Annotated in this window: 65 protein-coding genes and 1 tRNA gene (1 of these 66 cut by a window edge); 32 read left to right on the forward strand and 34 right to left on the reverse strand. The window is 64.5% G+C overall.

The genetic code is table 11. The features are described from left to right. Positions 1–118: 118 nt before the first annotated feature. A complete protein-coding gene (locus tag QA642_RS25810; protein ID WP_283079352.1) occupies positions 119–415 on the reverse strand; it encodes an HU family DNA-binding protein in 297 nt (98 codons plus the stop codon). A gap of 300 nt (positions 416–715) precedes the next feature. Next, positions 716–1,009, reverse strand: a complete 294-nt coding sequence (locus tag QA642_RS25815; RefSeq protein ID WP_283079353.1) for a hypothetical protein — start codon at positions 1,007–1,009, stop codon at positions 716–718. Between the two features lie 190 nt (positions 1,010–1,199). Here QA642_RS25815 and QA642_RS25820 point away from each other — a divergent pair, with 190 nt between their 5' ends. Continuing rightward, on the forward strand, positions 1,200–1,502 hold the full coding sequence (locus tag QA642_RS25820; RefSeq protein WP_283079354.1) for a hypothetical protein: 303 nt from the start codon (positions 1,200–1,202) through the stop codon (positions 1,500–1,502). 68 nt (positions 1,503–1,570) lie between these two features. On the opposite strand, the gene QA642_RS25825 is transcribed toward QA642_RS25820, so the two are convergent. Beyond that, positions 1,571–1,906 carry a GYD domain-containing protein gene (locus QA642_RS25825; protein WP_283079355.1) on the reverse strand — a complete coding sequence of 112 codons (336 nt, stop codon included), beginning with the start codon at positions 1,904–1,906 and terminating at the stop codon, positions 1,571–1,573. Positions 1,907–2,452: 546 nt separating this feature from the next. Next, positions 2,453–2,779, reverse strand: a complete 327-nt coding sequence (locus QA642_RS25830; RefSeq protein WP_283079356.1) for a hypothetical protein — start codon at positions 2,777–2,779, stop codon at positions 2,453–2,455. A gap of 225 nt (positions 2,780–3,004) precedes the next feature. On the opposite strand from QA642_RS25830, the gene QA642_RS25835 reads away from it, so the two are divergent. Then, positions 3,005–3,181 (forward strand): hypothetical protein, encoded by a 177-nt coding sequence (locus QA642_RS25835; protein ID WP_167336509.1) that lies wholly within the window; start codon positions 3,005–3,007, stop codon positions 3,179–3,181. An 87-nt stretch (positions 3,182–3,268) separates the two neighbouring features. Here the strand turns inward: QA642_RS25835 and QA642_RS25840 are convergent, their stop codons facing one another. Genes QA642_RS25840 through QA642_RS25860 form a run of 5 tightly spaced genes read right to left on the reverse strand, consistent with a single transcriptional unit; the run spans position 3,269 to position 4,704 of the window. Then, positions 3,269–3,706 carry a hypothetical protein gene (locus QA642_RS25840; RefSeq protein WP_283079357.1) on the reverse strand — a complete coding sequence of 146 codons (438 nt, stop codon included), beginning with the start codon at positions 3,704–3,706 and terminating at the stop codon, positions 3,269–3,271. Between the two features lie 12 nt (positions 3,707–3,718). Then, complete coding sequence (locus tag QA642_RS25845) at positions 3,719–3,883, reverse strand: hypothetical protein (protein WP_283079358.1); 165 nt, start codon at positions 3,881–3,883, stop codon at positions 3,719–3,721. Between the two features lie 11 nt (positions 3,884–3,894). Further along, positions 3,895–4,158 carry a hypothetical protein gene (locus tag QA642_RS25850; protein WP_027557949.1) on the reverse strand — a complete coding sequence of 88 codons (264 nt, stop codon included), beginning with the start codon at positions 4,156–4,158 and terminating at the stop codon, positions 3,895–3,897. A 28-nt stretch (positions 4,159–4,186) separates the two neighbouring features. Beyond that, positions 4,187–4,456, reverse strand: coding sequence for a hypothetical protein (locus QA642_RS25855; RefSeq protein WP_283079359.1), 270 nt, complete (start codon positions 4,454–4,456; stop codon positions 4,187–4,189). Further along, the gene (locus QA642_RS25860; protein ID WP_283079360.1) at positions 4,456–4,704 is read right to left on the reverse strand and encodes a hypothetical protein; all 249 of its coding nucleotides are present in this window, start codon (positions 4,702–4,704) and stop codon (positions 4,456–4,458) included. The genes QA642_RS25855 and QA642_RS25860 overlap by 1 nt, the downstream gene beginning before the upstream one ends. A 147-nt stretch (positions 4,705–4,851) precedes the next feature. Between QA642_RS25860 and QA642_RS25865 the strand changes: the two genes are divergently transcribed. After that, positions 4,852–5,319, forward strand: coding sequence for a cupin domain-containing protein (locus tag QA642_RS25865; RefSeq protein ID WP_283079361.1), 468 nt, complete (start codon positions 4,852–4,854; stop codon positions 5,317–5,319). Positions 5,320–5,512: 193 nt separating this feature from the next. Here the strand turns inward: QA642_RS25865 and QA642_RS25870 are convergent, their stop codons facing one another. Then, positions 5,513–5,908: a hypothetical protein gene (locus QA642_RS25870; RefSeq protein WP_283079362.1), complete on the reverse strand. Its 396-nt coding sequence runs from the start codon at positions 5,906–5,908 to the stop codon at positions 5,513–5,515. Between the two features lie 612 nt (positions 5,909–6,520). Here QA642_RS25870 and QA642_RS25875 point away from each other — a divergent pair. The 3 genes from QA642_RS25875 (at position 6,521) to QA642_RS25885 (ending at position 8,322) form a co-directional block, all read left to right on the forward strand. After that, entirely contained in the window at positions 6,521–6,739 is a 219-nt protein-coding gene (locus QA642_RS25875) for a hypothetical protein (protein ID WP_283079363.1), read from the forward strand. Between the two features lie 97 nt (positions 6,740–6,836). After that, a complete protein-coding gene (locus tag QA642_RS25880) occupies positions 6,837–7,289 on the forward strand; it encodes a VOC family protein (RefSeq protein WP_027557941.1) in 453 nt (150 codons plus the stop codon). A 394-nt stretch (positions 7,290–7,683) separates the two neighbouring features. After that, positions 7,684–8,322 (forward strand): glutathione S-transferase, encoded by a 639-nt coding sequence (locus QA642_RS25885; RefSeq protein ID WP_283079364.1) that lies wholly within the window; start codon positions 7,684–7,686, stop codon positions 8,320–8,322. 127 nt (positions 8,323–8,449) lie between these two features. Here QA642_RS25885 and QA642_RS25890 read toward each other — a convergent pair whose 3' ends face one another. The 3 genes from QA642_RS25890 to QA642_RS25900 are packed head-to-tail and all read right to left on the reverse strand — an operon-like array spanning position 8,450 to position 9,190. Next, the gene (locus QA642_RS25890) at positions 8,450–8,617 is read right to left on the reverse strand and encodes a hypothetical protein (RefSeq protein WP_283079365.1); all 168 of its coding nucleotides are present in this window, start codon (positions 8,615–8,617) and stop codon (positions 8,450–8,452) included. Positions 8,618–8,622: 5 nt separating this feature from the next. Next, positions 8,623–8,880, reverse strand: coding sequence for a hypothetical protein (locus QA642_RS25895; RefSeq protein ID WP_283079366.1), 258 nt, complete (start codon positions 8,878–8,880; stop codon positions 8,623–8,625). A gap of 55 nt (positions 8,881–8,935) precedes the next feature. After that, the gene (locus QA642_RS25900; RefSeq protein WP_283079367.1) at positions 8,936–9,190 is read right to left on the reverse strand and encodes a PilZ domain-containing protein; all 255 of its coding nucleotides are present in this window, start codon (positions 9,188–9,190) and stop codon (positions 8,936–8,938) included. Between the two features lie 223 nt (positions 9,191–9,413). Here QA642_RS25900 and QA642_RS25905 point away from each other — a divergent pair. The 8 genes from QA642_RS25905 to QA642_RS25940 all read left to right on the forward strand — a co-directional run bounded on the left by QA642_RS25905 (position 9,414) and on the right by QA642_RS25940 (position 14,889). Beyond that, positions 9,414–9,488: transfer RNA gene (locus QA642_RS25905), tRNA-Glu, on the forward strand. A 134-nt stretch (positions 9,489–9,622) separates the two neighbouring features. Continuing rightward, positions 9,623–10,288: a hypothetical protein gene (locus QA642_RS25910; protein WP_283079368.1), complete on the forward strand. Its 666-nt coding sequence runs from the start codon at positions 9,623–9,625 to the stop codon at positions 10,286–10,288. Positions 10,289–10,440: 152 nt separating this feature from the next. Then, a complete protein-coding gene (locus QA642_RS25915; RefSeq protein ID WP_283079369.1) occupies positions 10,441–11,067 on the forward strand; it encodes a PilZ domain-containing protein in 627 nt (208 codons plus the stop codon). Between the two features lie 111 nt (positions 11,068–11,178). Next, complete coding sequence (locus tag QA642_RS25920; protein WP_283079370.1) at positions 11,179–11,418, forward strand: hypothetical protein; 240 nt, start codon at positions 11,179–11,181, stop codon at positions 11,416–11,418. A gap of 86 nt (positions 11,419–11,504) precedes the next feature. Continuing rightward, positions 11,505–11,654 (forward strand): hypothetical protein, encoded by a 150-nt coding sequence (locus QA642_RS25925; protein WP_283079371.1) that lies wholly within the window; start codon positions 11,505–11,507, stop codon positions 11,652–11,654. Positions 11,655–11,879: 225 nt separating this feature from the next. Beyond that, positions 11,880–12,920 carry a PrsW family glutamic-type intramembrane protease gene (locus QA642_RS25930; RefSeq protein WP_283079372.1) on the forward strand — a complete coding sequence of 347 codons (1,041 nt, stop codon included), beginning with the start codon at positions 11,880–11,882 and terminating at the stop codon, positions 12,918–12,920. A 69-nt stretch (positions 12,921–12,989) separates the two neighbouring features. After that, positions 12,990–13,568: an HdeD family acid-resistance protein gene (locus tag QA642_RS25935; protein WP_283079373.1), complete on the forward strand. Its 579-nt coding sequence runs from the start codon at positions 12,990–12,992 to the stop codon at positions 13,566–13,568. Between the two features lie 235 nt (positions 13,569–13,803). After that, positions 13,804–14,889, forward strand: a complete 1,086-nt coding sequence (locus QA642_RS25940) for a 3-deoxy-7-phosphoheptulonate synthase (protein WP_283079374.1) — start codon at positions 13,804–13,806, stop codon at positions 14,887–14,889. Positions 14,890–14,949: 60 nt separating this feature from the next. Here QA642_RS25940 and QA642_RS25945 read toward each other — a convergent pair whose 3' ends face one another. Genes QA642_RS25945 through epmA form a run of 3 tightly spaced genes read right to left on the reverse strand, consistent with a single transcriptional unit; the run spans position 14,950 to position 17,406 of the window. Continuing rightward, the gene (locus QA642_RS25945; RefSeq protein ID WP_283079375.1) at positions 14,950–15,204 is read right to left on the reverse strand and encodes a hypothetical protein; all 255 of its coding nucleotides are present in this window, start codon (positions 15,202–15,204) and stop codon (positions 14,950–14,952) included. Between the two features lie 46 nt (positions 15,205–15,250). Beyond that, positions 15,251–16,345 (reverse strand): lysine-2,3-aminomutase-like protein, encoded by a 1,095-nt coding sequence (locus tag QA642_RS25950; protein ID WP_283079376.1) that lies wholly within the window; start codon positions 16,343–16,345, stop codon positions 15,251–15,253. Continuing rightward, positions 16,342–17,406 carry an EF-P lysine aminoacylase EpmA gene (gene epmA / locus QA642_RS25955; RefSeq protein ID WP_283079377.1) on the reverse strand — a complete coding sequence of 355 codons (1,065 nt, stop codon included), beginning with the start codon at positions 17,404–17,406 and terminating at the stop codon, positions 16,342–16,344. The genes QA642_RS25950 and epmA overlap by 4 nt, the downstream gene beginning before the upstream one ends. Positions 17,407–17,568: 162 nt before the next feature. Between epmA and efp the strand changes: the two genes are divergently transcribed. Continuing rightward, on the forward strand, positions 17,569–18,135 hold the full coding sequence (gene efp, locus QA642_RS25960; RefSeq protein ID WP_027557928.1) for an elongation factor P: 567 nt from the start codon (positions 17,569–17,571) through the stop codon (positions 18,133–18,135). A 24-nt stretch (positions 18,136–18,159) separates the two neighbouring features. Further along, on the forward strand, positions 18,160–19,782 hold the full coding sequence (locus QA642_RS25965; protein ID WP_283086978.1) for a M23 family peptidase: 1,623 nt from the start codon (positions 18,160–18,162) through the stop codon (positions 19,780–19,782). A 19-nt stretch (positions 19,783–19,801) separates the two neighbouring features. On the opposite strand, the gene QA642_RS25970 is transcribed toward QA642_RS25965, so the two are convergent. Next, positions 19,802–20,305, reverse strand: coding sequence for a cupin domain-containing protein (locus QA642_RS25970; RefSeq protein ID WP_283079378.1), 504 nt, complete (start codon positions 20,303–20,305; stop codon positions 19,802–19,804). Between the two features lie 21 nt (positions 20,306–20,326). Beyond that, the gene (locus tag QA642_RS25975; RefSeq protein WP_283079379.1) at positions 20,327–20,806 is read right to left on the reverse strand and encodes a carboxymuconolactone decarboxylase family protein; all 480 of its coding nucleotides are present in this window, start codon (positions 20,804–20,806) and stop codon (positions 20,327–20,329) included. A 54-nt stretch (positions 20,807–20,860) separates the two neighbouring features. On the opposite strand from QA642_RS25975, the gene QA642_RS25980 reads away from it, so the two are divergent. Then, entirely contained in the window at positions 20,861–21,391 is a 531-nt protein-coding gene (locus tag QA642_RS25980) for a MarR family transcriptional regulator (RefSeq protein ID WP_283079380.1), read from the forward strand. On the opposite strand, the gene QA642_RS25985 is transcribed toward QA642_RS25980, so the two are convergent. The 3 genes from QA642_RS25985 to QA642_RS25995 form a co-directional block, all read right to left on the reverse strand. After that, positions 21,388–21,579 (reverse strand): hypothetical protein, encoded by a 192-nt coding sequence (locus tag QA642_RS25985; protein ID WP_283079381.1) that lies wholly within the window; start codon positions 21,577–21,579, stop codon positions 21,388–21,390. The genes QA642_RS25980 and QA642_RS25985 overlap by 4 nt on opposite strands. An 85-nt stretch (positions 21,580–21,664) precedes the next feature. After that, a complete protein-coding gene (locus QA642_RS25990; protein WP_283079382.1) occupies positions 21,665–21,916 on the reverse strand; it encodes a hypothetical protein in 252 nt (83 codons plus the stop codon). A 61-nt stretch (positions 21,917–21,977) separates the two neighbouring features. Then, a complete protein-coding gene (locus QA642_RS25995) occupies positions 21,978–22,232 on the reverse strand; it encodes a hypothetical protein (RefSeq protein ID WP_027557921.1) in 255 nt (84 codons plus the stop codon). 122 nt (positions 22,233–22,354) lie between these two features. Here QA642_RS25995 and QA642_RS26000 point away from each other — a divergent pair, with 122 nt between their 5' ends. Continuing rightward, positions 22,355–23,584, forward strand: coding sequence for a lytic murein transglycosylase (locus tag QA642_RS26000; protein WP_283079383.1), 1,230 nt, complete (start codon positions 22,355–22,357; stop codon positions 23,582–23,584). A 118-nt stretch (positions 23,585–23,702) separates the two neighbouring features. Here QA642_RS26000 and QA642_RS26005 read toward each other — a convergent pair whose 3' ends face one another. The 3 genes from QA642_RS26005 to recJ all read right to left on the reverse strand — a co-directional run bounded on the left by QA642_RS26005 (position 23,703) and on the right by recJ (position 27,318). Further along, a complete protein-coding gene (locus QA642_RS26005) occupies positions 23,703–24,500 on the reverse strand; it encodes an aldolase (RefSeq protein ID WP_283079384.1) in 798 nt (265 codons plus the stop codon). 97 nt (positions 24,501–24,597) lie between these two features. Beyond that, the gene (locus tag QA642_RS26010; protein WP_283079385.1) at positions 24,598–25,407 is read right to left on the reverse strand and encodes a glucose 1-dehydrogenase; all 810 of its coding nucleotides are present in this window, start codon (positions 25,405–25,407) and stop codon (positions 24,598–24,600) included. Positions 25,408–25,476: 69 nt separating this feature from the next. Next, complete coding sequence (gene recJ / locus QA642_RS26015) at positions 25,477–27,318, reverse strand: single-stranded-DNA-specific exonuclease RecJ (protein WP_283079386.1); 1,842 nt, start codon at positions 27,316–27,318, stop codon at positions 25,477–25,479. Between the two features lie 283 nt (positions 27,319–27,601). Here recJ and QA642_RS26020 point away from each other — a divergent pair, with 283 nt between their 5' ends. Next, a complete protein-coding gene (locus tag QA642_RS26020; protein WP_283079387.1) occupies positions 27,602–28,678 on the forward strand; it encodes a methyl-accepting chemotaxis protein in 1,077 nt (358 codons plus the stop codon). Positions 28,679–28,791: 113 nt separating this feature from the next. On the opposite strand, the gene QA642_RS26025 is transcribed toward QA642_RS26020, so the two are convergent. After that, positions 28,792–29,778, reverse strand: coding sequence for a helix-turn-helix domain-containing protein (locus QA642_RS26025; RefSeq protein ID WP_283079388.1), 987 nt, complete (start codon positions 29,776–29,778; stop codon positions 28,792–28,794). A 476-nt stretch (positions 29,779–30,254) separates the two neighbouring features. Here QA642_RS26025 and QA642_RS26030 point away from each other — a divergent pair, with 476 nt between their 5' ends. Genes QA642_RS26030 through QA642_RS26065 form a run of 8 tightly spaced genes read left to right on the forward strand, consistent with a single transcriptional unit; the run spans position 30,255 to position 39,914 of the window. Next, the gene (locus tag QA642_RS26030; RefSeq protein ID WP_283079389.1) at positions 30,255–31,268 is read left to right on the forward strand and encodes a formylglycine-generating enzyme family protein; all 1,014 of its coding nucleotides are present in this window, start codon (positions 30,255–30,257) and stop codon (positions 31,266–31,268) included. A 10-nt stretch (positions 31,269–31,278) separates the two neighbouring features. Further along, positions 31,279–32,991 (forward strand): arylsulfatase, encoded by a 1,713-nt coding sequence (locus QA642_RS26035; RefSeq protein WP_283079390.1) that lies wholly within the window; start codon positions 31,279–31,281, stop codon positions 32,989–32,991. Between the two features lie 2 nt (positions 32,992–32,993). After that, positions 32,994–33,224, forward strand: a complete 231-nt coding sequence (locus QA642_RS26040) for a hypothetical protein (protein WP_283079391.1) — start codon at positions 32,994–32,996, stop codon at positions 33,222–33,224. 12 nt (positions 33,225–33,236) lie between these two features. Then, a complete protein-coding gene (locus QA642_RS26045) occupies positions 33,237–34,256 on the forward strand; it encodes a DUF1214 domain-containing protein (RefSeq protein WP_283079392.1) in 1,020 nt (339 codons plus the stop codon). A gap of 22 nt (positions 34,257–34,278) precedes the next feature. Next, positions 34,279–35,712 carry a DUF1254 domain-containing protein gene (locus QA642_RS26050; protein WP_283079393.1) on the forward strand — a complete coding sequence of 478 codons (1,434 nt, stop codon included), beginning with the start codon at positions 34,279–34,281 and terminating at the stop codon, positions 35,710–35,712. A gap of 60 nt (positions 35,713–35,772) precedes the next feature. Next, a complete protein-coding gene (locus tag QA642_RS26055; RefSeq protein ID WP_283079394.1) occupies positions 35,773–36,789 on the forward strand; it encodes a transporter in 1,017 nt (338 codons plus the stop codon). 21 nt (positions 36,790–36,810) lie between these two features. Further along, a complete protein-coding gene (locus QA642_RS26060; RefSeq protein WP_283079395.1) occupies positions 36,811–38,910 on the forward strand; it encodes an adenylate/guanylate cyclase domain-containing protein in 2,100 nt (699 codons plus the stop codon). Further along, positions 38,907–39,914, forward strand: coding sequence for an ABC transporter substrate-binding protein (locus QA642_RS26065; protein ID WP_283079396.1), 1,008 nt, complete (start codon positions 38,907–38,909; stop codon positions 39,912–39,914). The genes QA642_RS26060 and QA642_RS26065 overlap by 4 nt, the downstream gene beginning before the upstream one ends. On the opposite strand, the gene QA642_RS26070 is transcribed toward QA642_RS26065, so the two are convergent. The 7 genes from QA642_RS26070 to QA642_RS26100 form a co-directional block, all read right to left on the reverse strand. Further along, positions 39,893–40,948 (reverse strand): L,D-transpeptidase family protein, encoded by a 1,056-nt coding sequence (locus QA642_RS26070; protein ID WP_283079397.1) that lies wholly within the window; start codon positions 40,946–40,948, stop codon positions 39,893–39,895. The genes QA642_RS26065 and QA642_RS26070 overlap by 22 nt on opposite strands. Before the next feature lie 110 nt (positions 40,949–41,058). Then, positions 41,059–42,057: a 4-hydroxythreonine-4-phosphate dehydrogenase PdxA gene (locus QA642_RS26075; RefSeq protein WP_283079398.1), complete on the reverse strand. Its 999-nt coding sequence runs from the start codon at positions 42,055–42,057 to the stop codon at positions 41,059–41,061. Beyond that, on the reverse strand, positions 42,054–43,589 hold the full coding sequence (locus QA642_RS26080) for a tripartite tricarboxylate transporter permease (protein WP_283079399.1): 1,536 nt from the start codon (positions 43,587–43,589) through the stop codon (positions 42,054–42,056). The genes QA642_RS26075 and QA642_RS26080 overlap by 4 nt, the downstream gene beginning before the upstream one ends. An 11-nt stretch (positions 43,590–43,600) precedes the next feature. Beyond that, positions 43,601–44,083, reverse strand: a complete 483-nt coding sequence (locus tag QA642_RS26085) for a tripartite tricarboxylate transporter TctB family protein (protein ID WP_283079400.1) — start codon at positions 44,081–44,083, stop codon at positions 43,601–43,603. Positions 44,084–44,100: 17 nt separating this feature from the next. After that, entirely contained in the window at positions 44,101–45,093 is a 993-nt protein-coding gene (locus QA642_RS26090; RefSeq protein WP_283079401.1) for a tripartite tricarboxylate transporter substrate-binding protein, read from the reverse strand. A 51-nt stretch (positions 45,094–45,144) separates the two neighbouring features. Beyond that, positions 45,145–46,398, reverse strand: coding sequence for a CoA transferase (locus QA642_RS26095; protein WP_283079402.1), 1,254 nt, complete (start codon positions 46,396–46,398; stop codon positions 45,145–45,147). Positions 46,399–46,406: 8 nt separating this feature from the next. Then, positions 46,407–47,201 (reverse strand): enoyl-CoA hydratase/isomerase family protein, encoded by a 795-nt coding sequence (locus QA642_RS26100; protein WP_283079403.1) that lies wholly within the window; start codon positions 47,199–47,201, stop codon positions 46,407–46,409. A 118-nt stretch (positions 47,202–47,319) separates the two neighbouring features. Between QA642_RS26100 and QA642_RS26105 the strand changes: the two genes are divergently transcribed. After that, positions 47,320–47,985, forward strand: a complete 666-nt coding sequence (locus tag QA642_RS26105; protein WP_283079404.1) for a GntR family transcriptional regulator — start codon at positions 47,320–47,322, stop codon at positions 47,983–47,985. Positions 47,986–47,997: 12 nt separating this feature from the next. Here the strand turns inward: QA642_RS26105 and QA642_RS26110 are convergent, their stop codons facing one another. Beyond that, a complete protein-coding gene (locus tag QA642_RS26110) occupies positions 47,998–48,756 on the reverse strand; it encodes a sulfite exporter TauE/SafE family protein (protein ID WP_283079405.1) in 759 nt (252 codons plus the stop codon). Positions 48,757–49,402: 646 nt separating this feature from the next. On the opposite strand from QA642_RS26110, the gene QA642_RS26115 reads away from it, so the two are divergent. From QA642_RS26115 to QA642_RS26125, 3 genes are all read left to right on the forward strand, one after another. Further along, on the forward strand, positions 49,403–50,146 hold the full coding sequence (locus QA642_RS26115; RefSeq protein WP_283079406.1) for an SDR family oxidoreductase: 744 nt from the start codon (positions 49,403–49,405) through the stop codon (positions 50,144–50,146). A gap of 46 nt (positions 50,147–50,192) precedes the next feature. Further along, the gene (locus QA642_RS26120; RefSeq protein ID WP_283079407.1) at positions 50,193–50,609 is read left to right on the forward strand and encodes a cupin domain-containing protein; all 417 of its coding nucleotides are present in this window, start codon (positions 50,193–50,195) and stop codon (positions 50,607–50,609) included. A 166-nt stretch (positions 50,610–50,775) separates the two neighbouring features. After that, complete coding sequence (locus QA642_RS26125) at positions 50,776–51,462, forward strand: alpha/beta hydrolase (protein WP_283079408.1); 687 nt, start codon at positions 50,776–50,778, stop codon at positions 51,460–51,462. Between the two features lie 129 nt (positions 51,463–51,591). On the opposite strand, the gene QA642_RS26130 is transcribed toward QA642_RS26125, so the two are convergent. Then, positions 51,592–52,518, reverse strand: a complete 927-nt coding sequence (locus QA642_RS26130; protein WP_283079409.1) for a LysR family transcriptional regulator — start codon at positions 52,516–52,518, stop codon at positions 51,592–51,594. 88 nt (positions 52,519–52,606) lie between these two features. On the opposite strand from QA642_RS26130, the gene QA642_RS26135 reads away from it, so the two are divergent. After that, positions 52,607–53,323 carry the 5' portion of an ABC transporter substrate-binding protein gene (locus QA642_RS26135; protein WP_283079410.1) on the forward strand. Its footprint extends 159 nt past the window's final position, so only the first 717 of its 876 coding nucleotides appear in the window; it begins with the start codon at positions 52,607–52,609; the stop codon falls past the right edge of the window.

The raw sequence follows: 53,323 nt of genomic DNA on the forward strand, positions 1-53,323 counted from the left end.
CACTTCGCTCGAAAACGCTCTATGGCATGATCCGGAACCGGAGGGCCGCGTCAGCGCAAAGTGCGCAGCGGCTTTCCGAAAAGATCATGCTCAAACAAGAATCCAAGGGATGGCCGGATCAGACCGCGTCCTTGGCGACCTTGAGCGGCGAGGCCTTCACCGACTTGCTGGCCGGCTTGGCGGCAAACTGCATCGGCTCCTTGGTGAAGGGATTGACGCCCATCCGCGCTTCGGTGGCGGGCTTGTTCACGACCGACATCTTCACGAAGCCGGGAATGACGAACTCGCCGGACTCGTTGAGCTCCTTGTAGCCGACCGTCGCCATGTACTCGATCACCGACTTCACGTCGTTCTTCGAGATCTGCGTGCCTTCCGCAATTGCATCGATCAATTGGGTCTTGGTCATCTTCGCCATATTTGAATTCCTTCTGTGCGCGCGAGCAAACCCTGCTCAAGGACGCGGTCGAACCCGCGGGTCGCGCGCTTCTGATTCATGCCGGTGGTCATGAAGTGACGCGGCTTAGACCGCATCGGGGCCCAAAACGCAAGCCGGGGCTCTCCGGGATGAGGCCTCGCTTTGCGGCAAAATCTGGGCCGTCGGAGCCCGTCGAATGCGGGTGCACATCAAATGCGCGCGTCGAGTCGATAAATGCGGCGCGTCGAGTCGATCCCGCCGCCGGGCCGCATCTTGCGATGGGCGAGCTGTCAGACCCGACTACTCTCGTTCATCGTAGCGGTCGCAGCGTGCATCGCCCCGCTTGACGTCGCTCGCGAGCTCGTCGAGCGGCGGGGTGCATCGAAGCAGCGAATATTTGTCGTTATAGGGCGCGGGCTGACGCCGACACACACTCGCGCCGATCGGGACCTGGATGGCCTGGGTCCCGACGGTGTAGAAGCAATTGTCCGATTTCGGATCAGGCTTTTTCTCATCAGGCGCTTTCGCAGCGTCCTGCGCCAACGCCGGCGTCAGACCGAGCGCCAGGAACGCAATCACGACAGCTTTTCGCACGGCCGCTCTCCGCTATTTGCCAGTTGAAAGGATATCCCAAGTTCGATGGGCGAGATATTCAATTCGCACGCCGTCCCCGCGAGGGCTCACCTCATCGTGAAACCTGTGACTCGAATAAAATTGTTCAGACTTCAGTAACCTAACGGCTCCAAGCTCCGCGTCAGTATCGTTGCGTTGGAGTACCCCCAAAGTGCTGGATTTTCACGAGCTGCGTGAACTCGCGGCTGACGTTCGTATTTTCGTCGACGTCGCCGAAGACAAGGCCGAAGCCCTCAGAGCCGTCATCGCCGCCTATGACGTGGTGCTGGCGATTTTCCCCACCCGGGAGGGCATGGGCCTGCACGTCATCAAGGGCAAGGAGATCCTCGACAGGATCGCAACATCGCGGACGAGCGCGATGTACAGCCACACCGCCATCGCGGTCCCCGACCTCGAGCATGCCGAAGTGCTCAAGCACCTGACGGCTCCGGACGAGCAGCGGATTGCGGCCTAACTTTCGCAAAGCCGCCGCTCGAGGTGACGAGCGGCGGCCTCGCATTTGTTCGCGGTAAGCTCGAAAGATCAGCCGCCCGGCGGCTTGTAGGACGAGCGCAGCTTGGCCGCGTTCTGCCGCACCTGCTTGATCTCGTCCTGGGTGAACAGCCGCATCAGCTTCACGTTCTGCAACGTGCCCGCCGTGACGGTCAGGCCGGAGATGGCCGGTGCCGCAGTCGGATCAGGCACGTCGAAAATCACGAGAACGCCGGGTCCGTCGGCGGCGACGCTGTACATCGAGACCAGCTTGCCGCCGGCCGCCTCGATCAGCTTGGCTGCCGCCTCCTGACGATTGGTCGTCGGGTTTTCAAGAATGGCATTGAGAGCGCGTTGCGTGTATTGCCCCGTAAGACAGAAATGCATGGCTGTCGTCCTTCTGAAATCATGAAAACGCGCATCGTGACGAGCTAGATCGTCACGACGGTGGGGTCTGAAAATGATGGAGTTATTGCCCGCCGTGGGCACAAACGCCGCCAGGTACTGACGCGGTTTCGGCACACCGCGTTGGCGGCTCGCTTGCACGCTACATCAGCGGGCGGGCGTGTAAAAGACGGTTTCGCTCGTCGGCCGGTTGCAACGCGGCACCATCGCACCTTCGCAAGTCGCCTCCGACATTCACGCAGGGCAATCGCATATGGCTTGCACGATGCGGCGGCATCGGCACTGGGCTCCCTCTCCCGCTTGCGGGAGAGGGTTGGGGAGAGGGTGTCTCCGCAACGGGATAATCCCCAAGAGGAAAGAGCCCTCACCCGCCGCGCTCGGGACGATGCTTCGCATCGCCCGGGGCGCGTCGGCCTCTCCCGCAAGCGGGAGAGGCGGAGCAAGCCCGCAGACAATCCTCGTGAAATCCATATGCGATCGCCCTACCCATTCACGGGGCTTCGGTGCGATGTCCGGAAGAGATGCGCGCTAGGATCGTGCGCTGGCTGCCGGAATTGCACCTGCAAGCCCGAGCTGCAAGGCCCCGACGACACTCACGTCACGCATCAAGAGGCCCGCGCCGCTCGCAAGCACGTAGCCGGACAGAGCCGTCAGAAGCACGCGGGACAAATGACTCTTCCGCCTGAGCAGCCAGTCCACGAGAGCTGTCGCTAGCGCCGGCGTGATGCCGACCAGATATCCTCTCAAGATCATGCCGGGCAACATGCCGGCAACCAGCGTGTCGTCGTCGAATGCGTCCAGGAGCAGCATCGCGATCGACGGGAACATCAAGACGAAAACAAGAAGCCGCCGCATGGAAGCTCGTGGGACTTTCTGAAGATGCGCTTTGGTCGACTCGCATTCGATGCCGGTTCATGTTGGGCGATGTCGGCCACGTTGAGGGACGGCGTCGATGGTGTGCACTGTCACGGTAGTTCCGTCACGACTTCGGTTCCTCGCAAGCGCATCGCTGCAATGATCTGTTCGCGGGAACAGTCCGTGTTCGCGCGAATTGACTCCCCATAAGATGAGGAGATCGCGATGAGCGTTGAAGGTAAAGCGAAGGAAGCGGCCGGTTACGTCAAGGAAGAGCTGCACGAGCACGGCAAGTCCCCCGAGAGCCAGAAGAAGGCGCAGGAGGGGCGTGACCTCAGAAATGAAGGCCGCGTCGAGGACGGAAAGCCGCCGAAGACGACGAAGCCCGGCACCGGTCACTAAAGCATGATCCGGAAAAGTGCGAAGCGGTTTTCCGGAAAGATCATGCGTAAACAACAACCCAAAGCGCGATGACGCTTCATCCAAATCTCATCGCGCTTTAGACTGTTTTTCGAAGGCCGCTCCCGCAATGTCGGGGGCGGCCTTTTCCTTGTCAAACCTTCCCGTCGCTCGCAGCGGGATCCATGATCCCAGCACGACAAGGATCGCAGTGGCTGCGACCAGGACATACTTCACCGGATGCTCCGACGAGTCGAGCGAGCCTTCGATCGGAAGGTAGGGAAGCATCATGTCGATGGCGAACGAGATGAAGATCAGCGCAGCCAGGCCGCCGATGACCGAGGCGATGACGCCGGCGATCCAGTTCACCACACCGCGCGGGCCCGACCTCGCCTCGTGGGCCGCCACGGCCCACGCGATTAGGACCAGGATCGCCATGACGGTCGTCACGCCGCCGACGCCGGACGCCGGCCCGAAGCGCTCCTCCAGCAGCATGGCCGCAATCGCGTATAGGATGATCGACGTCACGGCGCTCCCTCCTCAGTGACCCAGCAAACAGGCGGTGAAGCCGATCGCGATGAAGCCGAGGCAGATGATGACGGTTGCGATTTCGACGGCGTTTTCCAGACCGAAGAATTTAATGACGGCGCTCGCTGCGGCAGACAGGAGCATTTCCAGAATCGCGCTGATCAGGCTTTGAATCATTCCGAGCGCCGCTACATCCCACCGCGCCTGTCGCTGGTCGCCAAGTGGCATCCGAGCGCCACCAGGGCCAGCATGAAGTTCGAGCCGAGCAGGATTTGGAGCGCCAGGTCTGTCCCCGCGCTCACATACCGGACCGAGTGCCGGTGCGCGTAACGTTCGGGATGGGCGGCATCGGGCTGCTGAGGAGAGCTCGCCAAAAGCACGAGCCACGCGACGGTCCCGCAAATCCCCGCGACCGTCGCAATCCTGCCGAGCCTTTCAAGCCAGCGCTTCATGCCGCCCTCGTCATGGCCTGGATCTCCGCTACGCCTTTGCCGGGATCAGCAGCTTGAGAACACTCAGAACGGCGAAAGCACCGAGACCATAGCAGAGCGCATTCACGAGCCAGGAAATGGCGATGCCTGCGGCGGCGGAGCCTCCGACCGCTCCCCAGAACAAATAGGCCGCGGAGACGCCCGGCCACTCCAGCGATAGAAACGCGTAGTCGGTGGACTGTTCGAGAGCAAGGAGCGTCGCCGAGATCAGCGCCCCGACGGCCAATGCGATGATGAGATTCGTCTTCGCCGAGGGCATCACAATCCCAATAGCCCCGTGACAACAGGAATGAGGAAATAAGCGGCGATCCCGAGAAGTATTCCCACGACGAAGCGTGCCGTGCGGCCCTGAATCTTCGTCTCGAGCCAGGCACCAACAGCCAGTACGGCCTGCCTCAGCCAGTCACCAATGAGGCTTCTGGCGAGATCAAACAGGAGTTCTGCAACGAGCGCGGCCCATGGCGTTTGGTCGCCACCACCTCCGGCGGGGTTCAACCGGCCGGCCATCGCCGGCGAGACATCAGCAAGACCTCTGGAAGCGGTTGCAGACGGTCACGCATGCGCGCTGTGCGCTTGCCTTCACGGCCGGACGGGCTAGCATCCCCTGCAACCACAAGGCGTCAACCCAACCGGCGCCGATCAAGGGGGGTCCCCATGACGACACGCTGCGCCTTGCGCCTTCTGCTGCTGCCGCTCGCCCTCGCCGGCACCCTGAGCATCTGCTCCGCCGCCGAACTCAACCCCGCCGCCGTCACCTATAAACTGCCGGACAAGATCCCCTGGGGCCCGGTCGACGCGCGCGGCGCGCAAACGGCGGTGGTGGTCGGCGATCCCAGCAAGGCGGGCTTCTACATGGTCTACAACAAGTGGACCAAGGGCAATCACTTCAGCCGCCCGCACTTCCACCCCAACGACCGCTACATCGTGGTGCTGCAAGGCACCTGGTGGGTCGGCTCAGGTCCGAAATTCGACCCCGACCACGGCACCGTACCGATGCCGCCGGGCAGCTTCGTCACCCACACCGGCAAGCAGGTGCACTGGGACGGCGCCAAGGACGAGGACGCCGTGCTGCTGATCATGGGCGAAGGCCCGGCGACGGCTACGGCGGCGGAGGAGAAGTAGAGGAAGAGCTGTTGATTTTGTGGCGGCAATTACCGTGGCTCACTTCAGGATGCAGTCCAGCACTGTCACGGTAATTCGAGTGACTTGTCAGCGTAATTCGCTACGGCAATTGAATTGGCAATTCATCTCGGCTGCGTGCATCGCCGTCTTGGTCCGAACTACGTCATTACGACACCTCAGTCCGTAATGCGCCTCAAAGACCGTGGAAGCGAACGATTACAGCGATCAGCACAACGACCAACACGGCAGCAGACAGTGCGGCACAATAAAGATAAACCCGGGTCAGAGCTCGTGTGGTCTCGTCTATGTCTGGTTTTCCGTCAAAACGAGCGGCTCGCGCGTGCTCGAACTGAAAGACCCGTGCAACATAAGCGATCACGGCCAGAAGAAAGCCGATGGCAAAACAGTCAATGAAAAAGCCAATGCCCTTCAGCTGCAATGGGGGCGTCATGTCTTTCAAGGTCGAGAGACACGCGGCCAGTCCGGCGCCATGTGCCGCGAAGAGATAGGCAACTATCTGCCTATGGCGCTCTATCGACTCCAGCCTGTCTGCGATCAGAATGTTTTCCGGGGCCTTCGACTGTTCCATGCCTCACTCCTCCGAGGAGCATCTCCCGCCATTTTACCACCATAAATAGAACCAAGCTACTTTTGATGTCAGGCACCAAGCCTTCGCTTCGACGTGCTCTGATCACTCGCCGAACCAGGAATTACGGTGACAGTGCAGAATTACGGTGACAGTGCACGAAACTCATCGAGAGTCGTCGCCATTTGGGCTTCGCGGAAAGCGCCAATTGAGTGCACCCGCGATCGCAAACTGAAGAAGTCTCCCTATCGACCACCAGCTCGGGAACACCCGCGCCCGTGCCCCGTTTCCCCTAATCGGAAAGGCACTCCCATGTTTCGATCACTCCTCGCGATCTTTCTCCTCCTGTGCGCAACGTCTGCCTTCGCCCAGACGCAGCAGCAACGACGCCCCCGCCCTGCGAACGGCGCGTACTGCTGCGCCGTGGCGACGCAGCCCAGCAACAATCCGTTCAGCAATCCGATCGGGCAAGGCGTGCCGCCGGCCGCCTCGGCTCAACCCTATTGGAACGGACAGCCGCAGCGACGGCGCTAGCCTTTCCACGAGCCGCGCCAAACTAAATCGGACAGCGTGGGGCTGAACGTGTTAACGGCAGGGATGAAGATATCCCTCACGATGCTACTCATCGTCTGGTCGGCGGCCGTCACGGCGCAGACCCCCGCTTCTCAAGCCCCGCAAAGCGATTTGTCCGTTCGCGACCAGATCAAGGCCGCGCGCGCAAAGGACAAGGCCGACGAGGAAGCCGATCAGACCAAGCGCGCCTGGGACCGCAACGGCGACGGGCGGCGGCCGTGGGAGACGTCGGTAGCGCCCGAGCGGAAGCCGAAGCCCTGAGAGCGGCCCCCTGCCCTTTGTCGCATTTTGCTGCTAATTGATGCTCCCGCCGGTCCGGCCCAAAGCAAAACCCAGCGAATGCCAGGGAGCAACAACCATGCGATACCTCCACACCATGCTGCGCGTGCGCAATCTCGATGTCGCGCTGAAATTCTACCAGGATGCGCTGGGGCTGAAGGAGGTGCGGCGGATCGAGAACGACAAGGGGCGCTTCACGCTGGTGTTCCTGTGCTCGGCGGACGATCTCGACGCGCTGAACAACCAGCCCAAGACGCGCGGCGCGCCGCTGGTCGAGCTCACCTACAATTGGGACGAGGAGACATACGGCGAGGATCGCTTCTTCGGCCATCTCGCCTATGAGGTCGACGACATCTACGCGACCTGCGAGAAGCTGCAAAAGGCCGGCGTCACCATCAACCGTCCGCCGCGCGACGGCAACATGGCCTTCGTCCGCTCGCCGGACCTGCACTCGATCGAGCTGTTGCAGAAGGGCGAGCCGAAGCCGCCGCAGGAACCCTGGGCCTCGATGCCCAACACCGGCCATTGGTAAGGCACCTCGCTTAGGAACAAGCCCTCCCATCCGGGATTGTCCCTCCGACAAAGCAATCGGAGGAGAACGCGATGGGACGAGGAATCCTGCTGTGGCTGCTGGGCGTGCCGATCCCGGTGATCATTCTGTTGTGGCTGTTCTTCGGTCACTAAAGCGCGATGAGATCAGATAAGATCGTCATCGCGCTTTAGCTTGTTGGTTGAGCGTGATCTTTTCGGAAAACCGCTGCGCACTTTTCCGGATCATGCTTTAAAGCGCGATGAGATATTACCAACGAAAGCTCCGCCCATGGCGGAGCTTTTTGCATGAGGGGCGCGCCGCAATCGCCATCCTCCGCCATCCGGAATTCCGCTATCACCCGCACCAAATCGACCACGCCGCGGGAGGAAACTTGATGCCGGACCAACAGCTGACGATCTGGGGCCGTGCCAATTCGGTCAACGTGCAGAAGGTGCTGTGGGGCCTCGCCGAGCTCGGCCTGCCCTTCGAGCGCATCGACGCCGGCATGGCGTTCGGCAAGACCCGCGAGGCGGACTATCTCGCGATGAATCCCAATGCGCGGATCCCGACGCTGGTCGAAGGCGATTTCGTGCTGTGGGAGTCCAATTCGATCCTGCGCTATCTCTGCCTCGCGCATGGGCGCGGCACGCCTCTCTATCCCGAGGCGCCGAAGAGCCGCGCCAGCGTCGACCGCTGGCTCGACTGGACGCTGTCGACCGTGCAGCCGGTCGACCGCCCGGTGTTCTGGGGCATTGTGCGCACCCCGCCCGCCGAGCGCGACATGATCCAGGTGCAGCGGGATGCCGATGCCGCCGCCGAGGTCTGGGTCATCGCCGACCGCCACCTCGCCACGCGCCGCTTCGTGGAGGGCGACCAGTTCACGATCGCCGACATCGCGATCGGCTGCTATGCGCGGCGCTGGCTCGGCGTCGAGGGCATCACCCGACCGGCCCAGCCGCACCTGACGCGCTGGCTCGCCGAGCTCGGCAAGCGCAGCGGATTTGCACAATTCGTCGCACCGCCGATGTCGTGAGCCGGCGGCGCGGCTCAAAGCCTGCTGGGGCCGCGCTGAATCCGCATTCCCGCGCACGCGGAACGGCGTCGCGCCGAGGCTTGACGGCTACTGTGCATGGGGTTGTTTTCGTAGTTTTGTTTGGCGTCTAGCGCCAGCCGCGCTCGACCAGCACCACGCAGATGATCAGCGCCAACGTCACCACTGCTATGGCAAGCTTCGCCGGCCAGCTGACGCCGCGGCCGACCCACCACAAGAGCGCGCAATACATCACGAACGGGAAGATGATTTCGGGCCGCAGCAGATCCGGCACCATGCCGCTTACCGCCGGACCGTGGTCTCGACGCTGATCGCGCCGCCGATCTTCACGCAGGTCCCGGTCGCCTCGACCATATGGAAGCCGCGGCCATAGGAGGCGCATGAGCCCGCCTTCGCGGTCCCGCTGGTGCCCTTCAGAGGCAAGGTCTTGCCGGCCTGCGGCGGCTCGGCGGGCGGCAGGCGCAAGCCCTCCGCCGCGGCTGCGGACGAGACCAGAAATGAGATCACGAACGAGATCAGGACGAGGAGCGGCGTGCGCATGGCCAAGTTCTAGCCCGGACCGGCGCGGCGCGCCATCCACGTGCGCCTTGCGGGGTCAGAGGAACCTGACGCCGGCCGACTTGCCCCGCTGCCAGACCACCTGGCAGCTCCGCCCGGTGCGCGCATCGCGTGCGAACGCCATCCGGATCACGCCCGGCAGCTGGCTTGCATCGTCGTCCAGCGTGATCTTCGCGCCGGACTCCGAGATGTCCTGGACCAGGCAGTGCCGCGCGGCGAATCCGCCGTCGAGCGTGATCCAAGCGTGCTGCGACAGCAGCTTGCGGGCGGCGCGCTTCTTCGGCTGAGGCATCGGCTTTAAGATCTCCCATTCCAGCGCTATCTCAGGGAACCCTAAGAAACCGTTGAAATCGGCCCCGAATGATCCCGGGGCAGCACTATCCACCGCCCCCGCCGTCCCATTCCCGAACGGCTTGCCCGGAGGCGCAAAGGCCACTATACGTTCGCCCGCTGCACGCCGCCGGGCCTGACTCGGGCGGCCAGCGGCCGTGCCGCGAAAAGCGGCGGGGCACTTTGCTCCCTTCGTCTATCGGTTAGGACGCCACCCTTTCACGGTGGAGAGAGCGGTTCGATTCCGCTAGGGAGCGCCACCGGGCCACGCCCGGGACATCCGATCGCTGCCGTGCATTTCCTGGTCTGGTGCCTGTGTTACCGCTGGTGCACGGCATGAACCTGCCCGCTGGTCACGAGCGACCAATGCTGGAACCGCGAGACGATGCAGGTCATGGAGTCCCCCCAATCCACGCCGGAAGATCAGTCCGGCACCGCCCCGGCAAACCCGGCGCCGCCGCCCTGGATGCACCGCGCGAGGCCATATGCGCCGGAGCGGCGCGCCAGGATGCTGGAGCACATGGCCCGCGTCAGATCGCTTCCGCAGCGCCAGGCCGCCGCTGCGCCGGAGCTGCCCGGCAAGAGCGGTCAGGACCTCCTCCACGATCTCCTCGGCCACATCGTCCTGTCCGGCTTGCTCGCGCTGATCTTCATGTCGCGCGTTCCCCTCTATGTCGGCGCCTTTCTCTTCCTCACCGACGGTGAGCGCATCGAGGGCCTGCTCGCAACGCTCGGCATCCGGCTCGAGCCGAATACAATCGGCCCTGATATCATCAAGGGCTCGGCGTCCTGGTTCGGTTGGTTCGCATTGCTTGCCGTCCTGAAGGGCTCGGCTCCCGCCTGGCTCCTGCCGTGGATGCCCCCATCCGAGTCATGGTCGTTCTTCGCCGGCGTCGCCCTTCTGCTCGCGACGATCGAAGCCAGCGGAGCGCTCGCGATGCGGCGCGCCTCGCAATGGTTCGGATGGGGAAGCCGGCCGGATAGCCTGACCTCCGCGACGATCAAGTTCGTGATCGTCATCGCCGTCCTCGCGCTGCTGGTGCTGCTCGGATCGCTCTGAGCGATGACGCGGTTGTGAATTCACTCACCACCTCGGCGACCCCGTGCGTTTACCGGAAATTTACCCCTGCTCGCGAGTGCCGGTATCATTTGCTTAGAATTTGATGGCTACCGTGAATCTACGGAAGCCCTCCCCAATCACGATCATCGCTCATGTCCGTCGCAGAGTTCCTCAGGCAACGCGCAGTGGAAGTCGCCGTGAGCGGTAGCTACTCGCTGCCGCGCTGGTACGATTGCGAGGGCAAGCTGCGCACCTTCGCCTGCCGCACCAAGCGCGTCTCGCCATTCCGCATGATCGTGGACGTGCCGGTCGTCGGCAAAGTCGGCGAGCGCGTGACCTCCTATTTCCAGGACTTTGGCGAATTCCAATGCACCATCAGCGCGACGCTGAAATCGGGCTTCCTGATGGAGCTCGACATGACGCGGGCGCGGCGCGCCTGGATGTCGGAAAAGCTGACCTGGCTGGAGAAGAAACAGAAGGACGCCAGCATTCAGGAGCTGCGGAATGATGCGCGCTTCGTCCCGCAGGTCTCGCACACCTTTCTGACGCTCGCCGACGGGAGCATCCATCCCTGCTTCATCATCGACGTCTCCACCGCCGGCGTTGCGATCTCCTGCGAGTACGACCCGCCGGTCGGAACCGCGCTGGCGGTCGGCGCCTGCGTCGGGCGCGTGATCCGCAAATTCGGTCACGGCTTTGCGGTCAAGTTCGCTGAGAAGCAGCAGCGGGACGACCTCGTCCGGCTGATCGTGCGTTCGCCCTTGCAGCAATCGGCTTGAGCGCCAGATTACGGCTACGGCTGCCCTAGAGCGGCCCCAATGCCGGCTCAGCTTTTGTCGGTCTGCGCCTTGGGCCGGACGACATTTGCGGACTTGCGATCGGGGGACCGGATGGCAGTCAACAAGATCACCTGGGACAGGGTCGGCCGGGTCACCGAGCCGGGCCGCTACATGTACACCTTCGGCTGGCTCACCATCACCGCCGACGATCTCGAGATCTGGCAGCAATATCCGCAGGCCGCGTTCACGCTGCTCGCGCAACCGTCCGAGCCTGCCGATGCCGTCGGCCACGAATTCCATCTCGGCGCCTTCGACATCGCGCCCGACGCGCCGCCGTTCACCACGCATTGAGTGCGGAGAACGCCTGCTGCGGATTCGCGCGTCCGCAAGCGCATGCGGACCGGAGCGGGAACGCCTGGCATGGGCGTTGCTTTATCATGGTCATGATCCACATCCCCGCCGTCGACCAGGCCTTCCTGTTGCTGCTCATTGTCTCCTGCCTCGGCACGTGCCTCGTACGCGCCTTCTGGGAGCTGGAGCAGGTGCGCGCGCGCCGGATTGCGTCCCCCTCCCGCAAGCGCGACTAGGCCGGCCTGCCGGCCGCCTGTCCTCCGAAGGCGGACAAACCTCTTGCCGTAGATGACGAACAGGCTCTGTCATGCAATTGATTACGCTTGCATTCTAAACCTTCGCCGCGGCACGTATGAACGTAAGCTGCAGCTGTCGTTAAGCGAGGCGACAGCAAGCGCATGACACATGGTCGCATCGGTGGACGTAGCTAAGCGGATCAAGGGAACCTATTTTCGGCGCCGATGTACCTGATTGAAGCGTTACCCACCGTCATCGGAACGGCCGCCATCGCCCCGGCGCTGCTGATGCTATGGCTCGTCATTGCCGCCGAGGAGCGCCCGGGACCGCCGGCTCAGGTCTGGACTGCGTTCCTGCTTGGCGCGGCCAGCATCTCGCTGCTCGGCCTTGCCCGCGCGCCCTTCGCTAAGATGGTCGCTGCCCCCGACAATCCCTGGGCGGCGCTGGCCATGCATTCGGTCTTCGGCGTGGCGCTGCCCGAGGAGGCCGTCAAGGTCATTGCCATCGTGCTGGTGTCCTCGACGAAGCGGCGGACCTTTGCCAATCCGATGGACACGGTGGTCTATGGTGCCGCGGTCGGCCTCGGCTTCGCCGCCTACGAGAACCTCGCCTACCTCGTGCAGCATGCCGAGATGTGGCGCTCGCTCGCCGCCTTGCGCAGCGTGCTGACGGTGCCGTTCCACGGCGCGCTCGGCATCATCGCCGGCGCCTATCTCACCATTGCCCGGGCCGGCACGGCGCTGGGCGCGAACCGCCATCATCGCGACTGGGCCCGCCTCTCCAGCCGCCTCTTGATCTTCGCCGGACCCCTGGCGCTGCATTCGGCCTTCGACTTCCCGCTGCTCACGCTCCAGCGCATGCCCGATCTTGATCCCACCTTGCGGATGTGGCTGGGCGGCGCGAGCCTTTTGATCGGCTTCAGCTCGATCGCCTTTGCCATCCGCCTCGTCCGCCGGGTTGCACGCCATCATGCGCCCCGAACCGACATTGCGCGGGAGCGGCTCAGCCAGTTGCGGCGGATGTGGGCGCTGCTGCTCGCCGGCGGCGGCGTGGGCTTCCTTGGCCTCGCCTTTGTGCTGACCTCGATCCACCACTGGCTGATCAACCCCGAGCGCAATCTGACGCTGGCGCTGATCCCGATCGGCTTCGTCTCGATCCTGCTCGGCCTTGCGCTTCTGGTTGTCACAACGGCGATCTACATTCTCGGCCGCAACCGCATCCGCACCAGTGGCGAGGGCTTTTCGTCAGCGCACGGCGGCGGGTAAGCCGCGGGATGGCAAGCATGGTATGCGCATCCTAAATTGAGCGCACAGCTTTCGATCTGGAGCCTGCCGATGACATCGCCCGAAGACCTTTCCCGGCTGCAATCCGCCATGAGCCGGACGGTAAAGGCCCATTGGAAGGCCTTCCTGTTCGAAGGCATCCTGCTCGCCGTCCTCGGTATCGCCGCGCTGATCGTGCCGCCGCTCGCGAGCCTTGCGATCGCGATTGTCCTCGGCTGGATGTTCCTGGTCAGCGGCATCGGCGGGCTGATCGTGACCTATTGGGCGCGCGCCACGCCGGGCTTCTGGTGGTCGCTGATCTCCGCCGCCCTCGCCTGCCTCGCCGGCATGCTACTGCTGGCCCGCCCGATGCAGGCCGTGCTGACGCTGACCATCGTGCTCGGCGCCTATTTCCTCGCCGAAGGCGTCGCCACCATCATGTACGCGCTGGAGCACCGCCGCGAGCCCGGCGGCCGCTGGTCATGGCTGCTGATCTCCGGCCTCGTCGACATCGCGATCTCGTTCATGGTGATCACGGGACTGCCGAGCTCGGCGGAATGGGCGATCGGCATCCTCGTCGGTATCAATTTGCTGTTCGGCGGCGCCACCCTGATCGGCATGGCGCTGGCGGCGCGCAACAGCAGCACCTGAGGCGCCTCGTCAGGCAGCGCGCCGTTTTGGGGGGTGACAACCCGCCAATGGCGCGCTATATGGCCTGCCATGATCACCGTCGCCACCAGCTATTTTTGGTACTTTAGCTACGACAGCTCGCTGGCGGCAGGAGGATCGCGCTCAATCTGAATATTGAAGCAAACGTCCGAACAAGCCGCCAGACCTGGCGGCTTTTTTATTGGCCGGCAGGTTCTAAAACAGACAGGAGCCCGCCGTGCTGAGCACGACCGACGATCTTCGTATCCGTGAACTGAAAGAGCTGAGCACGCCGGAAGAGGTGATGCGGGAAGTCCCGCGCACGCTCACCGCGACGCGTGTGGTGATGGCGGCGCGCAACGCCATCCATGCCATCCTCACCGGCCAGGACGACCGCCTGCTGGTCGTGGTCGGCCCCTGCTCGGTCCATGATCCCAGGGCCGCGCTCGACTACGCCGAGCGCCTGGCCAAGCTGCGTGAGGACCTTGCCGACCAGCTCGAAATCGTGATGCGGGTCTATTTCGAGAAGCCGCGCACCACCGTCGGCTGGAAGGGCCTGATCAACGATCCCGATCTCGACGGCAGCTTCGACATCAACAAGGGCCTGCGCCTCGCCCGCAACGTGCTGTCGGCCGTCAACAATCTCGGCCTGCCGGCCGGCGCCGAATTCCTCGACATGACGACGCCGCAATACATTGCCGACCTCGTGTCCTGGGCCGCCATCGGCGCGCGCACGACCGAGAGCCAGATCCATCGCGAGCTGGCCTCGGGGCTGTCCTGCCCAGTCGGCTTCAAGAACGGCACCGACGGCAATGTGCGGATCGCGGCGGACGCGGTGAAGTCGGCCTCGCATCCGCATCATTTCATGGCGGTGACGAAGCTCGGCCGCTCGGCGATCGCCTCGACCGCGGGCAACGAGGACTGCCACATCATCCTGCGCGGCGGAGCTAAGCCGAACTATGACGCCGCAAGCGTCGCGGACGCCTGCAACGAGCTGGCGAAGTCAGGTGTCGCGCCGCTGGTGATGGTGGATGCGAGCCACGCCAATTCGAGCAAGAAGCCGGAGAACCAGCCGTTGGTGATGGCCGACATCGTCGGCCAGATTTCCGGCGGCGAAAACCGCATCATGGGCGTGATGATCGAGAGCAATCTCGTCGCCGGCCGCCAGGATGTGGTGCCGGGCAAGCCGCTCACCTACGGCCAGAGCATCACCGATGGCTGCATCGACTGGGCGACCACGGCAACCGTGCTCGAGCAGCTCGCCGACGCCGTCGAGATCCGCCGCAACTCCCAGCGCGCGGGCCTGCACGAACGGACGGCGTAAGAAATCGAGGCTAGGTTGGTTCGCTCCTCACCTCTCCCCGACGGGGAGAGGTGAAAGCAATCAGCAGCCGCGGCAGATGCTCTTGATCTTCTTGTCGAGCGCCGCGTCTTCCTTGTTCACGGGATTGTTCGGATCGCTCAGATTCTTCTCATTCGGAACTTCGCTGGCGCGCGGCTGCCTGTGACCGACCGGCGCAGGCAGTACGCCGGAGCCTGCCGATTGTCCCGACGTCCCGGTACCCTTGCTCCCGGTCTGCGCAAAGCCTGCGCTGCCGAACGCCACCAGGAGCGACATTGCCACGACGATCTTTCTCATTTCCGCCTCCAATCCTAAAGTCCCGCGCGGCTCGCATCTCACCTGCTCAGGTTTCGGGCGGATAGAGATGAACGTCGCCACAATAGTCCACGATACGATAGCGCGTTTCGGCCTCCGCATCACGCGCATCGGGTGCGGTATTTTGTGCCGCCAACACGTAATTCGGTCCGACCGGAGACTTGCCCGCGCCGCCCGGAATATCGATGACATAGTCGGGCTGACACAGTCCCGACACACGTCCGCGCAACTGCCGCATCAAAGCCTGCCCCTCGGCCAGCGTCGTTCGCAAATGCACGGTGCCCGGCGCGAGATCGCCGTGATGCAGGTAGTAAGGCTTGATCCGGCATTCGACAAAAGCTCGCATCAAATCCGACAAGGCGGCCACGTTGTCGTTGACGCCGCGCAAAAGCACGGACTGGCTGACCATGGGAATTCCGGCGTCGACGAGCCGCGCGCAGGCGGCACGGGCTTCTTCCGTGAGCTCGCGCGCATGATTGGCATGGAGCGCAACCCAGGTGGTCGCCCCCGGAACCTTCAGCGCTGCGACCATCTCCTCGCTGATGCGTGCGGGATCGGCCACGGGCACGCGGGTGTGAAGGCGGATGATCTTGACGTGATCGATGGCGGCAAGATCGGCCATGATCTCGCTCATCCGGCGCGGCGACAGCATCAAGGGGTCGCCGCCGGTCAGGATCACTTCCCAGATCTCGCTATGCGAACGGATGTAGTCGATTGCCGCGCGATAGGCGCTGTCCGACAGCGCGTTCTCCTTGCCGGGCCCGACCATCTCGCGGCGGAAGCAGAAGCGGCAATAGACCGCGCAGACATGGACGAGCTTGAACAGCACGCGGTCGGGATAACGATGCACGATGCCCGAGACGGGCGAATGCGGGTGATCGCCGATCGGATCGGCGTTCTCGCCCGGCTGCATCTCGAGCTCTGCGGCCGTCGGAACGAACTGCCTCGCAATGGGATCGTCGGGATCGGCTGGGTCGATCAGCTCGACCAACGCCGGTGTGATCGCGACCGCATAGCGCGCGGCGACGCGCTCGAGCGCGGGCAGCGCGGCTGCGGGCGCAAGGCCCTCGGCCACGAGCTCGGCCGGCTCGCGCAAGGTTCGTGCAAGACTGGTCTTCGTCATCTCTCGTTTAACGCTTCTTCTGCGGGCGGCGTCCACACCACCTGATCAATCCGTGTTGCGCCGCTCGCCAGCATCACCAGCCGGTCGAAGCCGAGCGCGACGCCGCTCGCCTCCGGCATTGCGGCAACCGCTGCCAGAAAATCCTCATCCAGCGGATAGGCCTCGCCGTAGCGGCGCTGCTTCTCCGCCATCGACTCCGTGAAGCGCTTGCGCTGCTCCTCGGCGTCGGTCAGCTCGCCAAAACCGTTGGCGAGCTCGACGCCGCAGGCATAGACCTCGAACCGTTCCGCGACCCGCGGATCTTCCGCTTTCACCCGCGCCAGTGCCGCCTCTGGAGATGGGTATTCGAACAGGATGGTCAAACGGCCCTGCCCAAGATGCGGCTCGACGTGCTCGACCAGGACCTTGCTGAAGATGTCCGACCAGGTGTCGTCCTCGGCGACGCGGACCTTGCCGGCCGCCGCCTGGGCGAGCGCGGCACGGTTACCCCCGGCGCCCGAGATTGTCGACAGCAGGTCGATGCCGGCAAAGCGCTCGAAAGCGGCCGCAACCGTCAGAAGCTCAGGCTCGCCGAAGGGGTCGGCGGTCCTGCCGCGGAACGAGAAGGTCCCGATCCCGGTGGCCTGGGCCGCGCGGGCGATGACGACCACGGTGTCGGCGATGATGGCGTCATAGGGGGCGCCGGCCCGGTACCATTCCAGCATGGTGAATTCGGGCAAATGGAGGTCGCCGCGCTCCCGGTCGCGGAAGACCCGGGCGAGCTCGAAGATTCGGGGCTCCCCGGCCGCCAGGAGCTTCTTGCAGGCAAATTCCGGCGAGGTCCGCAAATATCGGCTGGCCCGGCTGCCGTCAGGGCGCATGATCTCGGTCCGGGGGGCATGCAGATGGGTCTCATTGCCCGGAGAGACCTGGAGGACCGAGGTTTCGACCTCGACGAAGCCCTGCTCGGCGAAAAAGCCCCGTATTGCTCCGGTAATGGCTCCCCGCGCCTGGAGGAACGGCCGCCGGTCGAGGTGCCGCCCGGGCGACCAAAATGGCGAAATCGGCTTGTCCCCAGCCATCAGCTGGCCGCCTTGGCCGTCAGCAAAAGGCTGGCATCGAACGGCAAAATCAGTATGTTGCGGCCCGAAACGGGCGCCGAGGTCCGATTTGAGGCCCCAAGTCCCCCATCGATTTGACCACGTCCTGGCCGATGCCGGGCCAAGCAAGCAGGAAATACAGCTTTGAGAGTCATCGCCAGTTCTATTCGCAAGGGCAACGTGATCGAGCAAGACGGCAAGCTTTATGTCGTCGTGAGCGCCGAGAACATCCATCCCGGCAAGGGCACCCCGGTCAGCCAGATCGAAATGCGCCGAATCTCGGACGGGGTAAAGATCTCCGAACGGTACAAGACCACCGACCAGGTCGAGAAGGCCACCATCGAAGAGCGCAACTACACCTTCCTGTATGAAGATGGCGACGGCTTCCACTTCATGAACCCGGAAACCTACGACCAGGTCCAGGTGTCCAAGGACGTCGTCGGCGATGCCGCCGCGTATCTTCAACCGGACATGACCGTCAAGCTGTCAACCCACGATGTCAACGTGGTCTCGCTCGCGCTGCCGCAGCGCGTGACGCTGGAAGTGGTCGAGACCGAGCCCGTGACCAAGGGCCAGACCGCCTCGTCGTCCTACAAGCCCGCGGTGCTGTCCAACGGCGTGCGCACCACCGTGCCGCCGCACATCTCGGTCGGCACCCGTATCGTGGTGATGACCGAAGACGGCTCCTACTCCGAGCGCGCCAAGGACTAAGCGACGGGCTGGGGATCGGATCGGATACCGCCGGGGGGCGAGGCAGTGGGTAGGAAGAGCTTCCGCTTCGTCTCGCTTCTTCTGGCGCTGCTTTCGCTCCCCATCGCTTCTCCGCTCGCGGCGGACGAATTCCGCAGCCCCTCGCTCACGGCCCTGCGCGTCGACTGGCGCGCAGCGCTCGACCAGCTCCGCACCGAGATCAACAGTCGCCCCCAGATCGCGGGCGACTTCATCTTCGCACCTCGCCGCTCGGTGCCGCGCTACGACCCGCGCACGATGCCGGCGCTGGTGCAGCTCAACGCGGTCTCCTCGCAATTCTTCACTGGCATCGCCCGCAGCTCCGTGCCCGTGCTGTTGCCGTTCGATGCGGCGGCCTACCTCGAGGCCCAGCGCAGCGGGGCGCTCGCGAGCCTGTCGCCGGCGCGCTTCCAGGCCGATTTCAACCCCGTCGATGTGTTCGATGCCGGCCCCGCCGGCTACAGCGCGACGTTCTCGCTCGAGCCCGGCGCCGGCGACGGCATGCCGAGCCGCGTGTTCGCAAGGCCGGTCGAGGTGCAGATCACGGGCTCGGCCCTGATCTACGACATCTCCGATCCCTCGGGCGGCAAGGGCGAGCCGGTCAAGCCGCTCGCAGCAACCTATCCGGACCTGCGCAGGTTCATCCGGGAAGGCTACGTGCGTTACGCCTTCACGCGCTTCGGCGTCGCCTATGTGGTGTCGATCCAGTGCCTGGACAGCGTCGCCAAGCCGCGGCGGCTGGCCTGCAAGGAAGCCTATCCGGTCGCCGAGCGTTTCCTGAAGGCACTGCGGATCGCCGGCGGCCAGCGCCTGCGGCCGCTGATGGACATGGCCTCCGGCATCATCGATCGTCCCGTGGAGCGTTCGGCGGACTTCAGCTATCGGCCAAGCGGCGACATCATCCCGAACACAGGCTATCGCAACAGGGGTGGCCATCCCGACGTGATGGCCTATGCGCAGATCCGGTTTCCGCTGGAGAAGGCGCCCGCCATCGTGCGCTCGCAATCCTACGCCAAGCGCGACAGGAACGAAGGTGCGACGGCCTATCCCTGGCGCGACAATTTCTGCGAGTCCCGCAGTTTCGAGGTCTGGCAATGCGCCGGCGGTTACGGCCATCAAGGCGAGGACATCCGCGCGGCGGACTGCCCGTCGCCCGGCGAAGGTCGCGCGCCCTGCGATCCCAAGCAGCGCGGCGTCGTCGCGGTACGCGACGCCATCGTGATCCGCGGCGCCAAGGATCAGGCCGTAACGCTCGAGGTCAACAGCCGAACCGAGCATATCCGCTTCCGCTACATGCACATGAACCCGCAGGTGCTGACCGCGGACGGCGTACTCAATGGGCGCATCGTCATCGAAGGCGAGAAGATTGGCGTGGTCTCGAACTATCTCGACCATCCCGCCGGCACCTCGATGCATTTGCATTTCGATGTGCAGCTGTTCACCCGCGACGGCTGGATCTGGGTCAGCCCCTACGTCACGCTGGTCTCAGCGTATGAACGCCTGATCCACGCCCGCGGCCGCGAGGTCGGCCCGGAGATCGCGGGCGCGCCGCAGCCGGTGGCCCATGCGCTGCCGGAGGACGTGGTCAAGCCGGACCTGCGCGAGGGCTCGAGCGGCGAGGAGAATTGAGCGGCCGGATCCTTACAAATCACTCCAGATACGTCGTCAGCTGCGCGCCCTCGTCCGCAACGAACACCGCGATCAATTCCGCCGGCTCCGTGGCGCTGGCATTGGCCGAGACCAGATGCGTCGTGCCTGGCGGCTCGAAGAAGGACTGGCCGACGCCGAACGTCTCGACCGGGCCGCCGCCGAGCTGGGAGCGGATCTCGCCCTTGGTGATGTAGGCCGTCACCGAACCGGCATGCCGGTGCGGCCGGGAGAAGCCGCCGGGGCCGTAGAACACGCGCACGATGGTGACGCGCTTGCCCGGCACGTTGGGCAGCGCGTAAGAGCCGATCGGCTCGACCTTGTCGAGCGGAGAGCTCTCCGCCGCGGTGGCGCAGAGCGGCGCCAGCGCGCCGGAAACGGTGTCCATCGTCACCGGCAGCGCTCTGCCGATCGCAAGCGCGCAGGCAAGTCCGCCGACGACGGCCAGCGCCGTCGCGCGCGATGGCACCGGGCGCAGCGTGGTGGCCAAATCCATTGCTGTCACGGCAATCTCCTCTCGTTGTGATCAGGACGCCGCGGCATGCGCCGCGACCGGCCGCTTCGCCGGCGTCCAGCGAAATGCCGCGCCAAAACGATTCCAGACGTTGATCGAGGCGACCGCCGAGGTCAGATACGTCAACTCCGTCTCGGAGAACTCGCGGCTCGCCTCCGCGTAGACGTCTTCGCCGACGCCGTCCGGCAGCAGGGTCAGCGCTTCCGCCCAGGCGAGCGCCGCCCGCTCACGCGCGGAAAAGATCGGCGCCTCGCGCCAGACCGCGACCAGATGGAGCTTGTCGGCGGGCACGCCAATCCGCTCGGACAACAGGACATGATGCTGCACGCAGAAGGCACAGCCATTGATCTGCGAGGCGCGCAGCTTGACCAGCTCGAGCAGCTGCTTGTCGAGGCCAGCCTTGGCCGCCAGCTGGCCCAGGGCGAGCACCAGCTCGTACGCATCGGGCGCGATCTGCTTGAAATCCTCGTATTCACTGCGGGCGTGTGACATTGCCGTTCACCTCGTGTTATTATAAGGGCACTTATATCTTATAAGAGCTCTTACATGTCACGCAAGACCGCCGACATCACAAGATCGAAAACCGCGCGCAAGAGTCCGGCGGGCGCCGTGCGCGTGCCTGCTCCCGGCGAGGGCAAGCGCGGCGAAGAAGGCTATCTCGGCTATCTCCTGCGCCAAGCCCATGCCGCGGTCCGGCTGACGATGGAGCGGACGCTCGCCGATCTGGGCGTGACGTCGCCGCAATTTGCGGTGCTGACAATGCTCAAGGCCTATCCAGGTCTGTCTGGAGCCGATGTCGCCCGCCTCACCTTCCTGACCCCGCAGACGGTCGGCGTGATCATCCGCAATCTCGAACGCGACGGCGCCATTGAGATGACGCCGCATCCCGTCCACGGCCGCATCCAGCAATGGACGCTGACGCCGCGTGGCATGAAGTTGCTGACGGCATGCAGGGAGCGCGTGATCGCGTTGGAGAAGCGCCTCGCTCGAAATCTGGATGGCGACGCTGAAACCATGGTCCGGCGCTGGCTCGCCGGCATCGCAGCCGATTTGCAGGAAGATCAGGACGAGGCCTAGTCGCCCCCGCCTCCTCCGTCGCCACCGCCGCTGTCACACCCGCCGAGATCTGGGAAGTCGCCGCCGTAGGTGCCGTCACCATGGATGCCGCGGCCAAAATTCTCGGCGATGATCATCAGAATCACGACGAACAAGCCGGCCCCGAAGGGCCAGGGATTGGCACGGATGATGTCGAACAGCTCCCGCATGCGCGCATTCTGCGCAGAGGGAAACGAACCGACCGTAAAGCGCCGGCCAAAATTTGGGAGATATGCAGCGATGCGGATGGATGACCTATCCGCCCTTCAACGATTTCTTAACCTCGCCGTCGGGCCAGGTCTCGCCCGCGGCGATCACCCGGACGCGGCTTTGGTCGGCGGCATTCACCAGCACATGCGAACTCACCCGGTCGCGGCACCGCTCCAGGTGCAAATCCGTCTCGGGCTTCCAGCTCAGCGTCGTCGCGAGATCGCCAGGGAAAATCTGCCACTGCGATCCGTCATCCAATTCGACGACATGGCTTTCCGCATGCGCGCGTATCTTCATTTCACCCCGAATGCTCGATGAACAGATTGTGGCCCCGGCGATCCGCCGGGGCCATGCGCCGTCAGTCGTTGTCGTGATGAATCACGGTCTTGCTGCGATTGCCGAATTCATCTTCCTTCTTGATGACAGTAGTGCGGTCGGCGGGCGCTCGCTCCTTGATGACGGTCGTGCGGTCGCGATCACGGTCGCGGTATTCATGGGACTGGCCCACCGTCACGCCGGCGCCAACCGGACCGACGTGAACGCCGACTTCGTCCGCAAATGCGGGAGCCGCGATCGCAGTGACCATGGCGGCGGCAAACAGATATTTCCTCATCTTCTCCTCCTCATTGGAGTGTAGGGAATGCGATAGTGCGACAGTTTGTTCCGGGCGAACGGGCTGTTCCCGGCGTTCCGGGAACCGAGTCACATGCGCGATTTTCCGGCTAGAATGGCATCATGAAACAAGCTGATTCCTCGTCCCCTCGCAGCCGCCGCACCCTGCTGAAATCCGCGCTCGGCGCAGCCGCCCTGCTCGCCTCGCCTGCGCATGTGCTCGCGGCACCTCCGGGCTTCGACGAGTGGCGCGAGAGCTTTCGCGCCCGCGCGATGGCCAAAGGCATTTCGGCCGCGACATGGCAGCGCGCGATGGGACGGGTCGAGCCCGACATGAGCGTGTTCAAGCAGATGCGCAACCAGCCCGAATTCCACGAGCAGGTCTGGCAATACATCAATCGCCGCGTCTCGGACTGGCGCATCATCAACGGCAAGATCGCGCTGAAGAACAACGAGGCGCTGCTCGCGCGCATCGAGCGCGACTTCGGCGTCGAGCGCGGCACGCTGCTGGCGCTGTGGGGCGTCGAGTCCGCCTATGGCGATCCCCTGGTGCAGCAGAACCACATGACGCCGGTGTTTCCCTCGCTCGCCGCGCTCGCCTGGAACGAGCCGCGGCGGAAGGCCTATTGGGAGACCGAGCTGATCAACGCGCTGCGCATCGTCGACAAGGGCTGGAGCACGCCCGAGGAGATGAAGGGCTCGTGGGCCGGCGCGATGGGGCATTCGCAATGGATGCCGGAGGTCTGGCTCAATGTCGGCATCGACTATGACGGCGACGGCAAGGTCTCGCCGTTCGGCAAACCCGATGATGCGCTGGGCTCGACCGCAAAGTATCTCGTCAATCGCGGCAAGTGGCATCGCGGCGAGCATTGGGGCTACGAGGTCCGCGCGTCCGGCGAGGCAAGCGGCAGCCGCACCTATGCGGCCTGGCAGGCGGCCGGTGTCTCCCGTGCCGATGGCCAGCCGTTCCCGCAGCCCAATGCGTCGGCGCAGATGTGGACACCGGTTGCCGGCGGACCGACGTTCCTGCTCGGACCGAATTTCTATTCGGTGAAGAGCTACAATCCCTCGATGAACTATGCGCTGGCGATCTGCCATCTCGGTGACCGCTGTCTCGGCGCGCCGCCCTTCATCCAGCCCTTCCCCGGCTCCGAGCGCGCGCTGACGCTCGCCGAGGTGCAGGAGATGCAGACGCGCCTGACCAAGGCCGGGTTCGATACCGGCGGCACCGACGGCCGCGTCGGCAACGACACCATGAAGGCGATCAAGGATTTCCAGCAGCGCGCCGGGATCATGCCGGCCGATGGATATGGCGGGCTGAAGGTGCTCGCGAAGCTGCGGCAGGGGTCGTAGGCACCCCGTCATTCCGGGGCGCGCCGCTTGGCGCGAGCCGGAATCCATTCTTCTACTTGGCTTGCTGCACGATGGATTCCGGGCTCGCGCTTCGCGCGCCCGGAATGACGCCGAGAGTTCAGTGCCGGTATTGCGGCTCTTCCGCATCGAGCTGCCGCCGGATCGCGGCGAGATGCAATCGCGCGGATTCGGAATCGCCCTCGCGCATCTGGCTGTAGGTCTCGGCCGCAATCGTGGGGTCGACCGGCAGAACCTTGCGCCCCGTCGACATCGCCAGCACCTGCACCTCGGCAGCGCGCTCGAGATAATAGAGATCGTCCCAGGCTTCCGCGATGGTCGGCGCCAGCACCATCACGCCGTGATGCTTCATGAAGACGATGTCGGCTTCCCCAACGGCGGAGGCGATGCGCGCGCCCTCGCGGTTGTCGAGGGCAAGGCCGTTATAGTCGCGGTCGACCGCGGTGCGGCCGTAGAATTTCAGCGCGGTCTGGCCGGCCCAGATCAGCGGATCGCCTTCGGTCATCGACAGCGCGGTGGCGTAGGGCATGTGGGTGTGGAACGCGACCTTGGCGCGCGGCAGGCGCTTGTGCATCTCGGCATGGATGTAGAAGGCGGTTGCCTCCGGAACGCCTTCGCCGTCGAGTACGTTGCCGTGAAAGTCGCAGATCAAGAGCTTTGACGCGGTCAGCTCGCGGAAGGCGTAACCATAGGGGTTGACGAGGAAGAGATCGTCATGGCCCGGCACGACGGCCGAGAAATGGTTGCAGATGCCTTCCTCAAAGCCGTTGCGTGCGGCCATGCGGAAGCAGGCGGCGAGGTCCTCGCGCGCAGTGCGGATCGCGTCGGTGGCAAGGTCCGGCCGGTTCGAGCGGACGGGCTCAGGCGCGGAAGAAGACGAATGAAGGCTGTGCGCCATGGCGAAGGGACACCTCTGTCGGTCGGAAGCTCCCAGCGTTCTACAGGGGCCGCGCCTGCACGTCAGCCCCTGCGACCGCCACCCTGCCCTGCGCGTCTCACGCTCGACGCGGCACTCCGCCGGCATTCATACCGCCGTCGATGACGAGCTCGCTGCCGGTGACGTAGCGCGAGGCATCGGAAGCCAGATACAGCACGCCCGAGGCGATCTCCGCAGCCTGGCCGGCGCGGCCGAGCGGGGTTGCGACCCTGGCCCGTTCCTCCGGATCGATCGGCGCGTTGCCCTGGTTGCCGGTCGCACCGGTCGGGATCTTGCCCCAGATCGGCGTGTCGATGATGCCGGGGTGCACGGAGTTGACGCGGATGCCGTCACCTACTGCGGCGCACTCCATCGCGATCGACTTGGCGAACAGCCGCACGCCGCCCTTGGTCAGCGAATAGGCTGACAGCCCGGGCGCACCGCGCAGGCCCGCGAGCGATGACATCATCACGATCGAGCCGCCGCCCGTCTTGCGCATCAGGGGCAGGCAGTGCTTGACCGAGAGAAACACGCCGTCAAGGTTGATCGCGTTCTGCTTGCGCCAATCGCCGAGCGTCATGTCGACGATCGAGGGCACGGCAATGCCGATGCCGGCATTGGAGACCATGATGTCGAGCCGGCCGTAGCGCCTCGCGATCTCGGCGACGATCTCGATCCAGCGCTCCTCGCTGGTCACGTCCTGCTCCAGGAAGATCGCCTTGCCGCCGGCCTTGGTGATGCGCTTTTCGAGCTCGGGGCCTCTGAGTTCGTCGATGTCGGTGATGACGACTGTGGCGCCCTCGCGCGCGAACAGCTCGACAATGGCCTCGCCAATACCTGACGCGCCGCCCGTCACCAGCGCGACCTTGCCCTCAACCTGCCCTGCCATGTTCACTCCCTTTCTTTTTTGTTGTTTGAGCGATCTATTTTTGACGCATGGGCCCCGCCGGATCTTGCGTTATCTGATCACGGATGGGCCCTGGTCCGGTAGCGCGACGTCGAGGACGCGGAATTGCACGCGCTCGGCGCCCTGGTAGCGGTCGACCGACAGTGAGCCTGCGACATGCAGTTGCTGGCCGCGATTGGCGAGCAGCGCATTGCCGAGCTTCTGGCCGACCGCACGGAATGCGATGCCGTTGACGATCGAACCGTCGCCCGACTTGAAGCGCAGCCTCAAATGCGCCTGCCCGACCTCGTCGGCAAAGACGAGCTGATGCCCCGGCAGCGCCAGCACCGGCTCCGGGTTGCCGCTGCCGAACGGCCCCGCGCGGTTGAGCGTCGTCGCCAGCTCCGTCGTCACCGCGCGCGCGGAGACCGCGCCGTCGATATCGAGCTCGTTGACGTGGCGTGCTTCGGCGACATCCGGCCCCAGCGCACCTTCGAGATAGGCACGGAATTCGGCGAGCTTCTCCTTGCGCAGTGTCACGCCCGCGGCCATCGCGTGGCCGCCGCCCTTCAGCAAGATGCCGTCGGTCACGGCCTGCCGCACCGCCTTGCCGAGATCAACGCCCGCGATCGAGCGGCCCGAACCAGTGCCAATGCCGCCGGGCTCGAGCGCAATGGCAAAGGCGGGGCGCGAGAATTTCTCCTTCAGGCGCGAGGCGACGAGCCCGACCACGCCCGGATGCCAGCCTTCGGACGCCGTGACGATGACGCCGAGCTTGTCCTCCAGCCCGATCGAAGCCAGCGCCTCCGCTTCGGCCTGCGCTTCCGCGGCCTGCTCGATGATGCGGCGCTCGCTGTTGAGGCGGTCGAGCTCGGCCGCGATCCGCGCCGCCTCGACGCTGTCCCCTTCCAGCAAAAGCCGCACGCCGAGATCGGCGCGGCCGATGCGGCCGCCGGCATTGACGCGCGGGCCCAGCATGAAGCCGAGATGCCAAGCCTCCGGCGGGCCGTTGAGCCGCGCGACGTCCATCAGCGCGGTATGGCCGACATGGTCGCGCCGCCGCATCGCGATCAGTCCCTTGGCGACGAAAGCGCGGTTCAGACCAATGAGCGGCGCGACATCAGCGACCGTGCCGAGCGCGACGTGATGCAGCATGCCCAATAGATCGGGCTCGGGCATCTCGGCATTCCAGAAGCCGCGCTGGCGCAGCTCGCGATTGACCGCGACCAGCGTCACCAGCACGAGGCCGACGGCGGCGAGATGGCCAAGACCCGAGAGATCGTCGAGCCGGTTCGGATTGACCAACGCATCGACCTCCGGCAGTTCGTCACCGGCTTGGTGATGGTCGATCACGACCACGGACATGCCGAGGCGCTTTGCTTCGGCGAGCGGCTCGATGCTGGTGGTGCCGCAATCGACGGTGACGAGCAGCGTGGCACCCTTGGCCGCCAGTCCGCGAACCGCTTCGACGTTGGGGCCGTAGCCCTCAAAAATGCGGTCAGGGATGTGGATCAGCGGATCTAGTCCGCAATGGCGCAGGTGCCAGGCCAGCAGCGCCGCCGAGGTCGCGCCGTCGACGTCGTAGTCGCCGAAGATCGCGACCTTCTCGCCCCTCGCCGCCGCGTCCGCGATCCGCTTCGCGGCCGCCTCCATCTCCGTGACCGTGAACGGATCCGGCATGAGCTTCCGGATGGTCGGATCGAGGAAGTCGGCGACCGCGTCGATATCCACCCCGCGGCCCGCCAGCACCCGCGCCAGCAGTTCCGGCAATTGATGCCGCTGCACGATGGCGAGCGCCTTGGCCGCCCCGCGCGCGTCCAGCCGGTCGCGCCAGAGCTTGTCGGTGAGCGAGCGCGCGACACCCAGGAACGCGTGGGGCGTCTCGACGGGCAAGGCGGTGGCGGGCGGTGTCATGGATCGAAATTGGCTTGAGGAACCCGGAGCCGGACACAGGGCGATACGGTGATCGGCTGACAATGACGATTGACCGGGAATTCCCTGGTGTTTGCAATGTCCCCGCCGCACAAAGCGGTGAATTGCCGCTTTGCTGCGCCGACTGACTATCATTTGGGCAATCCGCGGAACAGCAAATTAAGCAGGCGTTAGGCGGAATCCTCGAAAAAGAATTGTATTAGATCTGTGAGTTGTTGTTCCGGGTTCATTGCAGATCAGGCCTCATTGCCAAGGGAAGTCCCCGATGTCTGCTGCGCTGGGTCTCAAAGCCAAGCCGATCGCCACCGAACCCGCCGACGACGATTCCGACATCTCCGCGCTGATCAACCGCCTCACTGCGGAGGTCAACCAGATCGCGGTCGACAAGACCAAGGCGATCCAGCAGATCACCAACCAGATGAAGATGCTGGCGCTGAACGCGCTGATCGAGAGCTCGCGCGCCGGCGCGCAAGGTGCCGGCTTTGCCGTGGTGGCGCAGGAGGTGCGCGGCGTCGGCCAGCAGGTCGAGACCATCGCACGCGAGCTCGAGACCCAGCTGACGAAACGCACCGGCGATCTCGTCGCCTCGATCGACCGCATGAGCCAGCGCTCGCGCGGCGAGCGCATGGTCGACCTGTCGCTCAACGCGGTCGAACTGATCGACCGCAACCTCTATGAGCGCACCTGCGACGTGCGCTGGTGGGCAACCGACTCCGCCGTGGTCGATTGCGCGGCCACGCCTGCTCCGGCGGCGGTCACCCACGCCTCGCAGCGGCTCGGCGTCATCCTCGGCGCTTACACCGTCTATCTCGACCTCTGGCTCTGCGACCTCGACGGCAACGTCGTCGCCAACGGCCGCGCCGACCGCTTTCGTGTCGTCGGCCAGAACGTCGCCCATACCAAATGGTTTCGCGAGGCGCGAACCCTTCGCTCTGGTGACGACTATGTCGCCGGCGACGTCGAGAACCAGCCGCTGCTCGGCAACGCGCAGGTCGCGACCTACTGCGCCAGCGTGCGTGCCGGCGGAGAGGCCCACGGTGAGCCGATCGGCGTGCTCGCCATCCATTTCGACTGGGAGCCGCAGGCGCGTGCGATCGTGCAAGGAGTCCGCGTCGGCGACAGCGACAAGGCCCGCGTGCTGCTGGTCGATTCGAACCTCCGCGTGATCGCCGCCTCCGACGGCCAGGGCATTTTAAGCGAACGCATTGCGCTGTCTCTCAACGGCCAGCGCTCCGGCTTTTACCACGACCGCACCGGCACGATGATCGCCTTCCACGCGACGCCGGGCTATGAGACCTATCGTGGGCTCGGCTGGTACGGCGTGATCGTCTGCGGGGCGTGAGCGAACGCCGGCGAAATGGCCGGCCCAAACAAAAACCGCAAAAACAACCCCATGCACAGTAGCGAGCGCGTTGCTTTCGTTGGTGTTCTACGCGCCATCGACACGTCAGAGCGCTAGGCTCGGGCGATGCCGGCTCGTTGTGCCGGCAACGCGGCAACTCCGAGTGTCTGCGACGGGCGCTCCCCAAACACTGCAAAGTAATATTGCGCGAACCGGCCGAGTTCGTAAAAGCCCTGCTCCATCGCGACGGCCGCCACGGTGGTTGAGCCGGGCGCGCTCTCGCGCAGGATGGAATGAACGGCGCAGAGCCGCTTGTGCCGGAGGAAACTGACCGGGCCGAGGCCGAACACCTCCTGAAAGGCGCGGTGCAAGGTGCGCCGCGACACGCCCAGCGCCGCGCAAATTTCCGACACGTGCACCGGGCGTGTGCCGGCTTCGTCGAGATAATCCTCAACCCTGCGGATCATCCGTCGCGCCGAAGGCAGCCAGCCGCTGTGGTCAGGCGGCAGCGACGACATGACGTTGGCCGCCATGCATTCGACGATCGCTCGTTTCCAGAACTCGAAGGTCGAGGGCGTCAAGCCGTCCTGGTTCGTCCGCAGATGCGACATGATCCGGACCAGGCGACGCGAGGCAATCGTACCGGTCTCGGGATCCGCCCGAAAATGGCCGCGGCTGCGCCAGGTGTCGGGATCGCTCAGTCGCGCCTCGCCGCCGAACAGCGAGGCAACCCCATCGAGGTCGAAGCGCATCGCGGCGTAAGCGGACGCGCCGTGGAAGACGCCGTCATGCTCGAGCAGCGGCGGGATCACGAGCACGTCGTTGAGCTGCATGTCGAACGACCAGTGCGCAACGCGCTCCTCAGCCGCGAGCAGCATGCCGATGATCAGCTTGTCGTCGCTGGAGACGCGCTGCGTGCGCATGCCGACGTTGAAGGCGCCGATGCTGAGCGAGAAGTCGCCGATACCAACATGCGACAACGTCCCGCGCAGTCGTCCGCGTCCGAGCTGCATCACGTCGACATGCGAGCCGTGAACGGCCTGGTGAAGTCCTTCGAAACCGTCGAGCTTGCGCGAATCAACCAGAAGGAACTGCCCCATGGCCGCACCCTGTCACTCAAGCGCGACAATTCTGCGGCATGCAGCGGTGCGATACCACCACAACGCGAGATGGATGCGACAACCCGCCTGCGCGTTTTGATACAAACGCTATCGAAATCCGGCGAGCGAAATTGCTGCACCCGACGCTAGTTGCTGCGATTTGTAACATGGGGCGTTAAGTCTCACCCACTGCTTCAGCGTACTGGCACAAACTGCACATCACAGCCTCCCATTCTTCGGATACCGTTTGCAACCTCAGCGATATCAATCGGAAGCGCTCTGTCGATGGCGGAGCGCACGCGGCAGGGTTTTTGCCGCGTGGTGGAAGCCGTGCGTAAAGGAAAGAGCGGTTGACGCAATACCGCGTCTTTCTCTCCAAGAGCGCCGAGAATGAGGGGGCCAGACAATGCGTCCAGCGTACAGGACAACGCGCCGTCGTCGGCATCTGCCACCTACGCCGTAGCGTCAGGTCCACCATGCTGCGGGCAGACCTCGATCATTGCGAGTGGTTGCCGGACGATGCGAAGACCGGCGAGATGGTCTTCATTCCCGGCGGAACCTTTCGCATGGGATCCGACCATCATTATCCCGAGGAGGCGCCGAGCCATCGCGTTTCGGTCGACGGCTTCTGGATCGATCGCACACCCGTCACCAACCGGCAGTTCAAGCAGTTCGTCAACGCGACCGGCCATGTCACGGAAGCGCAGATCGTTCCAGACCCCAAGGACTATCCCGGCGCCCTGAAAGAGATGCTCTACGCGGGATCATTGGTGTTCTCGCCGCTGCCGCGCATCACCGATCTCGCCGACTGGAGCCAGTGGTGGTCTTTCATGCGCGGCGCCAACTGGCGCCATCCTTACGGTCCCGGCAGCAACATCAAGGGCCTCGACGATCATCCGGTCGTGCACGTCTCCTACAGTGATGCGGCAGCCTATGCCCATTGGGCCGGCAAGGAGCTGCCGACGGAAGCCGAATGGGAGTTTGCCGCGCGGGGTGGCCTCGAAGGCGAGGAGTTCGCCTGGGGCGATGCTCTGATGCCTGGCGGCAAGCACATGGCCAATATCTGGCAGGGGAACTTCCCCGTCCAGAATCTCGGCGAGGATGGGTTCAAGCGTACCTCGCCGGTCATGGCCTTTCCGCCGAACGGCTACGGTCTCCACGACATGATCGGCAATGTCTGGGAGTGGACATCCGACTGGTGGTCGGCCCGGCACATGGCCGAGGCTGCAAAACCCTGCTGCATCCCGAAGAATCCGCGCGGCGGCCCCGAGGATGCGAGCTTTGATCCATGTCAACCCGACATCCGCATCCCGCGCAAAGTCTTGAAGGGCGGCTCGCATCTGTGCGCGCCGAACTATTGCCGCCGGTACCGCCCCGCGGCGCGCCATGCCGAGCCGGTCGATACCTCGACCAGCCATGTCGGATTCAGGTGCGTGGTGCGGCTACCGGTTGGCGTTCGTCACGAGCAGGAAGGACGTGCCGCAACGTAGGGAGTATCGCATGAGCAGCGAGTCGAAGAACAAGAACAACCAGTCCCGTCAACCGATCGATCGCAGACATCTGCTGCTTGGAACATCCTCCATCGTCGCCGCCGCGGCCCTGACGTCCGAGGCCATGGCGCAGGCCCAGAAAGCAGCCCCTGCCCCTGCCCCCGCCCCGTCGCCGACGTCGTCCGGCCGCAAGCCGAACATCCTCGTGATCTTCGGCGACGACATCGGCCAGACCAATATCTCCGCCTATTCCTTCGGCGTGATGGGATATCGCACCCCGAACATCGATCGCCTCGCCAAAGAAGGCATGATGTTCACCGACTACTATGCCGAGCAGAGCTGCACCGCCGGGCGATCGTCGTTCATCACCGGCCAGTGCACGCTGCGGACGGGATTGTCGAAGGTCGGCATTCCCGGTGCCGCCGTCGGCCTCCAGTCACGCGACGTGACGATCGCCGAATTGCTCAAACCGCTTGGTTATGCGACCGGCCAGTTCGGCAAGAACCATCTCGGCGATCGCAACGAATACCTGCCGACCGTGCACGGTTTCGACGAGTTCTTTGGCAATCTGTATCACCTCAACGCCGAGGAGGATCCGGAGAACCGGTTCTATCCGCGCGACCCCGGCTTCCTGGAGAAATTCGGACCACGCGGCGTCCTGCGCTGCAAGGCCAGCGAACGCGACGATCCGACCGAGCACCCGCGCTTCGGACGGGTCGGCAAGCAGACCATCGAGGATACCGGCTCTCTAAACAAGAAGCGGATGGAGACGATCGACGACGAGACCTCGGCTGCGGCGATCGATTTCATCAAGCGGCAGGCGCAGGCCAACACGCCGTTCTTCTGCTGGTTCAACTCCACCCGCATGCATTTCCGCACGCATGTCCGGCCCGAGCATCGCGACAAGCCTGGGCTGACGTCCCGGACCGAATATGCGGACGGTATGATCGAGCACGATGCGACGATCGGAACGATCCTGAAGGCGCTCGACGATCTCGGCATCGCCAATGACACCATCCTGATCTACACGACCGACAACGGACCGCACCAGAATTCCTGGCCCGATGCGGGCACGACCCCGTTCCGCAGCGAGAAGAACACCAATTGGGAAGGCGCATTCCGCGTTCCCTGCATGATCCGATGGCCTGGCCGCGTCGCAGCCGGCTCTGTCTCGAACGAGCTCGTCAGCGGTCTCGACTGGATGCCGACGCTGCTCGCCGCCGCAGGCGATGCCGACGTCAAGCAGAAGCTCCTGAATGGTTATCAGGTCGGCGGCAGGACTTTCAAGGTCCATCTCGATGGCTACGACCAGCTTGCCTATCTCACGGGACAGCAGCCCAACGGTGCGCGCAAGGAATTCGTCTATTTCAACGACGACGGCGACGTCGTCGCTGCGCGTATCGAGAACTGGAAGATCGTGTTCGAGGAGCAGCGCGCAAACGGAACGCTGCGCATCTGGGCCGAGCCATTCACGAAGCTTCGCGTCCCGAAATTCTTCAACCTGCGCTCGGATCCCTATGAGCGCGCCGACGTCACGTCCAATGTCTACTACGACTGGCTCATGTCGGACGCGGCGGGCGTCATGATCGCAGGGCCAACGATCCTGTCGCAGTTCCTGCTGACATTCAAAGCGTACCCGCCGAGCCAGCGGCCATCGAGCTTCAGCATCGACCAGATGGTCGAGAAGATGCAGCAGAGTTTTGACGCGGTGCAGAGTAACTGACGGTGGCGCCAGGGCAGACGCAGACGTCGCGCACGGCCGTCATGCCGAAGGCGATCGAGGCCGTGCCGTTCGCCGTTCGCGTCAGGCTCGACAACGCGGAGTTCGTCAGGCGACTGCCGACCGGCAGCGCCGGAACGGCGGCGATCTACACCGACCACGTCAGGCCGACCCACATCGTCCACCGCCTGCGCCTGCGGCAGGTCGCGATCCTGAACTACGTCAATCCGTTCTAGCTGAGAGGACACATGAAAAGAACAGTGCTGACGGTCCCGTTCCTTCTCTTCATGTCGAGCGCGCAAGCGCAGTCGCCGGTCCCGGTGACCGTCGATAATTTCGGGCGTGCGGAGTCCGACCTCTATTTCGGTAACGGGGTCAAGGAGGCCGGCGGGATCGGCAAGCTGTTTCACCACCGCGAGCCCGTGGCGATGGACAAGCAGGGCGTTATCCGCTCGAACCGCGATACGCTGTATTCGCTGGCCGTGGTCGATCTCGATGCCGGACCGGTGACGATTACCTTGCCCGACGCTGGCAAGCGGTTCCGGTCGTTGATGGTGATCAACGAGGACCACTACATCGTCGGCGACATCGAGTATCGCGCCGGCAAATACAGCTATGACCGGAACAGGGTCGGCACCCGCTATGGGCTGATCGGACTGAGGACCCTCGTCGATCCCAGTGATCCCAAGGATGTCGAGAAGGTCCGCGCCGTCCAGGACGCCGTCACGATCAGCCAGAAAGCGCCTGGCACGTTCGAGATACCGAACTGGGATCCGGCAAGCCAGAAGAAGGTGCGCGACGCCCTCCTCGTGCTTGCCTCGACCGCAGGCGGCTTCAAGAATGCGTTTGGCGCCAAGGGACAGGTCGATCCGGTCAGGCATCTGATCGCAACCGCAGCAGGATGGGGCGGAAATCCCGACAAGGACGCAACCTATCTCAGCTTCACCCCCGAGAAGAACGACGGCAGCACGGTCTACAGATTGACAGTTCCCGGCAACGTGCCGGTCGACGGCTTCTGGTCCATCAGCCTCTACAACGCCGAGGGCTATTTCGAGAAGAACCCGTACGACGCCTACTCGCTCAACAATCTGACCGCGGCGAAATCGGCTGACGGCTCAACGACCGTCCAGTTCGGCGGCTGCGACGGCAAGATCCCGAACTGCCTGCCGACCATGAAAGGCTGGAATTACACGGTCCGGCTCTATCGGCCGCGCCCTGAAATCCTGAACGGCAAGTGGAAATTCCCCGAGGCGCAGCCGGTGGGCTGAGCACGCACACAGGGAGCCTGCGATGAAGACGCTGCTTTCCGGAGTTGTTGCCATGATGCTGACGGCTACGGGGACATCCGCGCAGACCGCCTCGCTGGACGAGCTCGCCGCGCGCCAGGTCCAGCGCCGCGCCGTCGAGGCGGTTGTCTGGGGCATGCCGATCGTCAATTACGATCTCATGCTGCAGGAGATGCTGACCAAGACACCAGGCAAGGTGAACGAGGTGATCTACTGGGGCAAGCCGCTGGACTGGAAGAACCAGACGCTGACGCCCAATCCCGACACGCTCTACTTCATGGCATTTCTGAATACGAAGGACGTCGGTCCCATTGCCATCGAAATTCCGCCGGCGGGGCCCGCTGGCTCCCTCAACGCCAACATCGTCAACGCCTGGCAGCAGCCGCTGGAAGACGCAGGCCTGCTCGGCGTGGACAAGGGCGCCGGCGTCAAGCTCGTGATGCTGCCGCCCGGCTACACGGGCCAGACGCCGGCCGGATTCGAGCCGCTCCAGCCCAACACGTTCGGCAGCTACGTGCTGTTCCGCTCCAACATGAAGAGCCACGGCGATGCCGATGTCGCCAATTCCATCGCTTACGGCAAGCAGATCAAGGTTTATCCAATTTCGCAGGCATCGAATCCCCAGGCGACGGTCTTTACCGACGTCAAGGACGTCCTGTTCGACTCGACGATCCGCTACGACGACAGCTTCTTCGTCAATCTCGATCGCGCCGTGCAAAGCGAGCCATGGCTGATGCGCGACCGGGCGATGATCGATCAGCTACGCACGATCGGCATCGAGAAGGGCAAGGCGTTCGCACCGGATGCGAAGCTGAGGCAGGCGCTGAAGGACGGCATTCGCGAAGCCCACGCACTGATGGGAGCGAGATACGACGCCGGTCTGCCCGCATTTTTCGACGGCACGCACTGGACGCTCCCTGCGCATCCGGAGGTGCTGAACGCGGCCGCGGCCAATTTCGAGGAGCCGAATGCCTATCCGGTCGACTGGCGGGGTCTCGCCTACACCTATGCCTATGTCGGCATCAAGCGACTCGGCGCCGGCCAGTTCTACCTGATCAACATCAAGGATAGGGATGGCCAGAGCTACGACGGCGGAACGACGTATCGCCTCCACGTTCCGCCGAACGTACCAGTGGACCAGTATTGGTCACTGACGGCCTATGACCGCGATACGCACGCGCTGATCAAGAATGTCGACCGTGCCAGTCGGGCTTCGAACAACGCCGACGTGAAGAAGAATGCCGACGGCTCGGTCGATGTCTACCTTGGACCCAAGCCGCCCACAGGCCAGGAGGCGAACTGGATCCCGACCGATCCCGCCCGCAAATTCGAAATGATGTTCCGCCTCTATGGGCCGAAGCAGGAGCTGTTCGCAAAGAGCTGGAAGCTGCCTGATGTCGAGCCTCTCGCCACGACGGTCGGCGGCGCGACGAAGTAGCGGGGGCCGCGTTTGGGAAGCCCGGCCTGGTGGGTGCAACGACAAGAACGAGAAAACGACATGACGGGACACATGCGAAGCGCCGCGCTGGCATCTGCGTTGATGGTGACGGCCTTCCCCCCTCAACCCGCCCTCGCCGCTGCCGGCGGCGTCAGCTTCTGGCTTCCAGGCATCTTCGGCAGCTTTGCAGCCGTGCCGGTGACGCCGGGATGGGCCTATTCGACGATCTACATTCATCTCAGCGACAAGGCCGGGACCGGGCAGAACTTCGTCACCAGCGGCGGCATCCCGGGATCGGTGACCGCCGGCCTCAATGCACATGCCGACGTGCTCGCGATGGGTATCACCTACACCTCGCCGACGCCGGTGCTAGGCGGCCAGGCCGGATTCAGCGTGCTCACCGCGCCCGGCAATATCGCGGCCGGCATCGACGCGACGCTGACCGGCCCGCGCGGCAACACCATCTCGGGCAGCGCCACGGACAATCGCACCACGCTGACCGACGTGTTCTACCAGGGCACGCTGAAATGGAACCAGGGCGTCCACAACGAGCTGATCTACATCACCGGCAACATCCCGAGCGGCACCTACGATTCCAGCCGGCTCGCGAATCTGAGCTTCGGCTTCCCCGCGATCGATGCGGGCGCCGGCTACACCTATCTCGATCCGAAGACCGGACACGAATTCTCCGTCGTCGGCGGCCTCACCTACAGTTTCATGAACGGCGCGCTACAGTACCAGAACGGCATCGACTTCCATCTCGACTGGGCCGCCTCGCAGTTCGTCAGCAAGAACGTCCATGTCGGTCTCGCCGGCTATTACTTCCAGCAGATCACCGATGACAGCGGCCCCGGCGCCAAGCTCGGCGGCTTCAGAGGCATGTCGGTCGGCATCGGCCCGCAGATCGGCTTCATGATCCCGATGTCCGACGACTATCAGGGCTATCTCAACATCCGCGGCTACAAGGACCTCGAGACCGAGAACCGGCCGAACAGCTGGTCGACCTGGGTCACCTTCTCGGTCTCGCCGGGAGCGCGCGCAGCGGCCGCGACGAAGCCGATCGTTCGAAAATACTGACGGAGGCGTCACGCAGCTCCGATGACAGGAGAGAAGACCAGCAACCGCGTCTTTCGCATCGGCTTCCAGACATCGATCATCACGGTGTTCGTCGCCGTCGTGCTGATCGTCGGCCTGACCCTGGTCTATCTCAGCTTCGCGCGCGTGACATCGATCACGCGGACCGCTGCCTCCGGCTTCATCGAGAAGGTGGCGCAGCTCGGCGCCGACCACGTCGACGAGCAGTTCCAGAATGTCCGCGACAATCTCGACATCCTGTCCGGCCTGCCGGCGATCCAGGAGGCCGACATCGCGGACAATTCGCGGCTGTACAGCCTGATGGCGGCGATGCTGCGCAACAACCCGCAGCTCTTCAATCTCTATGTCGGCTATGAAGACGGCTCGTTCATCGAGATGGACGTGATCGACCGCGCCAAGCCGGCGTTCAGGTCGGGCCTGAAGGTCGATGAGGATGCGAAGTTCCGGCTGGTCGTCATCTCGCGCACGGCCGGCAGCGCGCCGGTCACGCAATATCTGTCCGAAAATCTCATCGAGGTCGCGGAGGTCCCCGGCCCCACCGGCTACGACCCGCGGCAGCGGCCCTGGTATGTCGAGGCGTTCAGGACCGACAAGACACTGCTGACGGGGCCTTACGTCTTCTACGCCACCGGCGAGCCCGGCTACACGCTGCGGACGCCGCTGAAGGAAGGCCGCCGCGGCGTCGTCGCCGGCGACGTGCTGCTGAACCGGTTCGAGGACATGCTGGCGGAGCAGAAGCTCGGCCAATCCGGGCTCGCCTTCCTCTTCAACGATGCCGAGCGCATCGTCGGCCATCCCGAGATGAGCCGCCTGATGGCGGAAATCCCGGAGCGGCAGGACGACCTGCCGCAGATCGGCGGGCTCAAGATGCCGGCGCTGGTGCCGATCATCCGGTCGTGGCGCAACGGCGGGCCGGCCCAGCAGTTCTTCACGGATGGCGCGGGCCGGATATATATCGCTGCGGTTCACCGGCTCGATACGACCGGCTCCGCCAATGTCCGGCTCGCGATGTTCGCGCCGCTCGATGAATTCTACGCCCGGATCATCGATGAGCGGCGCACGCTGTTCGCGCTGGCGCTGGCCTTCGTCGGCGCCACGCTTCCGTTCGCGTTCTGGCTGGGGTCGCTGATGGCGCAGCCGCTGCGCAAGCTGGTCGAGGAGACCGACGCGATCCAGCGTTTCGACATCGCGGAACGGCCGCGCATCCATTCCGCCATCGGCGAGATCGAGGAGCTCGGCCGCTCGGTCTTCACCATGCGCAGCGTGGTCCGCAGCTTTGCGAGCTTCATCCCGCGCCCGATCGTGCGGCAGCTGATCGAGACCGGCTCGTCACTCCGCCTCGGCGGCTCCCGGCGCGAGGTCACGGTGCTGTTCACCGATGTCGCCGACTTCACCGCCAAGACCGAACGCGCCGACCCGTCGCAGGTGATGATCTACACCTCGCGCTATTTCGCGGCGCTGTCGGACGAGATCATGCGGCACCAGGGCACGGTCGACAAATATATCGGCGATGCCGTGATGGCGTTCTGGAATGCGCCCGCGGATGACCCCGATCATACCGCCAACGCCTGCCGCGCGGTTCTCGCATGTCTCGCCGCGAACGAGGCCCTCAACAAAGACTTCCGGCGCGACGGCTGGCCGCCCTATGACACGCGCTTCGGCCTGCATGTCGGCGACGCCGTGGTCGGCAATGTCGGCTCGAGCGACCGGATGAACTACACCGCGCTCGGCGCCACCGTGAACCTGGCGTCGAGGCTGGAAGGCCTCAACAAGAGCTACGGCACACGCGTGCTCGTTAGCGCAGCGGTGCGCGCCCGAGCCGGGCACGCGTTCCTGTTCCGCAGCGTCGACAACATCACCCCGAAGGGGTTTGCCGAGCCGATCGAGGTCAGCGAGCTGCGCGGCGAGCTGGCGCAGGCCGGCGAGGCCGAGATCGCGATGTGCCGGCGCTGGGACGAGATCTTTGCGTTGATCGCCCAGGATGGTTCCGCCGAGACGGCCCGGGTCCGGCTCTCCGGATTCTTGCACGACCATCCCAAGGATTCCGTCGCACTGCTTCATGCCCAGCGATTGCGGTCCTCGGCCCAGGGGGCGGCGGCATGAGCATTCGCGCCCCCAGTCGCCGGCAATTGCTGCGCCGGGGCGCGGCGCTGGCGGCCGCGTCGGTCGTGCTCGCGGCACCGGCCATTGCGCAGGCCCGCACCAAACTCCGGCTCGGCTATCTCCACGTGGTCGCGGTGGACGGTCACATCTGGACCGGGCTCGATCGCGGCGCGTTCGACCGCGAAGGCATCGATTTCGAGCTGCACGAGTTCAACACCGGCCCCGAGGTCTTCGAGGCGATGACGCGCGGAGAGCTCGACGTCGTCTCGGCCGGCGGTGTCATCTCCAATTATCTGGCGCTCGGCCGCGGCCGGGGTTTTCTCATCAACGACATCGAGGTTGCGACCGCGCAGCTCTGGGTTCGGCCAACGCTCGGGGTGACCAGGCTCGCCGATCTCAGGGGCAAGCGGATCGCGACGACCAAGAAGACCACGGCGCACATCTTCCTCGACCGGGCGCTGCGCGCCAACAGCATCAATCCGTCAGAGGTGGAGATCGTCAATTCGAGCATGCCGGATGCGGTCGGGGCGTTCATCGCCGGCGAGGTGCCGGCCGTCGCGCTCTGGGTGCCGTTCAACGTCGCCGTGCGCGAGGCGCTGCCAGACGCGGTCAAGCTGGTGGATGCCTCTGCCTTCTATCCGCAATCGGCCGTGCTCGGCGGCTGGGCGGCGCGGACGGATTATTACGCCGAAAACAAGGGAGTTCTGAGCCGGATCATCCGTGGCTGGATCGATGCGAACGACCACATGGTGCGCAACCCGGCCGCGGCGGCCGAAGGGCTCCAGGCGCACTACGGGCGGTCGCGTCCCGCCGACATCGTCGAGGCCTTCAAGGCGCAAAAACTCTATTCCGCGCGTGAATGGCGGCGGCTCTACGCGAACGGCACCGTCGCAAAATGGTTGCAGCAGGTCAGCGACTTCTTCATGACGGACGCCGGCGTCACCAATGCCCTGCGCGCGACCGATTATTTCGATACGCAGCTCTACCTGGCAGCCGTCGGATAGCGATCGTCCACGAACACGACCGGCGTTCCTTTCGCGACACGGCCCGCGACGCGCTCGGCGTCCCAATTGGTGAGACGCACGCAGCCGTGGGATTCGGCCTTGGAGATCTTGTCCGGCGACGGCGTGCCGTGAATGCCGTAACCCTCGGCCGAGAGGTTGATCCAGACCGTGCCGACCGGGTTGTTCGGACCGGGCTTGATGGTGAAGGGCTTGCGGGAATGGACGCCCTTGAAGCGGTAGGCCGGATTGTAGCGATAGAACGGATTCTTGCTGACTTCCGTCACCTTGAGCGTACCTGAAGGCGACGGCTTCTCCTCGCTCCCGACGGTTGCCGGATAGAACCCGATCAGCGCATTCGACTTGTCGAACAGCTTGACGGTCTGCCTGACCTTGTCGATCTCGACCCTGTCGGCTTTGGCAGGTGCCTCCTCGCCTGCGCTCGCTGTGTCGACGACGACGATGGTGTCGCCGGCACGATCGAACTGGCGCCCGGGATTGAGCGCGGCCAGGAGCCGCTCGCTCATGTGGAACTTCTCGGCCAGGGCTTCGCGCGGACTGGTGTAGCCAAGCTTCGGAATGTCCTTCATGTCCTCCATCTTCGACGGCAGCTTGTTCAGGAACGGTCCCGCCACGTCCTGCCCGGTGATGGTGTAGGTCAGCGTCACCGGCCGGTCGTCCGCCCGCAGTGCCTTCCAGACATCCTCGGTCGGGGTGTCCGTACTCGGCAGTTGCCGGGCCTCGGTATAGGCCCGCAGCGCCTTCTTCGCGTTCTCGCCGAACCTGCCGTCGATCTCGCCTGGCGAGAAATGGGCCCTGTCGAGCAGGACCTGCAGACGCACGCCGGCCGGCGTCGGCTTCTTGTTCGAGAGAGTCTTCTTCGAGGGCTCGGCAGAATCGATGGCAGCGGGGTTGATCTCGGCCGCGAATGCGGGCGCTGCGCTCAGCGCAAGAGCCAGAACAAGGCAGATTTCGCGGGCGCGCCCCATCGACCACGCGCTATTCACCGTCCTCCGTCGCACGCCGTCGTCGCCCATGTGCCAGCTCCGGGATGGAGACATTCACCGAATTGGCAACTCGGCGCGAGGGCAGAAGTTTCCAGTTCTTCCCGGAAGACGACTGGCGCAGCACCTTGATCGGGTGCCACTCAGGATGAGGTCGCCATCTCGGCCGCGAGCAGCAATGCGGCGCGGCTGGCGCCGATCGAGGCGATGCCCTGGCCTGCGATGTCGTAGGCGGTGCCGTGCGCGGGCGTGCAGATCGGGAACGGGAAGCCGCCGAGCAAGGTCACGCCGCGATCGAACCCCATCAGCTTCATCGCGATCTGGCCCTGGTCGTGATACATCGTCAGCACCGCGTCGAACACGCCGGCCTTGGCGCGCAGGAACACGGTATCGGCCGGAAACGGCCCCTCCGCGGCAATGCCCTCGGTCTGCCCCGCCGCGACCACGGGCGCGATCACGTCGATCTCCTCGCGGCCGAAATTACCGCCGTCGCCGGCATGCGGATTGAGACCGGCGACTGCAATGCGCGGCCGCGCAAAACCGGCATTGCGCATGCAGGCATCGGTCAGCTTGAGCGCGCGGTGGATGCGCTCGCCGGACAGCTTTGCAGCGACGTCCTTCAGCGGAATGTGGGAAGTGACGCGCGCGTTCCAGAGCCGGTCGAGCACGTTGAATTCGCTTGCGGGCGTCTTGAGCCCGACCACCTCGGCGGAAAACGCGATCTCGTCGTCATACTCGGCGCGGGCAAGCCGCATCGCCTGCTTGTTGAACGGCGTGAAGCAGACAGCGTCGACGCGGCCGTCGCGGCCAAGCTCGAGCGCGTGGCGATAATTGGCCAGCGCGAACTTGCCGCCGGCAAGGGTCGCGGTCTTCGGCTCCACCTCCCGGGGATCGAGGTGGCGGAGATCGACGAACAGCGCATCGCCCTGCGTCGCGCGAAAATCAGCGCCCTGCTCTGCCATGGTCAGCTCCGGCATGACGCCAGCGACGCGCGCGCCCTCGTCGAAGATGCGGCGGTCGCCGATCACGACGAGGCGGCAGCGGGCGCGGATGTCGTCCTGCGCCACGAGCTTTGCGGTCAGCTCCGGGCTGATGCCGGCGGGATCTCCCATTGCCAGTGCAATGAGCGGCTTTGCGGTCATATGATTACCTTCTCTGGGGCTCTCTCTTGGGTCGACGGCGCAGGCTTGCGAAAGAGGCGCACGAGCTGCAAGGCGAGCGGAAGCAGCAGCAGCGCGATGCCGCCGACGATCAAGCACGTCACCAGCTTGTTCGCGAAGAAGACGCCGAGCGAGCCCTTCGACATCAGCATCGACTGCCGGAACGCATCCTCGGCCTTGTCGCCGATGACGATCGCAAGCACCAGCGGCGCCAAGGGATAGAACAGCTTCTTGAAGAGATAGCCGACGATGCCGAAGCCGAGCATCATGACCACGTCGAGATAGGAGTTCGACACCGAATAGGCGCCGACGACGCAGATGATGACGATCAGCGGTGCGATCACCACGAACGGAATTCGCATCAAGGCGGCGAACACCGGCACGGTCAGCAGCACCAGCGCAACGGCGACGATGTTGCCGACATACATCGAGGCGATCAGGCCCCAGACGAAGTCTTTCTGGTCCACGAACAGCATCGGCCCGGGATTGAGGCCCCAGATCATTAGCCCGCCCATCATGACGGCGGCCGTGGCGGAGCCGGGAATGCCGAGCGAGAGCATCGGCAGCAGCGCGCTGGTGCCGGCGGCGTGATCGGCCGTCTCCGGCGAGATGATGCCTTCGACCTCGCCCGTGCCGAAATAGCGGCCGCGGCGCGAGAAGCGACGGGCGATGCCGTAGCTCATGAAGGAGGCCGCGGTCGGACCGCCCGGCGTGATCCCCATCCAGCAGCCGATCGCGGCGCTGCGCAGCAGCGCAACGCTGTGCCGCGGCAGGCGGCCGACCGCACGAAACACCTCGCGCCAGTCGATCTTCGAGGAGACCGCGCGGGCGTGAAACTCCTCCTCGACCGCGACCAAGAGCTCGCCGATGCCGAACAGGCCCATGACAGCAACGACGAAGTTCACGCCCTTCACGAGTTCGTCCACGCCCATGGTGAGGCGGACGCTGCCGGAGACGGTGTCGATGCCGATGGCCGCGATGGCAAAGCCGATGGCCAGCGCCACGACGGTCTTGATTGGCGCCGCGCCACCCATGCCGACGAAGCTGGCGAAGGCCAGGAAGTAGACTGCGAAATATTCCGGCGGCCCGAAGGCGAGCGCGACCTGCGCTACCCAGGACGCGAGGAAGGTGATCAGGATGACGCCGATCAGCGCGCCGAACGCGGCCGAACCGAAGGCGGTCGCGAGTGCCGTCGTCGGCCGGCCGTCGCGCGCCATCGGGTAACCGTCGAAGGTGGTGGCGACGGAGGACGGCTCGCCCGGGATGTTGAACAGGATCGAGGTCACGGAGCCCCCGAACAGCGCGCCCCAATACATGCTGGAGAGCAGGATGATCGCCGAGACAGGCTGCATGCCGAAGGTGAGCGGCAAGAGCAACGACACGCCGTTCGGAGCACCCAGCCCCGGAAGAACGCCGACGAGAATCCCGAGCAGCACGCCGACCGCCATCAAGGCCAGATGCGGCACTGTGACTGCGATGGTGAAGCCGTGGAGGAGCTCCTGGAGATTGTCCATCCGCCTCTCCGTCAGAAGCCGAACGCGGCGGCAAGCGCGCCGTGCGGCAGGCTGACCTGGAACATGCGCTCGAATACGACGTAAAGGGCGAGCGCCGTGGCCGCCGCCATGGCGAGCGCGCGCGGCACGGACTGGTGTTTTGGGATCGCCAGCACGGCGAAGACGTAACCCGCCGAGGCGAGGTACATGCCGAGCAGCGGGATCGCGGCGACGAAGATCGCGGCCGGCACGAACAGGCCAGCGAGCCGGCGCAGCTCGATCGGCGTGATCGCGATCGGCACGTTTGCCAGCGACGCAGCCGGCAGCACGCCCCGCACCAGATTGTAGAGGCTTCCAGCGAGGATGATGATGCCGGTCAGGAACGGGAACGTGCCGGCGTCCACGCCTGAGCTCGACCAGCCGATGCCGTTGTCGAGGCTGGAGACGACGACGGCGACACCGAAGCTGCCGGTGAGAGCGGCGGTCGCAAGCTCAAGCGCGCGGCGCGAGATCATGGGCGGGACCTTCCGCTTTACTTCACCAGCCAGCCCTGCTCGCCGGCGACCTGTTTGACGTGCTCAAGGTCCTCCTTGATGAACTTGTCGAAATCGGCGCCGGTCAGGAACGTATCGACCTGCGAGGTCTTCTCGATGTAATCCTTCCATTCCGGCGTCGCCTGCACCTTCTTCATGAGGTCGACATAGTACGCGGCCTGGTCCGGCGTGATCTTGCCAGGCAGCCACACGGTGCGCGGCTGCTCATACTGCTTGATGTCGAGGCCCTGCTCGACGCAGGTCGGAACGTCGCTCCAGCCTTCGCTCGCGGTGACCTTCGGCCCCTGCGGCAGGCGCTTCGGGCTGAACACGCACAGCGGGCGCTGCGTGCCGCCGCGCCATTGTCCGACGCTTTCGCTGGGGTTGTTGACGTGGGAGTCGAGGTGTCCGCCGGCGAGCTGCACGGCGGTCTCGGCGCCGCTCTTGAAGGGGATGTAGGTCAGCTTGACCTTGCCGGCCTTCTCGATCATGCGCGTCAGCACCTCGTCGGTGTCTTTGGACTGGGCACCACCCATCTTGAATTCGCCTGACGCGGCCGCCTTGAGGTAGTCGCCCGCATTCTTGTAGGGTGCGTCCTGCTTGACCCAGAGCAGGAACTCGTCCTGCGCCATCGCCGCGATCGGGGTGAGATCGGTGTAGTTGAAGGCGACCTTGGAGACGAGCGGCTGCTGCCAGGCGTTCGAAGTGCCGAAGATCACCTTGTAGGGATCGCCGGCGGAGGCCTTGCCGTAGACATAGCCTTCGGCCCCGCTGCCGCCGCCCTTGTTGACGACGACGATGGGCTGCTCCGTCAGCTTGTACTTGGTGATGATGTTCTGCACCGCGCGGGCGAGATTGTCGGTGCCGCCGCCGGGGCCGGCGGTGGCGACGAACTCGATCGGCTTCTGCGGCTGCCAGGCGCTAAGCGCCGGCATAGTGCCGGCAAGGACGGCGGCGGCCGTAGACAGCAGAAGTGTTGACGTCCGACCCATGGTTTCCTCCAGATTCTTTTGTTTTGTTTGATCCGTCGTATCGACGTCCGGTCAGGCGACGCGTTCCTCGCGCCTCCCTGATGCCAAAACGATCGCGCCTTCTTTCTCGAGCGCTTCGATCTGCTTTGGGTCGAATCCGTATTCAGCCAGCACGTCGCGCGTATGCTCACCATAGACTGGCGCGCCTGACAGCACTTTGCCTGGGGTCTCCGAAAACTTCACGGGAAGACCGATCGTCTTGACGGGGCCCAGCGTGGAGTGCTCGACCTCGACCACCATCTCGCGCGCCAGCGTCTGCGGATCGCTCAGCGCCTCCAGCATGTCGTGCACGGGGCCGCACGGCACGCCCTTCTCGTCCAGCGCCGCCAGCCAATGCGCCCGCGATTTTGTGCGGAAGTGCTCGCTGAGGACCGCCTCGAGCTCCTTCAAATTCGCCATACGATCGGAACCGTTGACGAAGCGCGGATCGGCGGCGAGCTCGCTCGCGCCGAGCGCTTCCAGCATCAGCAGCCAGTGCTTCTTGTTGGCGCCACCGACCACGAGCCAGCCGTCGGAGGCTTCGAAGGCCTGATACGGCGCGTTGAGCGGATGGGCCGAGCCCATCGCGCGCGGCGCGGTGCCGGCGGCGAGCGCGATGGTCGACTGCCAATAGGTCTGCACCAGTGCCGCCTCGTAGAGCGAGGTCTCAACCCACTGCCCTTCGCCCGTCTTCAGGCGATGCGTATACGCGGCGAGGATACCCATGCTCGCGAGCAGGCCGGCGGTGATGTCGGAGAGCGGCGGGCCGCATTTGACGGGCGGTCCATCCGGGCGTTCGCCGGTAAAGCTCATGATGCCGCTCATCGCCTGCGCGACGAGGTCAAAGCCGCGCCGATGCTTGTAGGGACCGGTGCGGCCAAAACCCGATAGAGAGCAATAGATCAGCGAGGGATGCTGCCTGTGCAGATCCTCGTAGCCGAAGCCGAGGCGCTCCATCGCGCCGGGCGCAAAATTCTCGACCAGCACGTCGGCAGTTGCGATCAGCCGCCGCAGCACCGCTTTGCCGCCGTCGGTCTTGAGGTCCAGCACGATGCCGCGCTTGTTGCGGTTCATCATTAGGAAGGAGGCTGCCTCGTCGCCGATCTTCGGCGGCACCGAATGACGGGTGTCGTCGCCGTTCGGCGATTTCTCGATCTTGATGACGTCGGCGCCCATGTCGGCGAGCATCAGGGTGCAGGTCGGCCCCGCCATGACGTGGGTGAGATCGATGACCTTGAGGCCGGCGAGCGGCCCGGAACGGCGGGCGGTGGATTGCGAGCTTTGCATCGGGCGTCCTATTGGCCGCGCCATTGCGGCGCGCGCTTGTTGAGGAAAGCATCGAGCCCTTCGCGAAAGTCCTGGCTCGTGTAGCACATCAGGATGAGGTCTTCGCCCTCGTCCCGCGTCAGCCGCTTCTGCAGGCGGGCGACCGCCTGCTTGGTCGCAGTGAGCGTCAGCGGCGCGTGGCTGGCGAGCAGCCGGGCCAGCTCGTCGGCGCGCCTGTCGAGCGCTGCGATGTCATCGACGACCTCGCCGAGCAAGCCGACGCTCGCAGCCTCCGCGGCATCGACGAGACGCGCGGTGAAGATCAGATCCTTGACGCGGGCGGCGCCAATCAGCGCGGTGAGACGGCCGACATTGGACATCGACAGGCAATTGCCGAGCGTTCGGGCGATCGGAAATCCGATTCTGGTGCTTCTCGTCCCAATGCGCAGGTCGCAGGCGGCGGCAATGCCCGCGCCACCGCCGGTGCAGAACCCGTTGATCGCGGCGATGGTCGGCACGCGGCACTGCTCGAGCGTGGTGAGCACCCGGTCAATCCGGTTCTCGTAGTCGATCGCGTCCTGCGGCGTCCTGAATTCGCGGAACTGGTTGATGTCGGTGCCTGACGCAAAAGCCTTGTCGCCGGCGCCGCGCAGCACCAGCACCTTGATGGCACGATCGTCGTTGGCCTCCTCGCAGATCGCCGCAAGGCGCTCGTACATGGCGAAGGTGAAGGCATTGCGGGCCCGCGGACGGTTGAAGGTGATCCGCCCGATGCCGTCCTTGCATTCAAAAACGAGGTCGTTTGCCTCAACTGCCTGGTCCATTTCCCCATGTCCCCTTGTTTTTTACATTTTTGAATGCAAAATTTACGATTATCAAGCTGGAACTTCCAGATTTCGACGCATAATTGCATTTTTGCATTCAAACCGGAGAGCAGGTCCCATGCTGCATGAGGAGGTCGTCGGCAGCATCCGCGCCATCCTGCTCGATGGCGAGATCCCGCCGGGCGCGCGGATTCCCGAGCGCGAGCTGTGCGAGCGGCTCCAGATCTCGCGCACGCCGCTGCGCGAAGCGCTCAAGGTGCTCGCTGCCGAGGGGCTGGTGCAGCTGCTGCCGCATCGCGGCTCGCGCGCGGCAAAGCTGACCGACAAGGACATGCGCGACCTGTTCGAGGTCTGCCAGGGCCTGGAGGCGCTCGCCGGCGAGCTTGCCTGCGAGCGCATCAGCGAGGCCGGGATCGAGGAGATCGCCGCCGCGCATGAGGAGATGGTGCGGCATTATCGCGAGGGCGATCTGATCCAGTACTATCGCGGCAACCGGGCCATTCACGAGGCCATCGTCAACGCGGCGGAAAATCCCGCGCTTGCGGCGGTCTATGCCTCCGTGACCGCGCGCATCCGCCGCGCACGCTACGTCACGCCGATGACGCCGCAGCGCTGGGCGCTCGCGGTGAAGGAGCACGAAGCGATCCTGAACGCGTTGCAGCGGCGCGACGGCGCCGGGCTCTCCCACATCCTGCGTGCGCATCTGCGCCACAAGCGCGAGGAGGTGTTGGAGGCGGGCTTTGCCGAAACCGACACAAGCGAGCCCGCGCTGAAGATCGCGTGAGCCGCCTCCTCCTCAGGCGAGATAGCCGGAGACGCCGTCCCACAACAGCTTGAGCGCAGTGACCACGAGCAGACCGTAGCAAGCGCGAAAAATCTGCTGCTGATTGAGCTTTCCGTGCAGGCGCCAGCCGAGCCAGACACCGGCGGGAATGGCGAACAGGCTGATCGCCATCACGATCCAGACGTTGCCACTGGGGCGCACCAGCAGCAGCCACGGCACTGCCTTGGTGGCGTTGCCGACGGTGAAGAACAGGCTCGTTGTCCCCGCATAGACCTCCTTGCTGAGGCCGAGCGGCAGCAGATACATCGCCAGCGGCGGTCCGCCTGAATGCGCCACCATGGTGGTGACTCCAGAGGCAAGGCCGGCGGCGACCGCCTTCGGCTTCGAGCGCGGGCGGATGATCACCTTTGGATCGCTGAAGAACCACAGCCCGACGAAGACCAGGGTGACGAGCGCCATCACGATCGCGACGGCGCGATGGTCGAGCACGCGGAACAGGCCATAGCCGAGCCCGATTCCGACCAGCAGCCCCGGCAGCAGCAGCGCGAGATCCGGCTTCGACCAGGTCGAGGGCTTCCAGTAGCGCAGCGCGAACAGATCCATCGCGATGAACAAAGGCGCGAGCAGGCCGCCGGCGGTCACCGGGTCCATTACGAAGGACAACAAGGGAATGCCGACGATGGAGAAGCCGCCGCCGAACGCACCCTTCATGAAGCAGATCAGGAACACGCCCGCGAAGGCGATCAGGATGGTGGTGAACGTCAATTCCATATCGGCATCTCCGACCCGATCTGGCTTACCCCACCTCCGATTTCTCTATGAAGCCCGCCGGCGCGAGGCGTCCTCACTCCGGAAAAACAGGCCGGGCAGCGCCGAGGGCAAGCCAAACACCAATCCGAGGAATCCGAGAAACAGGTCGAGATAACTAACGGTCATTTTCGTGAGCTCCGTAGTCCCGGGCGAACCCGGTGCAATGCACTGATTGCTCTGACTATTAGCGGATACATATCTCAGTACAATAAGAACATTGTACTCGGTGCAATTCAGTCGGGGGCTTTGACTAAACGGCGACTCTTCCGAAGCGAAAGGGAAATGACGTTCCGGCTTTCGATCTCTGGACTCGAATGCTTGTTCGAGAACGCTTCTGCCGATGGTCCCGAGGTGGTTCGATGAAGACGGATCGTGGACATCGCCGCTCCCGGAATTCAGTTCGAGATCGCGTTCGGAAATGCGGATGATCAGACGATCGGCCGGTCCGGCTGAAAAACGGTCTGGAGCATTTTTGTGCAAGTCTGGCCCGTTCCAGGCAAGAGCTCCGGCCGCATCAGGCGTAAGGTAACCATCGCATCATTTGCTTGAGAGCGTCAGGCCAACTGACCTAATCCTCTCGCACGCACGAATGCCGAGGAGACATGCCATGAAGATCGTCGTGATCGGTGGGACCGGATTGATCGGATCCAAGCTCGTGGCGAAGCTCAAGCAGAAGGGCCATGAGGCCGTCGCGGCCTCGCCGAAATCGGGCGTGAACGCCGTCACCGGAGAAGGTCTCGCCGCAGTGCTGGCGGGCGCGGACGTCGTCGTTGATGTCGCCAATGCGCCGTCCTGGGAGCCTGCCGCCGTGCTCGAATTCTTCGAGCGATCGAGCAAGAACCTCGGAACGACAGAGGCCGCGGCGGGCGTCAAACATCACGTCGCGCTGTCGATCGTCGGCACCGATCGATCGCCCGACATCGCCTATTTCCGCGCCAAGCTCGCGCAGGAGAAGATCGTCAAGGCATCCCCGGTGCCCTACTCGATCGTCCGCGCCACCCAGTTCTTCGAATTCCTCGGCGCCATCGCAGAGACCGGCGCGGCTGACGGCCGGATCGTCGTGCCATCGGCGTCGTTTCAGCCGATCGCATCCGACGACGTGGCCGCTGCCCTCGCCGAGGTCGCAACGGGCCGGCCGCTGAACGGCACGATCGATATCGCGGGGCCCGAGAAGGCGCCCTTCAACGAGTTCGTTGCGCGCCGTCTGAAAGCGGCCGGCGACAGCCGTCCGGTGGTGGGAGATGCCAAGGCGCCGTATTACGGCTCGCCGATCGAGGACACCTCGCTGGTGCCGCTCGGCGAGGCGCGGCTTGGGAAGATACCGCTCGCAACCTGGCTCGCGACGGCTTGAGCATCCGCGATCCCGGCGTCACGGCAATCACAATGAAGGACATCCCATGCGCAGATGGCTGATCGCAGCCGCGGTTTATGCCGCGACTTTCATGGCGGCCCATGCAGCCGAGACGGCAGCGTCGCCGGCGAAGATCACGGTCGTTTTCGACCAGACGCTGCCCAACGTCCCGGGCAAGAGCATGAAGGGCGTGCTGGTCGAATATGGTCCCGGCGGCTCCTCGCCGGCCCACATGCACCCGCGCTCCGCGTTCATCTATGCCACGGTACTGGAAGGCGCGATCCGCAGCCAGGCCAATGACGGCCCCGCCAAGGTCTATCGCCAGGGCGAGAATTTTTCCGAACGGCCCGGCGACCGTCATGCCGTCAGCGCCAATGCCAGTGATAGCGAGCCCGCGAAGCTGCTCGCGGTGTTCGTGGTGGATACGGCCGACACGGAACTGGTGATGCCGATCGCGAAGTAGAGCGCGGCCGAGGGCCGGCACGCCTGCTCGGCCCGCAATTTCGCATTCGCCCGATTATCCTTAGCCCCCTCTGTCAGCTGAATTGATGGCGCGTTAGCGTGAAGCTCCCCTGCTCCACGCGTCACGCGCACATGCGCTCGCCCTCAAGCAGCCAACGGAGATCATCATGACCAAACCCGGCATCGTCTTCGCACACGGCCTCTGGGCTGACGGATCGTGCTTCGGCAAGCTGATCCCGACATTGCAGGCCGAAGGTCATGAGGTCATGGCGAGCCAGCACGGCCTCGATTCACTCGCGACCGACGTCGCCGCGGTGACGGCATGTCTTGGCCGCGTTGCCGAACCAGTCGTCCTCGTCGGCCACTCCTATGGCGGCACGCTGATCACGCACGCCGGAACCGATCCGCGGGTGGCTGCGCTGGTCTACATCGCGGCGCTCGCACCCGATGCCGACGAAACCTCGCAGAGCCAGCTTGCAAAATTTCCGACGACTGAAGTGTTTAGCCATCTCGATGCGCCGCAGGGGCGCATCTGGCTCAAGCCAAGCGGCGTCAAGCATTTTGCCGGAGACCTGCCCGAGGCCGAGCAGAAGCTGGTGTACGCGACGCAGGGCGCGCCGGTGGCAGACCTCTTCAACCAGAAGGTCGACGGCACGGCGTGGAAATCCAAGCCAAGCTGGTATGTGCTCGCGACCCAGGACCAGACGGTTCACCCGGAGCTGCAGCGCTCCGTCTCGAAGCGCATGAACGCCACCGTCACCGAAGTCACCTCGTCCCACGTCCCCATGCTGTCGAAGCCGGATGTCGTCCTGGACGTGATCCGCAAGGCCGTGAGCGCGGTCTCCAAAAGCTGATGTCAAAAGCTGATATCGGCGCATCTGGCTCGCTATCGACTCCAGACGGGGCATGCGCCGTCCGCGGTTTGGCAGCGTGACACCGGCGCGATCCTGAACCGCGACTGCATCGGCCTCTCTTCTCTCCCGTCAGGCGCGACCACCGAACAGGTCGAGCGTGATCGACCGTAGCCAGCGGTGGGCGGGATCGCGATGGTAGCGCTCGTGCCAATATTGCGCGATCTCGATCCGCGGTAGCGCAATCGGCGTCCTGAACACGGTCATTCCGAGCGGCTCGGCGACGATGGCGGCGAGGTTGGCCGGCAAGGTCGCGACCCCATCGGTCTGCGAGGCCACGATCGCGCCCGCGATGAAGCTCGGCACCTGCAACAGGATATTCGTGTGCGCGATCGCGCGCGTCAGCACGCGCTGCGTCTCGAGATGGGCGGCATGCCCGGTCTCGGACGCCGTGATCACGATATGCTTCTCGTCGAGAAATCCCCGCCGCGTGCGCGCCTCTGCCGGCCTTGGATGGCCTCGCCTCACGACGCTTGCGTAGCCGTCCGAATAGAGCCGCTGCGAGCGAAGATGCCCCGCCGCGCGCGGCAAGGCGCCGAGTGCAAGGTCAGCCTCCCCCGCCTCCAGCTTGAGCGCGAAGTGCCGGGAATCGAGCGGCATTGCGCGGAGCTGAACCCGCGGTGCGAGTTCGGAGAGGCGCGCGACCAAAGGCGGCAGGAACCGTACCATGCCGACGTCGGTCAAAAGCAGGCTGAAAGTCTTCTCGGATTTCCCGGGATCGAACGGCAGCCGCTCCTGCCATAACCGGTCGGCCATCTCGAGCAGGGCGCGGACCTGGGCGGCCATCTCGACGGCGCGTGTCGTCGGCTGCACGCCGCTGCCACGTCGCACGAACAGCGGATCGTCGAAGCGCAGCCGTAATCTCGCCAGGAGCTTGCTGATCGCCGGCTGCGTGGTCTCGAGGCTCACGGCCGCGCGCGTGATGCTGCCCTCGCGGATCAATGCATCGAGCACGCGCAAGTCGCGGAAGTCGATCCCGGAAGATTCCATTTTTGACATATGAAACATTCCCTCGTGGCCATGGATCGAGCTTCGCCGTTTGCTATCCTGCAGTCAATCGGACGGCCGCGCGAACATGGAGGACGCCATGACCAAATTCGTGATCGAGTCACATTTTCGCCTGCAGGAATGGGTCGCCGAGGAGAAAGGCTATTTTCGCGACGAAGGGCTCGACTACGAATTTCGCGAGCTGATCCGCTCGACCGAGGGCCAGCACCACAACAAGGTCAATGAAGGCGCCTTCCAGAGCATCGAGAAGGGGCGCAAGGCCGACGTCAGCTGCGCCTGCCACTGGACCGTCAATGTCGCGGCCTCGAACGGCCACGCCAAGCTCTACGCCGACGTCTACTCGGTCGCGCCTTCGGGAATCTTCGTTCCGGCCGATTCAAGGATCCGCACACCATCGGATCTCGCCGGCGTGCCGATCTCGGTCGGCTTCCAGTCAGGCAGCCATTATTCGACGATCCAGGCGCTCGAACCGTATCTCGCGCCCGGCGAGATCAATCTGACCTTCGAGGATGGCATGCTATTCCGCCGCATGGAGCTGTTGTTCGAGGGCAAGAGCGAGGCGGCCGCGCTGTTCAACGGCCCCTATTATTTCGCCGAGCAGCTCGGCTATCGCAAGATCATCGACACGACGTTCATGATCGCTTCCATGATCAACGGCGATCCGGCGCCCGACGACATCAAGCGCTATTTCCGCGCCCTGAAGAAGGCCCAGCGCGACATCGACCTTCGTCCGGAACTCTACACCCGCTACTACAAGAACGAATTTCCGGAGCGCTTTCACGCAGCCATGGATACC

Source organism: Bradyrhizobium sp. CB2312, from assembly GCF_029714425.1.
In the GTDB taxonomy this organism is placed as follows: Bacteria; Pseudomonadota; Alphaproteobacteria; order Rhizobiales; family Xanthobacteraceae; genus Bradyrhizobium.

Bases quoted from the DNA above. Each gene is read 5' to 3' on its own strand.
- QA642_RS26075 (WP_283079398.1), bottom strand. From the start codon at position 42,057: ATGACCGCAAAGCCGCTCATTGCACTGGCAATGGGAGATCCCGCCGGC.
- QA642_RS25910 (WP_283079368.1), top strand. From the start codon at position 9,623: ATGGAGTCCCCCCAATCCACGCCGGAAGATCAGTCCGGCACCGCCCCG.
- QA642_RS26070 (WP_283079397.1), bottom strand. From the start codon at position 40,948: ATGGGCGACGACGGCGTGCGACGGAGGACGGTGAATAGCGCGTGGTCG.
- QA642_RS26120 (WP_283079407.1), top strand. From the start codon at position 50,193: ATGCGCAGATGGCTGATCGCAGCCGCGGTTTATGCCGCGACTTTCATG.
- QA642_RS25945 (WP_283079375.1), bottom strand. From the start codon at position 15,204: ATGAGAAAGATCGTCGTGGCAATGTCGCTCCTGGTGGCGTTCGGCAGC.
- QA642_RS26125 (WP_283079408.1), top strand. From the start codon at position 50,776: ATGACCAAACCCGGCATCGTCTTCGCACACGGCCTCTGGGCTGACGGA.
- QA642_RS25900 (WP_283079367.1), bottom strand. From the start codon at position 9,190: ATGCCTCAGCCGAAGAAGCGCGCCGCCCGCAAGCTGCTGTCGCAGCAC.
- QA642_RS25845 (WP_283079358.1), bottom strand. From the start codon at position 3,883: ATGATTCAAAGCCTGATCAGCGCGATTCTGGAAATGCTCCTGTCTGCC.
- QA642_RS26030 (WP_283079389.1), top strand. From the start codon at position 30,255: ATGCTGCGGGCAGACCTCGATCATTGCGAGTGGTTGCCGGACGATGCG.
- QA642_RS25865 (WP_283079361.1), top strand. From the start codon at position 4,852: ATGACGACACGCTGCGCCTTGCGCCTTCTGCTGCTGCCGCTCGCCCTC.
- QA642_RS25875 (WP_283079363.1), top strand. From the start codon at position 6,521: ATGCTACTCATCGTCTGGTCGGCGGCCGTCACGGCGCAGACCCCCGCT.
- QA642_RS25980 (WP_283079380.1), top strand. From the start codon at position 20,861: ATGTCACGCAAGACCGCCGACATCACAAGATCGAAAACCGCGCGCAAG.
- QA642_RS25915 (WP_283079369.1), top strand. From the start codon at position 10,441: ATGTCCGTCGCAGAGTTCCTCAGGCAACGCGCAGTGGAAGTCGCCGTG.
- QA642_RS26110 (WP_283079405.1), bottom strand. From the start codon at position 48,756: ATGGAATTGACGTTCACCACCATCCTGATCGCCTTCGCGGGCGTGTTC.
- QA642_RS25850 (WP_027557949.1), bottom strand. From the start codon at position 4,158: ATGAAGCGCTGGCTTGAAAGGCTCGGCAGGATTGCGACGGTCGCGGGG.
- QA642_RS25870 (WP_283079362.1), bottom strand. From the start codon at position 5,908: ATGGAACAGTCGAAGGCCCCGGAAAACATTCTGATCGCAGACAGGCTG.
- QA642_RS26065 (WP_283079396.1), top strand. From the start codon at position 38,907: ATGAGCATTCGCGCCCCCAGTCGCCGGCAATTGCTGCGCCGGGGCGCG.
- QA642_RS25860 (WP_283079360.1), bottom strand. From the start codon at position 4,704: ATGGCCGGCCGGTTGAACCCCGCCGGAGGTGGTGGCGACCAAACGCCA.
- epmA (WP_283079377.1), bottom strand. From the start codon at position 17,406: ATGGCTGGGGACAAGCCGATTTCGCCATTTTGGTCGCCCGGGCGGCAC.
- QA642_RS26090 (WP_283079401.1), bottom strand. From the start codon at position 45,093: ATGGGTCGGACGTCAACACTTCTGCTGTCTACGGCCGCCGCCGTCCTT.
- QA642_RS26100 (WP_283079403.1), bottom strand. From the start codon at position 47,201: ATGGACCAGGCAGTTGAGGCAAACGACCTCGTTTTTGAATGCAAGGAC.
- QA642_RS25810 (WP_283079352.1), bottom strand. From the start codon at position 415: ATGGCGAAGATGACCAAGACCCAATTGATCGATGCAATTGCGGAAGGC.
- QA642_RS25930 (WP_283079372.1), top strand. From the start codon at position 11,880: ATGTACCTGATTGAAGCGTTACCCACCGTCATCGGAACGGCCGCCATC.
- QA642_RS25920 (WP_283079370.1), top strand. From the start codon at position 11,179: ATGGCAGTCAACAAGATCACCTGGGACAGGGTCGGCCGGGTCACCGAG.
- QA642_RS25855 (WP_283079359.1), bottom strand. From the start codon at position 4,456: ATGCCCTCGGCGAAGACGAATCTCATCATCGCATTGGCCGTCGGGGCG.
- recJ (WP_283079386.1), bottom strand. From the start codon at position 27,318: ATGACACCGCCCGCCACCGCCTTGCCCGTCGAGACGCCCCACGCGTTC.
- QA642_RS26000 (WP_283079383.1), top strand. From the start codon at position 22,355: ATGAAACAAGCTGATTCCTCGTCCCCTCGCAGCCGCCGCACCCTGCTG.
- QA642_RS25825 (WP_283079355.1), bottom strand. From the start codon at position 1,906: ATGCATTTCTGTCTTACGGGGCAATACACGCAACGCGCTCTCAATGCC.
- QA642_RS26130 (WP_283079409.1), bottom strand. From the start codon at position 52,518: ATGTCAAAAATGGAATCTTCCGGGATCGACTTCCGCGACTTGCGCGTG.
- QA642_RS25950 (WP_283079376.1), bottom strand. From the start codon at position 16,345: ATGACGAAGACCAGTCTTGCACGAACCTTGCGCGAGCCGGCCGAGCTC.
- QA642_RS26095 (WP_283079402.1), bottom strand. From the start codon at position 46,398: ATGCAAAGCTCGCAATCCACCGCCCGCCGTTCCGGGCCGCTCGCCGGC.
- QA642_RS26105 (WP_283079404.1), top strand. From the start codon at position 47,320: ATGCTGCATGAGGAGGTCGTCGGCAGCATCCGCGCCATCCTGCTCGAT.
- QA642_RS26055 (WP_283079394.1), top strand. From the start codon at position 35,773: ATGACGGGACACATGCGAAGCGCCGCGCTGGCATCTGCGTTGATGGTG.
- QA642_RS26010 (WP_283079385.1), bottom strand. From the start codon at position 25,407: ATGGCAGGGCAGGTTGAGGGCAAGGTCGCGCTGGTGACGGGCGGCGCG.
- QA642_RS25935 (WP_283079373.1), top strand. From the start codon at position 12,990: ATGACATCGCCCGAAGACCTTTCCCGGCTGCAATCCGCCATGAGCCGG.
- QA642_RS25885 (WP_283079364.1), top strand. From the start codon at position 7,684: ATGCCGGACCAACAGCTGACGATCTGGGGCCGTGCCAATTCGGTCAAC.
- QA642_RS26045 (WP_283079392.1), top strand. From the start codon at position 33,237: ATGAAAAGAACAGTGCTGACGGTCCCGTTCCTTCTCTTCATGTCGAGC.
- QA642_RS26005 (WP_283079384.1), bottom strand. From the start codon at position 24,500: ATGGCGCACAGCCTTCATTCGTCTTCTTCCGCGCCTGAGCCCGTCCGC.
- QA642_RS25835 (WP_167336509.1), top strand. From the start codon at position 3,005: ATGAGCGTTGAAGGTAAAGCGAAGGAAGCGGCCGGTTACGTCAAGGAA.
- QA642_RS26085 (WP_283079400.1), bottom strand. From the start codon at position 44,083: ATGATCTCGCGCCGCGCGCTTGAGCTTGCGACCGCCGCTCTCACCGGC.
- QA642_RS26035 (WP_283079390.1), top strand. From the start codon at position 31,279: ATGAGCAGCGAGTCGAAGAACAAGAACAACCAGTCCCGTCAACCGATC.
- QA642_RS26115 (WP_283079406.1), top strand. From the start codon at position 49,403: ATGAAGATCGTCGTGATCGGTGGGACCGGATTGATCGGATCCAAGCTC.
- QA642_RS25890 (WP_283079365.1), bottom strand. From the start codon at position 8,617: ATGGTGCCGGATCTGCTGCGGCCCGAAATCATCTTCCCGTTCGTGATG.
- QA642_RS26020 (WP_283079387.1), top strand. From the start codon at position 27,602: ATGTCTGCTGCGCTGGGTCTCAAAGCCAAGCCGATCGCCACCGAACCC.
- QA642_RS25880 (WP_027557941.1), top strand. From the start codon at position 6,837: ATGCGATACCTCCACACCATGCTGCGCGTGCGCAATCTCGATGTCGCG.
- QA642_RS25925 (WP_283079371.1), top strand. From the start codon at position 11,505: ATGGTCATGATCCACATCCCCGCCGTCGACCAGGCCTTCCTGTTGCTG.
- QA642_RS26080 (WP_283079399.1), bottom strand. From the start codon at position 43,589: ATGGACAATCTCCAGGAGCTCCTCCACGGCTTCACCATCGCAGTCACA.
- QA642_RS25995 (WP_027557921.1), bottom strand. From the start codon at position 22,232: ATGAGGAAATATCTGTTTGCCGCCGCCATGGTCACTGCGATCGCGGCT.
- QA642_RS25895 (WP_283079366.1), bottom strand. From the start codon at position 8,880: ATGCGCACGCCGCTCCTCGTCCTGATCTCGTTCGTGATCTCATTTCTG.
- QA642_RS26060 (WP_283079395.1), top strand. From the start codon at position 36,811: ATGACAGGAGAGAAGACCAGCAACCGCGTCTTTCGCATCGGCTTCCAG.
- QA642_RS26025 (WP_283079388.1), bottom strand. From the start codon at position 29,778: ATGGGGCAGTTCCTTCTGGTTGATTCGCGCAAGCTCGACGGTTTCGAA.
- QA642_RS25990 (WP_283079382.1), bottom strand. From the start codon at position 21,916: ATGAAGATACGCGCGCATGCGGAAAGCCATGTCGTCGAATTGGATGAC.
- QA642_RS25985 (WP_283079381.1), bottom strand. From the start codon at position 21,579: ATGCGGGAGCTGTTCGACATCATCCGTGCCAATCCCTGGCCCTTCGGG.
- QA642_RS25975 (WP_283079379.1), bottom strand. From the start codon at position 20,806: ATGTCACACGCCCGCAGTGAATACGAGGATTTCAAGCAGATCGCGCCC.
- QA642_RS25830 (WP_283079356.1), bottom strand. From the start codon at position 2,779: ATGCGGCGGCTTCTTGTTTTCGTCTTGATGTTCCCGTCGATCGCGATG.
- QA642_RS26050 (WP_283079393.1), top strand. From the start codon at position 34,279: ATGAAGACGCTGCTTTCCGGAGTTGTTGCCATGATGCTGACGGCTACG.